At 70.2% G+C, this 45,250-nt stretch carries 44 protein-coding genes, 1 rRNA gene and 1 riboswitch; of the genes, 15 read left to right on the top strand and 30 right to left on the bottom strand.

The features are described 5' to 3' along the window. Positions 1 to 219 precede the first annotated feature (219 nt). The 7 genes from IE278_RS38645 to IE278_RS38615 form a co-directional block, all read right to left on the bottom strand. Positions 220 to 789: a hypothetical protein gene (locus tag IE278_RS38645; RefSeq protein ID WP_189779690.1), complete on the bottom strand. Its 570-nt coding sequence runs from the start codon at positions 787 to 789 to the stop codon at positions 220 to 222. Positions 790 to 1,464: 675 nt separating this feature from the next. Further along, positions 1,465 to 2,148, bottom strand: coding sequence for a uracil-DNA glycosylase (locus tag IE278_RS38640; protein WP_189779689.1), 684 nt, complete (start codon positions 2,146 to 2,148; stop codon positions 1,465 to 1,467). Positions 2,149 to 2,262: 114 nt separating this feature from the next. Further along, entirely contained in the window at positions 2,263 to 3,852 is a 1,590-nt protein-coding gene (locus IE278_RS38635) for an ABC transporter substrate-binding protein (protein WP_189779688.1), read from the bottom strand. Positions 3,853 to 4,094: 242 nt separating this feature from the next. Beyond that, positions 4,095 to 4,853: an SDR family oxidoreductase gene (locus tag IE278_RS38630; protein WP_189779687.1), complete on the bottom strand. Its 759-nt coding sequence runs from the start codon at positions 4,851 to 4,853 to the stop codon at positions 4,095 to 4,097. A gap of 16 nt (positions 4,854 to 4,869) precedes the next feature. Then, positions 4,870 to 5,631, bottom strand: a complete 762-nt coding sequence (fabG, locus tag IE278_RS38625) for a 3-oxoacyl-ACP reductase FabG (protein ID WP_189779686.1) — start codon at positions 5,629 to 5,631, stop codon at positions 4,870 to 4,872. A gap of 160 nt (positions 5,632 to 5,791) precedes the next feature. Then, positions 5,792 to 6,193: a DUF3037 domain-containing protein gene (locus IE278_RS38620; RefSeq protein ID WP_189779685.1), complete on the bottom strand. Its 402-nt coding sequence runs from the start codon at positions 6,191 to 6,193 to the stop codon at positions 5,792 to 5,794. Then, entirely contained in the window at positions 6,190 to 6,981 is a 792-nt protein-coding gene (locus tag IE278_RS38615; protein ID WP_189779684.1) for a HipA family kinase, read from the bottom strand. Before IE278_RS38615 ends, IE278_RS38620 begins: the two co-directional genes overlap by 4 nt. A 72-nt stretch (positions 6,982 to 7,053) precedes the next feature. Here IE278_RS38615 and IE278_RS38610 point away from each other — a divergent pair, with 72 nt between their 5' ends. Continuing rightward, the gene (locus IE278_RS38610; protein WP_189779683.1) at positions 7,054 to 7,539 is read left to right on the top strand and encodes an NUDIX hydrolase; all 486 of its coding nucleotides are present in this window, start codon (positions 7,054 to 7,056) and stop codon (positions 7,537 to 7,539) included. Positions 7,540 to 7,603: 64 nt separating this feature from the next. Here IE278_RS38610 and IE278_RS38605 read toward each other — a convergent pair whose 3' ends face one another. The 3 genes from IE278_RS38605 to IE278_RS38595 are packed head-to-tail and all read right to left on the bottom strand — an operon-like array spanning position 7,604 to position 10,004. Further along, a complete protein-coding gene (locus tag IE278_RS38605) occupies positions 7,604 to 8,035 on the bottom strand; it encodes an ABC transporter permease (RefSeq protein WP_189779682.1) in 432 nt (143 codons plus the stop codon). Further along, positions 7,945 to 8,370 carry an ABC transporter permease gene (locus tag IE278_RS38600; RefSeq protein WP_189779681.1) on the bottom strand — a complete coding sequence of 142 codons (426 nt, stop codon included), beginning with the start codon at positions 8,368 to 8,370 and terminating at the stop codon, positions 7,945 to 7,947. Before IE278_RS38600 ends, IE278_RS38605 begins: the two co-directional genes overlap by 91 nt. Next, on the bottom strand, positions 8,367 to 10,004 hold the full coding sequence (locus IE278_RS38595; protein WP_189779680.1) for an aminotransferase class III-fold pyridoxal phosphate-dependent enzyme: 1,638 nt from the start codon (positions 10,002 to 10,004) through the stop codon (positions 8,367 to 8,369). The genes IE278_RS38600 and IE278_RS38595 overlap by 4 nt, the downstream gene beginning before the upstream one ends. Here IE278_RS38595 and IE278_RS38590 point away from each other — a divergent pair. The 3 genes from IE278_RS38590 to IE278_RS38580 all read left to right on the top strand — a co-directional run bounded on the left by IE278_RS38590 (position 9,991) and on the right by IE278_RS38580 (position 13,306). After that, positions 9,991 to 10,425 (top strand): hypothetical protein, encoded by a 435-nt coding sequence (locus IE278_RS38590; protein ID WP_189779679.1) that lies wholly within the window; start codon positions 9,991 to 9,993, stop codon positions 10,423 to 10,425. The genes IE278_RS38595 and IE278_RS38590 overlap by 14 nt on opposite strands. A 125-nt stretch (positions 10,426 to 10,550) precedes the next feature. Next, entirely contained in the window at positions 10,551 to 12,725 is a 2,175-nt protein-coding gene (locus IE278_RS38585) for a S9 family peptidase (protein ID WP_246571453.1), read from the top strand. Positions 12,726 to 12,847: 122 nt separating this feature from the next. Continuing rightward, positions 12,848 to 13,306 carry a Rieske (2Fe-2S) protein gene (locus IE278_RS38580; RefSeq protein ID WP_189779678.1) on the top strand — a complete coding sequence of 153 codons (459 nt, stop codon included), beginning with the start codon at positions 12,848 to 12,850 and terminating at the stop codon, positions 13,304 to 13,306. On the opposite strand, the gene IE278_RS38575 is transcribed toward IE278_RS38580, so the two are convergent. Further along, positions 13,293 to 13,943 (bottom strand): cysteine hydrolase family protein, encoded by a 651-nt coding sequence (locus tag IE278_RS38575; RefSeq protein ID WP_189779677.1) that lies wholly within the window; start codon positions 13,941 to 13,943, stop codon positions 13,293 to 13,295. The genes IE278_RS38580 and IE278_RS38575 overlap by 14 nt on opposite strands. Positions 13,944 to 14,144: 201 nt before the next feature. Here IE278_RS38575 and IE278_RS38570 point away from each other — a divergent pair, with 201 nt between their 5' ends. After that, the gene (locus tag IE278_RS38570) at positions 14,145 to 14,612 is read left to right on the top strand and encodes a pyridoxamine 5'-phosphate oxidase family protein (protein WP_189779676.1); all 468 of its coding nucleotides are present in this window, start codon (positions 14,145 to 14,147) and stop codon (positions 14,610 to 14,612) included. A 68-nt stretch (positions 14,613 to 14,680) separates the two neighbouring features. Here the strand turns inward: IE278_RS38570 and IE278_RS38565 are convergent, their stop codons facing one another. After that, positions 14,681 to 15,610: a LysR family transcriptional regulator gene (locus IE278_RS38565; protein WP_189779675.1), complete on the bottom strand. Its 930-nt coding sequence runs from the start codon at positions 15,608 to 15,610 to the stop codon at positions 14,681 to 14,683. Between the two features lie 74 nt (positions 15,611 to 15,684). Between IE278_RS38565 and IE278_RS38560 the strand changes: the two genes are divergently transcribed. Further along, positions 15,685 to 16,671 (top strand): DMT family transporter, encoded by a 987-nt coding sequence (locus IE278_RS38560; RefSeq protein ID WP_373312214.1) that lies wholly within the window; start codon positions 15,685 to 15,687, stop codon positions 16,669 to 16,671. 253 nt (positions 16,672 to 16,924) lie between these two features. Here IE278_RS38560 and IE278_RS38555 read toward each other — a convergent pair whose 3' ends face one another. After that, positions 16,925 to 18,256: an aminotransferase class I/II-fold pyridoxal phosphate-dependent enzyme gene (locus IE278_RS38555; protein ID WP_189779673.1), complete on the bottom strand. Its 1,332-nt coding sequence runs from the start codon at positions 18,254 to 18,256 to the stop codon at positions 16,925 to 16,927. A gap of 176 nt (positions 18,257 to 18,432) precedes the next feature. Here IE278_RS38555 and IE278_RS38550 point away from each other — a divergent pair, with 176 nt between their 5' ends. After that, a complete protein-coding gene (locus tag IE278_RS38550; RefSeq protein WP_189779672.1) occupies positions 18,433 to 19,110 on the top strand; it encodes a pyridoxamine 5'-phosphate oxidase family protein in 678 nt (225 codons plus the stop codon). Beyond that, on the top strand, positions 19,110 to 19,742 hold the full coding sequence (locus IE278_RS38545; protein ID WP_189779671.1) for an FMN-binding negative transcriptional regulator: 633 nt from the start codon (positions 19,110 to 19,112) through the stop codon (positions 19,740 to 19,742). Before IE278_RS38550 ends, IE278_RS38545 begins: the two co-directional genes overlap by 1 nt. 111 nt (positions 19,743 to 19,853) lie before the next feature. On the opposite strand, the gene IE278_RS38540 is transcribed toward IE278_RS38545, so the two are convergent. Continuing rightward, positions 19,854 to 20,921, bottom strand: coding sequence for an EamA family transporter (locus IE278_RS38540; RefSeq protein ID WP_189779670.1), 1,068 nt, complete (start codon positions 20,919 to 20,921; stop codon positions 19,854 to 19,856). Positions 20,922 to 21,059: 138 nt separating this feature from the next. Further along, positions 21,060 to 21,620, bottom strand: a complete 561-nt coding sequence (locus IE278_RS38535) for a Clp protease N-terminal domain-containing protein (protein ID WP_373312213.1) — start codon at positions 21,618 to 21,620, stop codon at positions 21,060 to 21,062. Positions 21,621 to 21,829: 209 nt separating this feature from the next. On the opposite strand from IE278_RS38535, the gene IE278_RS38530 reads away from it, so the two are divergent. Then, positions 21,830 to 22,018, top strand: a complete 189-nt coding sequence (locus tag IE278_RS38530; RefSeq protein ID WP_189779668.1) for a hypothetical protein — start codon at positions 21,830 to 21,832, stop codon at positions 22,016 to 22,018. Positions 22,019 to 22,144: 126 nt separating this feature from the next. Next, positions 22,145 to 22,573, top strand: a complete 429-nt coding sequence (locus tag IE278_RS38525) for a type II toxin-antitoxin system Rv0910 family toxin (protein WP_189779667.1) — start codon at positions 22,145 to 22,147, stop codon at positions 22,571 to 22,573. Between the two features lie 147 nt (positions 22,574 to 22,720). Here the strand turns inward: IE278_RS38525 and IE278_RS38520 are convergent, their stop codons facing one another. Further along, positions 22,721 to 23,371, bottom strand: a complete 651-nt coding sequence (locus IE278_RS38520; protein ID WP_189779666.1) for a PadR family transcriptional regulator — start codon at positions 23,369 to 23,371, stop codon at positions 22,721 to 22,723. 197 nt (positions 23,372 to 23,568) lie between these two features. Here IE278_RS38520 and IE278_RS38515 point away from each other — a divergent pair, with 197 nt between their 5' ends. Then, positions 23,569 to 24,387 (top strand): PhzF family phenazine biosynthesis protein, encoded by an 819-nt coding sequence (locus tag IE278_RS38515; protein WP_189779665.1) that lies wholly within the window; start codon positions 23,569 to 23,571, stop codon positions 24,385 to 24,387. 189 nt (positions 24,388 to 24,576) lie between these two features. Here the strand turns inward: IE278_RS38515 and IE278_RS38510 are convergent, their stop codons facing one another. After that, a complete protein-coding gene (locus tag IE278_RS38510; protein ID WP_189779664.1) occupies positions 24,577 to 25,389 on the bottom strand; it encodes a CPBP family intramembrane glutamic endopeptidase in 813 nt (270 codons plus the stop codon). A gap of 196 nt (positions 25,390 to 25,585) precedes the next feature. Here IE278_RS38510 and IE278_RS38505 point away from each other — a divergent pair, with 196 nt between their 5' ends. Next, entirely contained in the window at positions 25,586 to 27,355 is a 1,770-nt protein-coding gene (locus IE278_RS38505; protein WP_189779663.1) for a substrate-binding and VWA domain-containing protein, read from the top strand. 81 nt (positions 27,356 to 27,436) lie between these two features. Here IE278_RS38505 and IE278_RS38500 read toward each other — a convergent pair whose 3' ends face one another. Beyond that, on the bottom strand, positions 27,437 to 28,957 hold the full coding sequence (locus IE278_RS38500) for a glutamate-cysteine ligase family protein (RefSeq protein WP_189779662.1): 1,521 nt from the start codon (positions 28,955 to 28,957) through the stop codon (positions 27,437 to 27,439). Between the two features lie 674 nt (positions 28,958 to 29,631). On the opposite strand from IE278_RS38500, the gene IE278_RS38495 reads away from it, so the two are divergent. Next, positions 29,632 to 30,222, top strand: coding sequence for a hypothetical protein (locus IE278_RS38495; protein WP_189779661.1), 591 nt, complete (start codon positions 29,632 to 29,634; stop codon positions 30,220 to 30,222). A 411-nt stretch (positions 30,223 to 30,633) separates the two neighbouring features. Beyond that, on the top strand, positions 30,634 to 30,837 hold the full coding sequence (locus IE278_RS38490) for a DUF5999 family protein (RefSeq protein ID WP_189779660.1): 204 nt from the start codon (positions 30,634 to 30,636) through the stop codon (positions 30,835 to 30,837). Positions 30,838 to 31,002: 165 nt separating this feature from the next. Here the strand turns inward: IE278_RS38490 and gcvP are convergent, their stop codons facing one another. After that, the gene (gene gcvP, locus IE278_RS38485; RefSeq protein WP_189779659.1) at positions 31,003 to 33,888 is read right to left on the bottom strand and encodes an aminomethyl-transferring glycine dehydrogenase; all 2,886 of its coding nucleotides are present in this window, start codon (positions 33,886 to 33,888) and stop codon (positions 31,003 to 31,005) included. 184 nt (positions 33,889 to 34,072) lie between these two features. After that, positions 34,073 to 34,168: riboswitch (glycine riboswitch) on the bottom strand. 104 nt (positions 34,169 to 34,272) lie between these two features. Here gcvP and IE278_RS38480 point away from each other — a divergent pair. Then, positions 34,273 to 34,647 (top strand): PRC-barrel domain-containing protein, encoded by a 375-nt coding sequence (locus IE278_RS38480; protein ID WP_189779658.1) that lies wholly within the window; start codon positions 34,273 to 34,275, stop codon positions 34,645 to 34,647. 123 nt (positions 34,648 to 34,770) lie between these two features. Here IE278_RS38480 and IE278_RS38475 read toward each other — a convergent pair whose 3' ends face one another. The 11 genes from IE278_RS38475 to rrf all read right to left on the bottom strand — a co-directional run bounded on the left by IE278_RS38475 (position 34,771) and on the right by rrf (position 45,122). Beyond that, entirely contained in the window at positions 34,771 to 36,147 is a 1,377-nt protein-coding gene (locus tag IE278_RS38475) for a DNA polymerase IV (protein WP_189779657.1), read from the bottom strand. A 56-nt stretch (positions 36,148 to 36,203) separates the two neighbouring features. Continuing rightward, entirely contained in the window at positions 36,204 to 36,836 is a 633-nt protein-coding gene (locus tag IE278_RS38470) for a MerR family transcriptional regulator (protein ID WP_189779656.1), read from the bottom strand. A gap of 214 nt (positions 36,837 to 37,050) precedes the next feature. After that, entirely contained in the window at positions 37,051 to 37,524 is a 474-nt protein-coding gene (locus IE278_RS38465) for a bifunctional nuclease family protein (RefSeq protein WP_006123076.1), read from the bottom strand. A gap of 99 nt (positions 37,525 to 37,623) precedes the next feature. After that, positions 37,624 to 38,358 carry a transcriptional regulator FtsR gene (gene ftsR, locus IE278_RS38460; RefSeq protein WP_189779655.1) on the bottom strand — a complete coding sequence of 245 codons (735 nt, stop codon included), beginning with the start codon at positions 38,356 to 38,358 and terminating at the stop codon, positions 37,624 to 37,626. Positions 38,359 to 38,401: 43 nt separating this feature from the next. Continuing rightward, positions 38,402 to 39,373, bottom strand: coding sequence for a zinc-ribbon and FHA domain-containing protein (locus tag IE278_RS38455; RefSeq protein ID WP_189779654.1), 972 nt, complete (start codon positions 39,371 to 39,373; stop codon positions 38,402 to 38,404). A 61-nt stretch (positions 39,374 to 39,434) separates the two neighbouring features. After that, on the bottom strand, positions 39,435 to 40,301 hold the full coding sequence (locus IE278_RS38450) for a DUF881 domain-containing protein (protein ID WP_189779653.1): 867 nt from the start codon (positions 40,299 to 40,301) through the stop codon (positions 39,435 to 39,437). A gap of 5 nt (positions 40,302 to 40,306) precedes the next feature. Continuing rightward, positions 40,307 to 40,639, bottom strand: a complete 333-nt coding sequence (locus tag IE278_RS38445) for a small basic family protein (RefSeq protein ID WP_046587749.1) — start codon at positions 40,637 to 40,639, stop codon at positions 40,307 to 40,309. After that, complete coding sequence (locus IE278_RS38440) at positions 40,636 to 41,538, bottom strand: DUF881 domain-containing protein (RefSeq protein ID WP_189779652.1); 903 nt, start codon at positions 41,536 to 41,538, stop codon at positions 40,636 to 40,638. The genes IE278_RS38445 and IE278_RS38440 overlap by 4 nt, the downstream gene beginning before the upstream one ends. A 93-nt stretch (positions 41,539 to 41,631) precedes the next feature. Next, a complete protein-coding gene (locus IE278_RS38435) occupies positions 41,632 to 44,127 on the bottom strand; it encodes a mannose-1-phosphate guanyltransferase (protein ID WP_189779651.1) in 2,496 nt (831 codons plus the stop codon). Positions 44,128 to 44,216: 89 nt separating this feature from the next. Continuing rightward, positions 44,217 to 44,849: a cardiolipin synthase ClsA gene (clsA, locus tag IE278_RS38430; protein WP_189779650.1), complete on the bottom strand. Its 633-nt coding sequence runs from the start codon at positions 44,847 to 44,849 to the stop codon at positions 44,217 to 44,219. 156 nt (positions 44,850 to 45,005) lie between these two features. Beyond that, positions 45,006 to 45,122, bottom strand: a 5S ribosomal RNA gene (gene rrf, locus IE278_RS38425). Positions 45,123 to 45,250: the final 128 nt, after the last annotated feature.

Here is a 45,250-nt window from a genome sequence, read left to right as displayed (position 1 = left end):
GCCCCGGCGCCCCGAACACCGGGCCGTGCCGCGACTGCCGGCGTCCGTGCCGTCGACGGGCACGGACGTGTGCGCGCTGGGCCGGACGTACGGCGGCTGGCGGGCCGACAGCCCGCAGGCGGCCATCTGCCAGGACATGTACGGCCGTTGACGCCGCCGACGGTGTCTGGGGATGTCCGGAGGGAGGTGTCCGGACAGGAGGTGTCCCGAGGGGGTGTCCTAGGGCTCGCGGCGCGGCGGTCCCAGGGTGTCCCCTCCCGGCCCTCTCCCCTGCCCCGGCCGCCCCGGTGCGGGCTCGGGCGCCTCGGCCGGGCCCTCGCGGTCCAGCCTCGACTCCAGGCGGCCGATACCGGCCCGGACCCCGTCTCCGTACGCGTCGTCGCCGAGGACGCCCACCGCGGCCCGCGCCGCCCCCAGATGGCCGCGGGCCGCCTCGGAGCGGCCGAGCTTCACATAGTCCGCGGCGAGGTTCAGATGCAGGGAGGGGTAGAAGGCCCGTACCGCGAGGGACCCGTGGTGCTCCGCGACCCGCTCGTCCGTCAGCTCGTCCGCCGCCGACAAGGCCCTCAGGTCCCAGGCGAGTTCGTCCGAGGGGTCGTCCTGCGTGTCGGCCATGTAGTGCGCGAGGGTGCAGCGGTGGAGCGCGTCGCCCTCCTCGCCGATCTCCGCCCACAGGTCCAGGAAGCGGCCCCGGGCCTCCTCACGGTCGCCGCCGTGGAGCAGCATGATGACCTGCCCGATCCTGGTCATCATCGCGTCCGCCGCCGCCTGCTCCTGCTGCTCCGCCACCGCGTCGCCCTCCGCCCGCTCGTCCGCCGGCGGACGCGCCCGCGCCTGCCACCTCCCCCGACGCTAACGGCAGGCACTGACAATCAAGCAGAGGCGGCCCCGTACGCCTGGGCCAGCCCGGTGACGAGCGGCCGGCCCGGCCAGAGCGGGGCTACCCCCCCTCGCCGGGCCTGCGCCGCTCCCCCACCCGACGCCGCTCCCCCGACCGACCCTGGCGCCGCAGCCCGGCCCGGCCCGGTCAGCCCGGTGACGGGCGGACGGACCGGACAGAGCGCGGTTGCCCCACCCTCGCCGGGTCGTCGCCCCCCGGCCGACGTCGCTCCCCCAGTCGATCGGGGCTGCGGCCCGGTCCGGCTCCCCCGCCGACCGGGGCCGCCGCGGCCCGGCCCGTCCGTCAGTCCGGTGACGGCGGCCGGACCGGACAGCGCGCCCCACCCTCGCCCGGCCTGCGCCGCTCCCCCAGCCGAGGGCCCCCCGCCGACCGGGGCTGCCCCGGTCCGGCCCGGGCCGGATCGTGCCCGGTCGCCCGGAGACCTACACGGACCACACCCGGACCCTGGGGACCGGCCCGTGCGCCCTGCTCGTGCGGGCCACCCCGTGCGGCGCCCTCGTGCCGGCCGCTCCGGGCGCACCCGGCCGTGGCCGGACGGCCCGGCCCGGCCCGGCCCCGGACCGTCAGGCGATGTTCGGGATCTGCCAGTTGATCGGCTCGTGGCCCTGCTGGGCGACCGCCTCGTTGATCTGGGTGAAGGGGCGTGAGCCGAAGAACTTCTTCGCCGACAGCGGCGAGGGATGCGCGCCCTTGACGACGATGTGCCGCTCCTCGTCGATCAGGGGGAGCTTCTTCTGCGCGTAGTTGCCCCAAAGGACGAACACCGCCGGGTCGGGCCGGTCGGCCACGGCCCGGATCACCGCGTCCGTGAACTTCTCCCAGCCCTTGCCCTTGTGCGAGTTGGCCTCTCCGGAGCGGACCGTCAGCACCGCGTTGAGCAGCAGGACACCCTGCTCGGCCCACGGCATCAGATAGCCGTTGTCCGGCACCGGGTGGCCGAGCTCCTCCTTCATCTCCTTGTAGATGTTGCGCAAGGAGGGCGGCGTCTTCACACCGGGGCGCACCGAGAAGCACAGCCCGTGGCCCTGGCCCTCGCCGTGGTACGGGTCCTGGCCGAGGACGAGCACCTTCACGCGGTCGTAAGGAGTCGCGTCGAGTGCGGCGAAGACCTCGTCGCGCGGCGGGTAGACGGGGCCCTTCTCGCGCTCCTCCTCGACGAACTCGGTGAGCTCCTTGAAGTAGGGCTTCTGCAGCTCTTCGCCCAGGACGCCGCGCCAGGACTCGGGCAGCATGGCGGTGTCGGTCACGTGAACTTCCTTACAGGTGCGGTTTTTTCCGGTCCTCAGAACCTACCGCCGCCCACTGACAATCCGCCGGGCCGTCGGCCGACTCCGCCGCCACCGGCCGGACCCCCGCATCCGCTACCAGCTGGTCTTGCGGTACAGCTCCCACACCATCATGATCGTCGACGGGTCGATGGAGCGCTCGACGCCGGAGATCTCCTCGCTGGCGGCGATGTACTGCTTGCCCTGCCACAGGGGCAGCAGCCGCGCGTCGTCCACGAGGATGTCCTGGGCCTTCTCGAACTGCTCGACGACGTCCCCGCGGTCGCTCCGGCGGCGCGACTCGGGCAGCAGCACATCCGTGATCTCGGGGGACTTGTAGGGCGTACCCAGCGCGTTCTGTTCGCCCACGAACGGGGCGATGAAGTTCTCCGCGTCCGGGAAGTCGGGGAACCAGCCACGGCCGAACACCGGGTACTCGCCCTTGCGGTAGCCGGCCTCGTACGTCTTCCAGGGGCGGCCCTTGACGGTGACGCTGAACAGGCCGGTCTCGTTGAGCTGCCGCCTCAGCTCCTCGAACTCGGGCTTGGTCGTGGAGCCGTAGCGATCCGTCGTGTACCAGAGGGTGAGCGGTACGCGTTCGGAGATGCCCGCCTCCAGGAGGATCTGCCGGGCCTTGGAGGTACTGGGGGTGCCGTAGTCGTCGAAGAAGCCGGTGGTGTGGCCGGCCAGTCCGCTCGGGACCATGGAGTACAGCGGCTCGACGGTGTCCTTGTAGATGCCGTGGGCGATGGCCGGCCGGTCGACGACCTGCGCCACGGCCTTGCGGACCGCCGACTTCCTGGCCCACGGGTCCTTCGGGTTGAACACCAGGTAGCGGATCTCCGTGCCCGCGCCCTCCACCAGCTGGATCTCGTCCTTGCCGCGCCGGTCCTCCAGGGCGACGACGTCCTTGGCGGCGAGGCCGCGGAGGGTGACGTCGATCCTGCCGCCCTTCAACGCGCCGACCATGTCGTCCGAGTCCTGGAAGTACCGGATGGTGACGGCGCCGTTCTTGCGGTCGGCGGAGCCCTTGTAGTTGTCGTTGCGATCGAGCCGGGCCTCCTGCCCCTCCTCGTACGACCGCAGGCCGTACGGTCCCGACCCGGTGACCTTGCCGTCCTCGCGCAGGGCGTCGGCCGGGTACTCCTCGGGGTCGACGATCGACATGGCCGGGGTGGCGAGTACGAACGGGAAGGTGGCGTCCGGCTTGTTGAGGCGGAAGACGACCTCGCGGTCACCCTTCGTCTCGACCCGTTCCAGGCTGCCGAGCAGGCCCGCGGGGCCGCCCTCGACGGCGATCTTCCGGATGCGGTCGATGGAGTGCTTGACCGCCTCGGCGTCGAGATCGTGTCCGTCGGAGAAGGACAGGTCCTCCCGCAGCGTGCAGCTGTACGTACGGTTCGAGTCGTCGGTGAAGCGGCAGCTCTCGGCGGCGTCCGGCTCGGGCGCGGACGCTCCGGCCGGGTAGCTGAGGAGGGTCTGGTAGATGTTGCGGAACAGCTCCCACGACCCGTCCCAGGACGCGGCGGGGTCGAGGGTGCTGGGTGCGCTGGTCGTGCCCACGATGATCGGGCCCTCGCCCTCGGAGGTGTCCGAGGAGAACACCCCGCATCCCGAGACCAGGGATATGGAGGTGATGGACGCGATCACCGACAAGTGCCGTAGGGACCGGTTCCGCTTCAACACGCGCACGCTCCTCGATGAGCCCCGCCAAAGTGGGCAGGACCATATCGCAGTGCCCCGCCCGTCAAATGGCTCTGACGGCGGGGCACCTGACGTGCACGAACATCATTTGTTCGATTTTTTTCGGCTCTGCGACTCTTGTTTGGAATCTGTGCGGAACATATCCGCTTTCCGTACGAATTTTCCGTGTGGAAAACCCGTGTACGACGCAGGGTTTAAAACACCGAATTTATTGTCGGCAATGGTCAGGACACGCCCGCGTTGAGGAAGATCCCGCCGTCGACCACGAGCGTCTGACCGGTGATCCAGTCCGACTGCTCCGAGGTGAGGAAGGCCGCGGCACCCCCGATGTCCGAGGGCACCCCGAGCCTGCCGAGCGGGTAGGCCGCGGCGGCCTCCTCCTCGCGGCCCTCGTACAGGGCCTGCGCGAACTTGGTCTTGACCACCGCGGGCGCGATCGAGTTCACCCGCACCAGCGGTGCGAACTCGTGCGCCAGCTGGAGCGACAGGTTGATCATCGCGGCCTTGCTCATGCCGTACGCCCCGATGAACGGCGAGGCCGAGACACCCGCGAGCGAGGCGATGTTGACGATCGCGCCGCCGTTCGCGCTCTGCCACGCCTTCCACGTCTGCTGGGCGAAGCCGAGCGCGGAGACGACGTTGGTCTCGAAGACCTTCCGCGCCACATTGAGGTCGAGGTCGGCGATCGGCCCGAACACCGGGTTCGTACCGGCGTTGTTGACCAGGAAGTCGACGCGGCCGAACGCCTCCATGGTGCGCTCCACGGCGACGGCCTGGTGGGCCTCGTCGTGGGCCTTGCCCGCCACGCCGATGACACGGTCGGCGCCGAGCTTCTCGACGGCCTCCTTGAGCGCGTCCTCGTTGCGGCCGGTGATGCACACCCGGTCGCCACGGGCGAGCAGCGCCTCGGCGACGCCGTAGCCGATGCCGCGGCTGGCGCCGGTGACGAGGGCGACCTTGCCCGAGAGTTCCACAGTGGTCATGTCCCTGTCCCCAGTCCTAGTTGAGCGGTCCGCCGGCCACGTACAGCACCTGGCCGGAGACGAATCCGGCGTCGTCGCCCGTGAAGAAGGCGATCGCGTTGGCGATGTCGTCCGGGTTGCCGACGCGCTGGACCGGGATCTGGGTGGCGGCGGCGGCCTGGAACTCCTCGAAGCCCATGCCGACCCGCTCGGCGGTCGCGGCGGTCATGTCCGTCACGATGAAGCCGGGCGCCACGGCGTTCGCGGTGACGCCGAACTTGCCGAGCTCGAACGCGAGGGTCTTGGTGAAGCCCTGCAGACCGGCCTTGGCGGCGGAGTAGTTGACCTGGCCGCGGTTGCCGAGCGCCGAGGACGAGGAGAGGTTCACGACCCGGCCGAACTTGGCCTCCACCATGTACTTCTGGACGGCCCGCGTCATCAGGAAGGAGCCGCGCAGGTGCACGTTCAGGACCGTGTCCCAGTCGGACACGCTCATCTTGAACAGCAGGTTGTCGCGGAGCACGCCCGCGTTGTTCACCAGGATCGTCGGCGCCCCGAGTTCCTGGGCGACCCGTGCCACGGCGGCCTCGACCTGCGCCTCGTCGGAGACGTCGGCGCCCACCGCGATCGCCTTGCCGCCGGCGGCGGTGATCTTCTCCACGGTGTCCTTGCACGCGGCCTCGTCGAGGTCGATCACCGCGACGGCACGGCCCTCGGCGGCCAGTCGTACGGCGGTCGCGGCGCCGATGCCGCGCGCGGCACCGGTGACTACGGCGACACGCTGCTCAGTGGTGGACATTGCTGGTTCTCCTCGCCCTTGGGGAAGCCCTTGAACGGTACACCCCACTGGTGAGCGACCGCTTAGTACCTTCAACGGACGAGACGCTAGAAGCCTTGGCACCCAGTGTCAACGGCACGCGGCGCCCATGTGATCCATTACCTGGCCGAGCAGTGATCCATTACCTGACCAGCAGGTCGAGCAGCCGTGCCGTCTCGGCCACGGGATCGACGGTGAGACCGGTGTGGACGGGCCCCGGCTGCACCACCGTCGAGCGCGGCGCGATCAGCCAGCGGAAGCGCCGTCCGGCGTCGTCGCCCGCGGCCTGCCCGGCCGCCGCGCCCCCGGCGCAGACCCCCTCGACGGCCCGCAGCGCGGCCCGTACGCCCGGCGCGTCCGCCGCCGGGTCGAGCGCGAGCAGCTTGGTCTCGTCGAGGTGGGTGCGGGCGGCCACGAAGGAGTGCGCGCGGCAGTAGACGAGGACGCCCGCGTTGAAGTACTCGCCTCGCTCGACGCGCGGCACGACGCGCAGTACCGCGTACTCGTAGACGAAGGGCCCGTCGCGGCCGTCGCGCTCGCTCACTTCGTGCCCTTCCGGAGGCCGGTGTCACTGGTGTCGCCCTGGAGGCGGATGCGCTCGTGGATCGTGGCGGCGCGGGCGAGCAGCGGCTCCGCGTACGCCTGGCGCAGCGCGTCGGCCGAGTCGAACCCCGGTTCGTCCTTCAGCCACTCCTCGGGGATCGCGGCGGTCACCTCGGCGAGCAGGTCCTCCGTGACGCGCGGCCCCATTTCCGCCGCGGCGGCGCGGATGTCGGGGCCGAAGGGGGCGAGGGCGTGGTCGGTCGCGTCGTACGGCTTGGCCGCCGAGGCCCGCGCGCCCGGCCAGTTGTGGTGCCAGATCATGGTGGCGCCGTGGTCGATGAGCCACAGATCGCCGTCCCGGAACAGCATGTTGGGGTTCCGCCACGACCGGTCGACGTTGTTGACCAGCGCGTCGAACCAGACGACCTTCCCGGCTTCCGCCGGGCTCACCTCGTGCGCGAGGGAGTCGAAGCCGATCGCCCGGGAGAGGAAGTCCATCCCGAGGTTCAGCCCGCCGCTCGACTTGAGCAACTCCTGCACCTGCTGGTCGGGTTCGCCGAGGCCGATGACGGGATCGAGCCCGATCGTGACCAGTCCCGGTACGCGCAGGCCCAGGCGACGGGCGAGTTCACCGCAGACGACCTCCGCGACGAGGGTCTTGCGTCCCTGTCCGGCGCCGGTGAACTTCATGACGTACGTGCCGAGGTCGTCGGCCTCGACGAGTCCCGGCAGCGAGCCGCCCTCACGCAGGGGCGTGATGTAGCGGGTCGCTGTGACTTCGGTCAGCATTTCCCCAGGTTATAGGGGCTGCGGCAGCCGTCCTCCGGAGGCTCCCCGATCGCTCCGGCCAGGGTGGACGGCATGTCCGAGGGAGACGGGACGGTCCAGGTCGACCCCGGCGTCGAGGTGCCCCGCCCGGCGGAGGGCGAGCTGTGGACCGTCGGGGCGGTGATCCTGAACGAGCGGGCCGAGGCGTTCGCGCAGAAGCGCGGGCCCGACCGGCGGCTGTTCCCCGGCACCTGGGACGTCGTGGGCGGGCATGTCGAACCCGGCGAGAGCCTGCTCGGCGCGCTGGCCCGCGAGGTCGAGGAGGAGACCGGCTGGCGTCTGCGCCGGGTGCGCCGGCTGCTGCGGGTCACCCAGTGGGTGGGGGACGACGGCGGTGCGCTGCGGCACGAGGCGGACTATCTCGTCGAGGTGGACGGCGATCTGTCCCGTCCGGCCCTGGAGTGGTCGAAGAACTCCGCCTACGCCTGGTTCGGTCCTGCCGAGATCCACCGGCTCAAGGAGAACTGCGCGCCGGGGAACCATCTCGTGCACGACCTGATCGCGCAGGTCGTGACCTGAGCTGATCTGAGCTGACCCGGTCCGGTCGGTCCAGCCGTGCGGACCATCCGCCGTCGGTGCGCTCTCAGTCCCAGTGCTGTTTGTCGGTCTCCCCGTTGAACCGCCACACCGCGAGCGCGACGAACAGCGCGGCGAAGGCGCACAGCACCCCGACGTGCGGGAGCACTCCGGCCACTCCCTCGCCGTTCAGGATGACCTCGCGGTAGCCGTGGCTCGCCCAGTACACGGGCGTGAACCCGGCGAGAGGGCCGACCCAGTCGGCCATCAGCTCCGTCGGGACGAGGGTGCCGCCGAGAATCACCCAGACCAGCGTCGTCACCCGCTCGTAGGCGAAGGCCTGCCGACGTGTCCTCGCGACGGCGCACAGCAGGAAGGAGAAGGCCACCACACAGGTGGACAGCGCCGTCATGACGGCCAGCAGGGCGAGCAGACTCCCCCGTACCCGCAGGTCCATGACCACCCGGCCGAGCAGGAACAGCACACAGGACTGCGCCATGACCAGGACCAGACAGGGCGCACCTTCCCGGTCATCAGCTCGGTGTCGCGCAGGGGTGAGACCCGCAGCCGCGCCCAGGTGTTGAGGCCGTGTTCGCGGAAGACGGACTCCGTGACGAGGCCCGCCATGAAGAAGGAGAACATGACCGTCATGCCGGGCACCGCCAGCTCGGCGCCGTTGACGCCGCTGTAGCCGAGCCGGTCCAGGGCCCCTACGTAGAGGGGCTTGATGAAGAACATGAGGAGCGCGGGCGTGAGCAGCATGGTGATGACCGGGGCCGGATCGCGGCGCAGCCAGACCAGGTCGTGCCGGGCCACCGTCAGTGCGCGGTTCACTCGTCCCTCCCCGCCCCGATGAGTCGCAGGTACGCGGCTTCGAGCCCGGCGCGGGAGAGCTCCACCGCCCGGAGGCGTTCGCGGTCCTCCCCGGTCAGTTCCACCGCCTTGACCAGGTCGACGCCGGGCCTGGCCGTGGGCAGGTACACCGTGTCACCGGCGACTCTGGCGCCGGGCCAGGGCAGCCGCGGGGCGTGGCCGGTGAACCTCAGCACCAGCTCGCTGCGGGTGTAGCGCGCGATGAGCTGGTCCACGCCGGCGTCCTCGCGCACCCGGCCGTCGCCGAGTACGACGACACGCGAGTCCAGTTCCTCCACCTCCTGCAGATAGTGCGTGGTGTACAGGACGGTGCTGCCCTCGTCGGCGAGTGAGCGGACCTGGCGCAACAGGCCGCGGCGGGTCTGCGGGTCCGCGCCCGCGGTGGGTTCGTCGAGCAGGATCAGCCGGGGCCGGTGGACCAGCGCGCAGCCCACGTGGAGCCGGCGCCGCTGGCCGCCGGAGAGTTCGCGGGCCCGGCGCTGGCGCAGCGGCGTCAGATCGAGAGTCTCGATGAGGGTGTCGACGCAGACGCGCAGTTCGGCGCGGCGCAGACCGGCCAGTGCCCCGAAGAAGCGCAGGTTCTCCTCCACGGTGTGGGTGGGGCAGACGGCCACGTCCTGGGCGGCGAGCCCGATCCGGCCGCGTACCGCGGGCGCGGTCAGACACATCGTCAGCAGGATTCGACCGCTCAGCGCGGCCCGCATCATCTCGGCCGACACGTCCGGCCGGGTCCCGTGCAGGCCGAGCATCAGCCCGCGGCCGGTGACGCCGGTGAACAGCCCCGGCCAGTCCCGCACCAGGCCGGTGAGGACGGTGTGCAGCCTCTGTCCGGCCCGCCGGGCCAGCGCGGGTACGTCGCGGGTGGTGACGACCTCCGCCGTGGCGAGCAGCGCGGCCGACGCGAGGGGATTGCCCCCGAAGGTCGAGGTGTGCAGCAGCGGGTCGTGGTCGTAGGGCCGGTAGGCGTCCTCGGTGGCGACCATCGCCGAGACGGGGATGACTCCGCCGCCCAGTGCTTTGCCGGACAGCAGGATGTCGGGGCGCACCCCCAGGGTCTCGTGGGCCCACAGGGTGCCGCAGCGGCCGAGGCCGCACTGGATCTCGTCGAGGACGAGCAGCGTGCCCGCCTCGTCGCACGCCCGGCGCAGCGCCTGGGCGTGGTCGGGGGTCAGGGGGTGGACGCCGCCCTCGCCCTGTACGGGTTCGGCGAAGACCGCGGCGGGCCGCCGCTCGCGTATCAGCCGCGCGGCCGAGGCCGCGTCGTCGCGTGGCAGCCGGAGCACGCCGGGGAGCAGCGGTCCCAGTCCGTCGCGGAAGGGCGCGGCGTCGGTGAGACTGAGCGCGCCCGTCGTCTTGCCGTGGAAGGAGTCGGCCAGGTGCGCGAGTCCGGTGCGTCCGGTGCGGGCGCGGGCCAGCTTGAGGGCCGCTTCGACGGCCTCGGCGCCCGAGTTGAGCAGCATGACCTTGGACAGCGGGTCCGGCGCGAGGCCCGCGAGTGCCGCCGCCGCGCGGGCGTTCAGCTCTCCCCTGGTGACCGGCTGGCTGGAGATGGCGGGCCACAGCCTGCTGTACCACTCCGTCGTGCAGCCGCTCATCGACGAGGGCCATGTGGTGATCCAGGACTCGCTCGGCATCAAGAACGTACTGAAGAGCCTGCTCATGGCGGAGTTCATCGCGCCCCAGCACGCGGCGGCGCTGGCCACCGTCCGCGATCACGTCAAGGACTACTTCGGCAGGGTGCTCGCGCCACGGGTGGGCATCTACCTGCGGGAGGACCCGGCACGGGTACTGGAAGTCAAGAAGACCGAACGGATCGGGGTGTTCGACAACTATCATGCCTTCGGCGGAGACCCCCGCCGGACCTTCCTGGACCTCCAGTCCGACTGCGCTCGCGAGTACGAGAACTTCGCGAGGACGCACGGCTGGCAGATCGTCGACGTGAACACCGCCGCAGAGGCGACGGGTTCGGCTTCCGAGCGGGTGACAGACACCATCCTCGCCACGGCGGCGCGATGACACGGCCGTAGGGCCTCACACGCGGACGGCCGGGACATCTTTCCCGGCGCGCCCCGAGGGACGGAACCGGCCGGGGTCGAAACGCTGCCCCGCCGCATGCACCCATCCTCCCGAAGGGAACCCCTGTGCCCGCCACCAGCGAAGACCTGCCCCTGCAGTTCGCCCGGACGAAACGCTTCTCCCTCGGTGTGCCGCGCGGTTTCGCCGTCTCGCCCGACGGTGCCCGTGTGCTCTTCCTGCGCACCGCGAGCGGCCGCTCCACGACAGGCCTGCTCTGGCTGTACGAGAACGGCGAGGAACGGCCGCTCGCGGACCCGCTCGCCCTCGGCGACGGCGGCGACGCCGGCGGCGAGGTCCCGGAGGCCGAGCGGATCCGCCGCGAACGGGCCCGCGAGACCAGCGCGGGAATCGTCTCGTACGCCACCGACGCGGCCGTCCGCCTGGCCGCGTTCGCCCTCTCGGGCGCCCTGTGGACCGTAACCACCGACGAGGGCGTCACCCGCCGGATCCCCACCGCGGGCCCGGTCGTCACCCCGCGCCCCAGCCCCGACGGCACGCACATCGCGTACGTGAGCGGGGGCACCCTGCGTGTCGTACGCGCCGACGGCACCGGCGATCACGCCCTCGCCGAGCCCGAGGGCCCGGACATCACCTACGGGCTCTCCGACCATGTGTCGGCCGAATCGCTGGAGCGTACGCGGTCCTTCTGGTGGTCGCCGGACGGGACCGCGCTGCTGGTGGTGCGGGTCGACAACGCGCCGGTCCAGCAGTGGTACATCGGCGATCCCGCGCACCCCGCGCGTCCCCCGCGCGCGATCCGGTACCCGGCCGCGGGCACCGCCAACGCGCGGCTGTCGCTGCACGTCGTGGACCTCGACGGGCATCGCGTCGACGTGGACCTTCCCCAGGAGGCCGTGTCGCATCCGGACGGGGAGTGGACCGACCCGGCCTTCGAGTACGTCGCGCAGGCGGACTGGAGCGAGGCCGGGCCCCTCGCCGTCGTACAGACCCGGGACCAGCGTTCGGCGTACGTCCTGCGCATCGATCCGGCGACCGGTGCGACCACGCCCTTGCACCACCTGACGGACACCGCCTGGCTGGAGTTCGTACCCGGAACTCCCGCTATCACCGCGGCCACCGGTCTCGTCCTCACCACCCAGGAGGGCACCCGCGGGCTGCTGATGACCGGAACCGGGGTCCGCACACCGGAGGGCATGTACGTCCACGAACTGCTCGGCACGGCGGGCGGCCGGCTCTACTTCATGGCCGCCGAGGAGCCGACCGAGGCGCACGTCTGGTCGTACGACACGGAGAACGGCTTCGTCCGGCTGACCGACGAACCAGGCGTGCACCACGCCGCCGTCGGGGGCGACACCGTCGTGCTGGACAGTTCGACGCTCGACGGGCAGACGGTGACCGTACTGCGGGACGGCACACCGGCCGGGCGGATCGAGGTGCTGGCCGAGCGGCCCGTGACCCGGCCGCACCCCCGCTTCCTGACACTCGGCGAACGCGAACTGCGCGCGGCACTGTACCTGCCGACGTCGTACGAGCCGGGGTCGTACGAGCCGGCTTCATCCGAGTCGGTGTCGTCCGCGTCGGGCCACGGCCGTCTCCCGGTGATCGTGCACTCGTACTCCGGGCCGGGCTGGCAGACGGTCGTGAAGGCGGCCAGGTGGCACCACGCCGTCAACCAGTGGTTCGCCGACCAGGGGTTCGCGGTGCTGTCGGTCGACGGGCGCGGCACTCCGGGGCGTGACCGGGCCTGGGAGACGGCCATCCACGGCGACCAGCTGATGCCGGTCGTCGAGGACCAGGCCGACGCCGTCCGCGCGGTGGCGGAGCTCTTCCCGGAACTGGACACGAGCCGGGTGGCCATCCGCGGCTGGTCCTTCGGCGGCTACCTCGCGGCGGGTGCCGTACTGCACCGGCCCGAGGTGTTCCACGCGGCCGTCGCGGGCGCGGCGCCGACCGATCTGCGGCTGTACGACACGCACTGGAAGGAGCGGTACCTGGGCCATCCGGACATCCAGCCGGACCACTACGACCGGTGCTCACTGGTGGCGCACGCCCACAAACTCACACGCCCCTTGATGCTCGTCCATGGGATGGCCGACGACAATGTGGTCCCGGCGCACATGGTGCGGTTCTCGGCGGCCCTGTTGGCCGCCGGCCGGCCGCACACCGTGCTCCCCTTGGCAGGCGCGACTCATCTGGTGGCACAGGAAGGCGTGATAGACACCCTGCTCCGAATGGATCTCGATTTCATCAAGAAGTCTCTTGATCCCCGGACCGCCTGAACCATGCGGGTGACGTGCCCGTACCCCTAGTCGGATCGACGCACATCCACGCAAACGCACAACCCCGCATTTGCACACTTGTACATCTGCACACCTGCACATCTGTGGAAGGGACCGCCACTATGTCCAGCGAATCGCTCCAGCCTGCTCCGGCACTCTGTCGTCGCACCCTCCTGGCCGCGCTAGGCGGGGCCGGACTCGCCGCCACGCTGACCGCCTGCGGGGGCTCCGACGACAAGTCGTCCGGCTCCTCCTCGAACTCCTCCTCCGACGCCTCGACCGGATCAGCCGGCGGTGCGGCACTCGCCAAGACCACCGACATCCCGGAGGGCGGCGGGAAGATCTTCGCCGACCAGTCCGTGGTCGTCACCCAGCCGACGGCCGGCGAGTTCAAGGCCTTCTCGACGGTGTGCCCGCACCAGCAGCAGCGCGTGAACAGCGTGGACAACGGCGTCATCACCTGCCCCGCCCACGGCAGTCAGTTCAGCGTCACGGACGGCTCCGTCAAGAAGGGGCCCGCGACCAGCGGCCTGACCGCCGCCGACATCAAGGTGAGCGGGGACTCGATCACGCTCGCCTGACCCGGCGGGGCCGTTCGAAGCAGGCCAGCACGTCGTCCGTGGTGGTGATCGTGGCCACCAGGGCGAGCGTGTGGCGGATCATCGCGGGGGTGTAGTCCGAGGGCACACCCGCGATGGCGTCCCCCGGGACCACGGCCGTGTAGCCGCGGTTCACGGCGTCGAACACCGTGTTGGGCACGGCCACATTGGCGGAGACGCCGGTCACGACGAGCGTGCGGCAGCCGAGATTGCGCAGCAGCGCGTCGACGTCGGTGCCCGCGAGGGGCGACAGACCGTGCAGGCGGCGTACGACGAGGTCCTCAGCGGCGACCTCCACGGGCGGCGCGACACGGACCGCCGTACTCCCCGCCAGTTGCTGCACCGGAAGACGTTCGGCCGCGCGGAACAGCCGGGCGTTGTGGTTCGCGCCGCGGCCGTCCGGGCGGCGCTCGGCGATCGCGTGCATCACCTGTACGCCGCTCTCGTGGGCCGCGGCCACAAGGCGCGCGACCCGCTCCAGCACGCCCGACGAACGGGCCTCCCGGGCGAGTTCCGGCAGCGCGCTGTCCGGGCCGACGACACCCCGCTGGCACTCGACGGTCAGCAGCACGGTGGTCGCGGGATCGAGGATCTCACTGAGCGCTTCGTACGACGGCATGGGCTTCCCCTGTCGCGAAGGTCCTCCCGGTCCGACCGGCGGTGGCGCGCGAGCGTAGCCACCATTGCGCACGGACGGAAGACGACCCATGCTTTCCTGACGCGACATCAGACACCGCACAGGGGACGTCTTCGCAGGAGATGCCTTCGCGGGAGATGTGGTCACAGGAGATGTCGTCGCAGTCGGAGAAGAGGGAGCTGTATGGCCGTCACTCAGCGCCGGGGACGAAGAATCATGATGACGCCCGAGGAGCTGGACGAGTTCCTGACCACCCAGCGCACCTGCCGCGTCGCGACCGTCTCCGCGGACGGCGCCCCGCACGTCAGCACGCTCTGGTTCGTCTGGGACGGCAAGTCGCTCTGGCTGTACTCGATCACGCGCAGCAAACGGTGGGCCGATCTGCGCCGCGATCCGCGGGTGGCCGTGGTCGTCGACACCGGCGAGGAGTACGACCAGTTGCGGGGCGTCGAGGTCTCCGGCTCGGTCGAGTTCGTCGGCGAGGTGCCGCGCACGGGCGAGCCCTGCCCCGAACTCGACACAGTGGAGCGGACGTTCGCCCGGAAGAACTTCGGCCTGGACGAGATGCCGCACGACGGCAGACATGCGTGGATGCGCCTGACGCCCGAGGCGACGGCCTCATGGGACTTCCGCAAAATCGCCGCGCTGTGACGCCGTGATGTGAGGGTGCGCCGGAGAGCGTGCCAGACCGACGGGCGGGGGTCGGGTGCCGGACCATGTCACCCGGGCGCCGACCCCGTCGCCCTCACCGACCCCGCGGACCCCGCCGTCCGCAGCGCGTCCGCCACCGCTCTGATCGACGGGCGGCGGTCGGCGTCCGCCCGCCAGACGGCGTACACATGTCTGCTGACCCGGTGCCGCACCGGAACCGTCCGCACCCCCGCCGGCACCGGACCGCGCCCGAGCCGGGGCGCGACACACACGCCTAGCCCCGCCGCGACCAGGGCGAGCTGGGTGTGGTGCTCCTCCGCGCGGTGGGCGATCACCGGCTCGATCCCCTTGCCCCGCAGGGTGAAGAGCAGCCACTCATGACAGAACTCCCCCTCCTCCCAGGCGATCCACTCGTCGTCGGCGAAGTCCTCCAGGTCCACCTCCGAGCGATCGGCGTGGCGGTGGTCCGCGGGCATCGCCACATCGGCGGGGTCGTCGAGGAGCGAGACCTTGACCAGCCCCTCGGGCATGGGCAGCGGCTTGTTGTACCAGTCGAGGACGACCGCCAGATCGATGTCGCCGCGCAGCACCCCGGCCACGCCGTCCTCCGGCTCCAGCTCGCGTGAGCGGACCCGCAGTCCGGGGTGCTCGGCCCGCAGCGCGGCCAGGGCCGCGGGGAACAGGCCGCGCGCCGCCGTGGGAAAGGCGGACATCCGCAACTCCCCCACCACCTGCCCGCGCTGTGCCTCCAGATCGGACTGGGCGAGCTCGACCTGGGACAGGATCCGGGCGGCATGGTCGGCGAGCAGCCGCCCGGCGTCGGTGAGGCGCACCCCCCGCCCGTTCTTGGCGAGCAGCTGCTGCCCCACTTCGCGCTCCAGCTTGGACATCTGCTGGGAGACCGCCGAGGTCGTCACATGCAGCCCGTCGGCCGCACCGCTGACCGAGCCGTGGCGGGCGAGGGCGTCGAGAGTGCGCAGCCGCTCCAGATTCAACATGTAAGCGATGCTACGCGATACCTTCAGAAAAGTCTCGCTTGTTCTACGAGATCGTTTCCGCCATCGTGCAACACATGAGCGCCCCGACCGACCCCCGCACACCTCTCCCCACCACACCCGACGCCTCCCCGGCCCCAGCCAAGGGCTCCACGCCCCGCCCTCGCCCCGCCCTCGACTGGCGTCTGCGCTTCGGCGCCCTCTCCCTCGTCTGGGGTTTCAGCTTTCTCCTGATCAAGGTGGGCACGGAGGGCTACGCCCCGTTCCAGGTGACGTTCGGCCGGCTGCTGTTCGGCACGCTGGTGCTCGCCGCGGCGATGGCCTGGAAGCGCGAGCGTCTGCCGCGCGGCGCCCGCACCTGGGGACATCTGGCGGTGGCGGCCCTCCTTCTCAACGCCCTCCCGTTCTCGCTGTTCGCGTACTCCGAACTGACGATCCCGTCCACCCTGGCGGGCATCTGCAACACGACCTCGCCCTTGTGGGGGATGGCGTTGTCGATGGTCGCCCTCTCCGAGGACCGGCCGACCCGCCGCCGTGTGGCGGGCCTCGGCATCGGATTCCTCGGCGTCCTGACGGTGCTGGGCGTCTGGCAGGGCTTCCACGGCCTGGACGCCGCGGGCACCACGATGGCGCTGCTCGCCTCGCTCAGCTACCCGATCGGCTGGATCTACGTCCGCCGTACGCTGGCCGGCTCCAGCCACTCCAACCTGTCGCTGACCGGTGCCCAGTTGTTCCTCGCGACGGCGCAACTGGCGGTCCTCACCCCACTGTTCACCACGACGCCGACCCGCTTCGCGCTCATACCGCTGCTCGCGGTGATCGCCCTGGGCGCCCTCGGCACGGGCTTCGCCGTCCTCGTCCAGTACGGCCTGGTGGCCGAGGTCGGCCCGACCACGGCCCAGATGGTCACGTACTTCATCCCGGTCATAGCCACCGCCGCGGGCGTAGCGATCCTCGGAGAATCACTGACCTGGTCAACCCCGGTGGGCGCAGCCGTAGTACTGGCAGGCGCGGCCCTCACCCAGTCCACCCCAAAGCCTCCACCGCCCCCCAACGCCGCCTGAGGACCGGGGCCGCCCCAGCCCGTCCGGCGTTCGAGGCCCGGGGGCTGATCCAGCCCGTCCGCCGTTTGAGGCCCGGCGGCTGATCCAGCCCGTCCGGCGTTTGAGGACCCGGAGGCCCGGGGGCGGAGCCCCCGATTCAGTGACGATGGGGGTCCCCCGGTCGAGCGAAGCCGAGACTGGGGGAGGGTAGGGGCGGCGGGGGCGAGAACTGATCCCGAACCGGCACCGCCCCCCACCCCCACCCGCACGCCGGTCAGACGTACCGCCGCCCCGGCGAAGCCCCCACCGCAGAGGCAACCGCATCCGCCACCACCCCCACCTCCCCCACACCGAGCGTCGAGACGGTGATCCGCAACCCAGGAGGCGCGTCCATACGAAACCGCGCCCCCGCCGCCACACCCCACCCAGCGTGCAGCAACCGCGCAACAGCCCCCGTCTCGTCCGGCACGGGAACCCACACGTTCATACCGCTACGCCCCTCCGCCCCGACCCCCCGCTCCGCAAGCGCACCGATCAACGCGTCACGACGACTCCGGTACGCCGACGCGACAACCGCCGTATCCACCGCCCCACTCGACCACAGCCCCACAACCGCCCGCTGCAGCAACCGGCTGACCCACCCCGGCCCCAGCCGCTGCCGCCCCCGCACCCGGTCCATGGTGACCGGGTCGCCGGTCAGCACGGCCAGCCGCAGATCGGGCCCGTAGGCCTTGGCGACCGAGCGGGTGAAGGCCCAGTGCCGGGTCACTCCGGCCAGCGGATGCAGCGGCAGGTCGACGATCCGGTGCCCGTGGTCGTCCTCGACGAGCAGGGTCTCCGGGTACTGCTCCAGCACGGCCCGCAGCGCACGCGCGCGCGTGGCGCTCACCGCCGCACCGGTCGGGTTCTGCGCGCGATCGGTGACGATCAGCGCCCGCGCGCCCCCCTCCAGCGCGGCTCGTACACCGTCGGGCAGCGGCCCCTCTGTGTCGACACGGACGGGCACGGCCCGCAGCCCGAGGGCCGGGACGAGGTCGAGCACGCTGTGCCAGCCGGGATCCTCCACGGCGACCGCGTCCCCCGGCCGCAGATGCGCGGCCAGCACCCGTTCGATGCCGTCGAGCGACCCCGAGGCGACGACGACCGGCCCGTCCGGCACTCCGTCCGCGTCCAGGTCGGCACGGGCGAGCCGTGCCAGTTCCGGATCCACGGAGGCCTCTCCGTAGAGCGTCGGCGCGCGGTCCGCGAACTCCGCGGCCGCCGTGAACGCCTCGCGGAGGGAAGGCAGCAGAGCCGGGTCAGGATTGCCGTCCGAGAGGTTCCGTACCCCGGGCGGGACGTCCAGCCGGGACAGCTCACGCGCGGTCGTCACCGGCTTGGAACGCACACGGCTGCCGCGACGGCCCGCGGTCTCGATGACCCCGCGTTCACGCAGGGTGCGGTAGGCGGCCGCGACGGTATTGGGATTCACCTCAAGCCGGGACGCCAACTCCCGCATGGGCGGCAGCAGTTGCCCGGGCTCCAGCTCCCCCGAACCCACCGCACGCTCGACACTGGCCGCAATCTCGGCTGCGCGCCTGCCCTCGATCCGATACTCTCCTAGCACAAAGCAGAGTATGCACTAGTGCAATACGCCACGCAAGGTGGACGCGGCATACAGGGGACGGTGTCCATGAACACACCGCGTCCCGACGAGCCACCCCGCACACGGAGCACACAGCCCGCACAGCGCACACCTGCAAGCACCGACGACGCCACCGACGACGCCCACCTGGAGAGACCATGACGGAGACGGCCGCCCCGCGCCCCGCCACCTACACTCCGACCGACCGCACGGTCCCCACCCGCTCCCGGGACCGTGCCGCGTACGACCACGAGATGGTCCACTCGATCCTCGACGAGGGATACGTCTGCCACCTCGGCTTCGTCCGCGACGGGGCGCCCGTCGTCCTGCCCACGCTGTACGGACGGGTCGGCGAGCGGCTCTATGTGCACGGCTCGACCGGTTCGCGCCCGCTGCGCATGGCGGGGCAGACCGACCCGGGCCTGCCGGTCTGCCTCACGGTCACCCACGTGGACGGGCTCGTGCTGGCCCGCTCGGCGTTCCACCACTCGATCAACTACCGGTCGGTGGTGGTGCACGGCGTGGCCCACCAGGTGACGGACCCGGAGGAGAAGCGGCAGGCCCTGGACGCGCTGGTCGACCACGTCGTGCCCGGCCGCTCGTACGACTCCCGGCCCGCCAACGCCAAGGAACTGGCCGCGACCTCCGTACTGCGGCTGGACCTCGACGAGGTCTCGGCCAAGCTGCGCACGGGCGGCCCGAACGACGAGCCCGAGGACCTCGGCCTGCCCCACTGGACCGGAGTCCTCCCCGTCCGCACGACCTACGGAGCCCCCCTGCCCGCCGACGACCTGGCTCCGGGCATAGAGGTCCCGGACTACCTGACCACGCTCTGATGCTCATACATCCCTGGGACGCGCCCCACGACGACTCCGAGTGGCAACAGTGGCTGGCCGTCCACGACTTCGGGCAGCTCGCGGTGAACGGCCTCCCCGGCGAGCCACCGCACGTCCAACCGCTCCACTTCACCCACGACCCCGACCACGGCGAAGTACTGGCCCATCTGGCCCGGCCGAACCCACTGTGGCCCGCCCTCCTGGCCGACCCGGTCGTGACCCTGAGCGTGGTCGACGACTACGTGTACGTCCCGGGCCCCTGGCAGGCACCGCCCGGCACCCCCGCCGAGCACGGCACCCCGACGAGTTTCTACGCGGCGGTCCAACTCCGCTGCACCGCGCGGGTGGTGGACGACCCCGCCGAGAAGGCCGAACTGCTGAACCGCCAGGTCGGCCATTTCCAGCCGGAGGGCGGCTCAGCCGAAGCGGCCGTCGGGCAGGACCCGTACGGCCGCCTGCTGCCGGGGATCCGCGGCCTCCGACTCGAAGTGACCGGTGTACGGGCGAAATTCAAGTACGCGAATCACCGTACGGAGGAAGTCCAGAACCGTGTCGCCGCCGAACTGTCCGCGAGGGGAGGCCCCCGGGACGCGGCGGCGCGAGCGCAGCTGATGAGGCGCCGCCGGGCCTGACACCGGCTCCGGCACCGGCTCGGCTCCGGCTCCGGGTCCCCCTCGCGTCCGACCGTGCCGCTGCCGTGCGGGCCCTACAGGGGTGGGCCCACACGGCCGGCACGGCCGCTTCTAGCCGGCGGCGCCCCGCTCGGGAAGCCGCTCCCTCTCGACACCGTCCGCACCGTCCGCGCCGTCCACACTGGCCGAGGCGTCCGCGCCGGCCGCTCCACCCGATCCCTGCGCCACCGGAGCCGGCGACCCCTTGGCGGGCGCGGACGTCTGCGCGATGAAGGCACCGCACAGCACCACCGCCCCGCCGATGATCTGGGGCGCCGAGAGATGCTCCCCGAGCAGGACCCAGGCGAGCACGGTCGCGATGACCGCCTCCAGACACGCCACGACTCCGGCCACCTGGGGCGAGAGCCTGCGCACCGCGAGGACGCCGGTCACGTAGGCGACGACCGTCGCGATCAACACGATCCAGCCGAGCAGCAGCGAGGCGGCCACGGTCGTCCCGTCCAGGTCCGCGCCGCCCCCGAGGACCGACCAGTCCATGCCCCACGGCCGCGCCACGAGCGTCAGGACGAGCGCGCCGACGAGCAGCCCGTACGCGATGACGCCGAGCGGGGCCGGCGCCTCCTCCCCCGCGTCGCCGCCCTGGTCGGACAGGACGAAGTAACCGACCTGGCAGCACGCGGCGCCGAGCGCCAGCAGCAGTCCGAGGACGTCGAAGCTCAGGCCTGCCCACACCTCGACGACACAGGCGAGACCGCCGACGGCCAGGACGACTCCGAGGGCCGCGGCACGGGTGACGGGCCGGCGCTGCACGAACCGCACCCAGCCGAGGACCAGCGCGGGCGCGAGGTACTCGACGAGCAGCGCGACACCGACGGGTATCCGGGAGATGGAGGCGAAGTAGCAGGCCTGGACACCGGCGACGGCCAGCAGTCCGAAGCCGGCGAGCAGCGCGGGGCGTTCACGCACCAGGTTCCGGTGGCGTACGGCCAGGGGCAGCATGACCAGCGCGGCGCCCGCGACACGCAGCCACACCACGTGCAGGGGGTCCAGGCCGGCCTCGATCAACGGTTTGGCGGCGACACCGGAGCCCCCGAAGGCGACCGCCGATCCGAGCGCGAGCCCCAGCCCGACGCCTCTGCCACGGTTGCCCCGACTGATCTCTGACGTATGCACCGGCACATGATGACAGGCGACGACATGAGCGTCACCCCCGTTGACACCTGTCTCAACGACTGGACGCGCACACATCCGCACCCACCGGGCCCGCGAACGGCTCGGACTCGGGCCAGGGCTCAGGCGTCGAGCCCCCGCCCCGGCTCAGGCGTCGAGCCCCCGCCCTCGCTCCCGCTCCCGCTCCGCCAAGCCGTCGAGGCGCACCAGCAGCTCCCCCACATCGACCCCCGCGCGTCCCAGCACTTCCACGGCCCGTGACGCGGGTTCGGCGACGAGCGCGGCCAGCAGGTCGACTCCGCCCGCGAAGGGGTCGCCCCGCCGCACGGCACGTTCGTACGCGGCCTCCATGACACCGGCCGCCACCGGCGACCACCCGTCCCCGGTCACCGTCGGCACGGCACCGGACTCCTCGCCGGAACTCTGCCACCGGAGCCCGTAGCCGATGCTGCGCTGGACGAGGTAGCCGAGCAGCCGGGCGACCTGCGGGCCGCTCTCGAAGGCCTCGCGCACCTCGGGGTCCGACTCCAGGAGCGTGTGCAGCAGATGAGCCGTGTCGATCTGCCGGTCGCCGTCCCGCAACGCCCTTCTGCGCGCACTCGCGACCATCGCCGCCAGCTCGGCACTGAGGTGGGCCTCGACGTCGGGGCCCACCGGGCCGCGCTCGGCGGCCTGCTGGTGGGGACTGTGGGGAATACGGTGTTGCACGTCTCCCACCTCATCAGCCGGCCGCCGTCCGGTCATCCGCGCGGGGAAGCATTCCCGCGTCCGACACAGGGTGGGCACCGGTGTCCGGCTCCTCCTCCTTACGGATGACATCACGCTGTATTCGCCTCAGCATTCGCCTACGTAGCGCGCGCCGCTTTGCCTCGCGCCCCTGGCGCAACCGCGTCGCTCCGGCGCTCGTCCACACGGGCATGGAGAGCAGGTGCTGGCTGGTGGCCCTGCCGTCGGTGGACGGCAGACAGTACGTGTACCGGGTCTACGCACCCGAGGACGCACTGCTCGCCGACCTGTTCTGGGAGGCGTGGCACTGCCACGACGAAGGGCCCTTCCCGCGCGCGTGGGACCTGTTCGACGCGGCGCTGATATGGCGGATGGGCTGACCCCGCTACCGCACCCCAACCCCCTGACGGTTCATCAGTATTGAATGTTCACGGCTCTACGGCTACGTTCCGCGACACCGTAGCCAGCTGCGCCCGGCGCAGCGCCCGAGACAAAGGGGTGGCCGCATGGCCGAAGTCAGCGCGGAAGCACGGATCGAGGCGCCCGCCGAGAAGGTCTGGGCGCAGCTCACGGACTTCTCCTCGTACGGCGAGTGGAACTCCACCCACACCAGCTTCCCCAAGGGCGGCCCCGAGACCCTGGAAGTCGGCGGCACCTTCGAGGAGAACATGAAGCTCATGGGCTTCCCCGCCGAGGTGAACTGGACCATCGAGGAACTGCAGACGGCCCGCACGCTCGCGATTCGCGGCAAGGGGCCGATGTCCGTGACGGTCGCCACGCGCTACACCTTGATCCCGGACGGGGAAGCGACCACGGTCCGTATCGACGGCGAGTTCACGGGCGCCGCCGTCTCACTGATGGCGGGCAAGCTCAAGGACTCGGCGACCGCGGCCCTCAACGAGTCCCTTCGCAAACTGAGCGGCCTGGTGTCCTGAAGGACTCCCCGCCACCCCCACACACACTTCCACACGCACGCAGCCCCCACTCCGTCCCCAGCCACATACTCAGCCCGTCAGCCGCATGGGGGGTACCTCGCAGTCGAGGTACCCCCGTCGCCACGGCCGTCTCGGCCGGGTGCGCCATCAGTCCTCGTCGGCGAGGATCAGATACAGCTTCTTGCGTGACTCGTTGATGACGGCCAGCGCCTTCTCGCGCTGCTCCTTGCTGCCGGTCTTCCAGACCTGCCCGAACGCCTCCATCAGACCGAAGCCGGCCTGCCGGATGTCGCTCAGCGCCTCCCAGTCGACCCCGCGCCCCGCGTCCTCCCAGGGCGCTTCCGGCCCCTCCTCGGCCGCGGCGCGACCCTCCTCGGTCAGCGAGAACAGCTTCTTGCCGCCCTCGGTCGCACTGCTGATCAGACCTTCGTCCTCCAGCAGCTGAAGGGTGGGGTACACCGAGCCGGGGCTGGGCTTCCACGCCCCACCGCTGCGCTCGGCGATCTCCTGGATCATCTCGTAGCCGTGCATGGGCCGGTCCTTGAGCAGGGCCAGGATCGAGGCGCGCACATCGCCGCGCCGCGCCCTGCCCCGCGGTCCGCCCCGGCCGCCGCGGCCGCCCCAGGGGCCCGGGCCGAAGCCGGGACCACCGAAGCCGGGACCGAAGGGGCCGAAAGCCCCACGTCGGCCTTCGAAGCCGCCCTCGCCGGGACCGCCGGGGCCACCCCGGCCGCGTCCACGGCCATGCCCGTGACCGGGGCCGAAGCCCGGTCCGTATTCCTCTCCATGGGAACGCATCGCAATCACTCCATTCCATCGTTGATCGGTCGCGATGCGTCAACGATATATCGGAATAGCTCGCCCGACAAGGCCCTGCTGACAAGACCCCGCCAACAGAGGACTGCCGCAGGACCGGCAGAGGCCCCGCAGAAGCAGGCCGCCGGCCCCGAATTGGCCTTGGCCCGCGCCCGTGACCAGCGCCTACCGTCGGGCGCATGCGGATTCGTATCGTCGACGCCTTCACCGACCGCCCCTTCGCCGGCAACCCGGCCGGGGTCCTCCTCCTAGACGCCTCGGCGTCCTTCCCGGACGACGCCTGGCTGCAGAACGTGGCCCTGGAGGTCAACCACGCCGAGACGGCGTTCGCCCACCCCCTCCCCGAGGGAGGCGAGGCCGACTGGGCGCTTCGCTGGTTCACCCCGGCCGCCGAGGTCGCGATGTGCGGCCACGCGACACTCGCCACCGCCCATGTGCTGACCACCACGGGAGCCGTACAGGGGCCCGTACGGTTCGCGACGAGGAGCGGCGTGTTCATCGCGACCCCGAGGGACGACGGCTCCCTCACGCTGGACTTCCCGACCGCCCCGCTCACCGCGGTCGAGGTCCCGGCGGGCGTGGCCGAGGCCTTGGGCGCCGAGCCCCTCACCGCCCATGACACCGGCCCGAACGTCGGCGACCTGCTCGTCGAACTCGCCGACGAGAAGACGGTCCTGGGCCTGACCCCGGACACCGCGTCCCTGGGCCGCTACTCCGAGCGCGGCATCATCGCCACGGCCCGTGCCGAGGACCCCTCCCGGGGCTACGACTTCGTGTCCCGCTGCTTCTTCCCGAACATCGGCATCGCCGAGGACCCGGTCACCGGCAGCGCCCACACGGCCCTCGCCCCGTTCTGGTCCGAGCGCCTGGGCCGGACCGAACTCACCGGCCTCCAGGCCTCGGCCCGCTCCGGGCGCGTCCGTACGGAGCTCCGGGGAGACCGCACCCTGCTCTCGGGCCGCGCGGTCACCGTGATCGAGGGCGACCTGCTCGTGTGAACAGACCGAATCGCCCGCGGAACGGACGAAGGGGCGTACGGATCCCCCGTACGCCCCTCTGCGTGCGCCCCACTTGAGCCGCGCACCCCACTTGACCCGCGTGCCCGCTCGGGCCCGCGTCCCCCGCACGGACCCACTCGCCACTCAGGCGGTGGGCAGCCGCCACTCACGCGGAGGGCCGCCCGCCGTTCACGCGGTGGGCAGCCACCCCACCTTCCCCGCCAGCAGCGCGTATCCCACGAACGCCCCGATGTCGAGGAGCGAGTGGGCGACCACCAGCGGTCCGATCCGGCCCCACCGGCGGTAGAGGTAGACGAAGACCACGCCCATCACCATGTTGCCGATGAACCCGCCGATGCCCTGGTAGAGGTGGTACGAGCCGCGCAGCACCGAGCTGGCCACCAGCGAGGTGGCCGGCGTCCAGCCCAACTGGTCCAGGCGCCGCAGCAGATACCCGACGACGATCACCTCCTCCAGGATCGAGTTCTGGAGCGCGGAGAGGATCAGCACCGGGTACTTCCACCACACCTCGGGCAGCGCCTCCGGCACCACGGTGAGGTTGAAGCCGAGGCCGCGCGCCGCCAGATAGAAGGCGATGCCCGTGCTGCCGATGACGGCGGCGACCCCGGCGCCACGGGCGAGGTCGAACCAGGGCCGCGTACGGTCGCATCCGAGTGTGCGCAGCCCCTTGCCCTCACGGATCAGGAAGTGCGCGACGAGGGCGACCGGCACCAGCGCGGACGCGATCCCGAACAGCTGCCAGGCCAGATCGAGCCAGGGCCGGCCCGGGGCGGCCGAGGCGTTGAGCGTGGCCGCCTGGTCCTTCAGGCCTCCCGGTCTGGTGACCGAACCGACAAAGCTGATCAGCGCCGAAACCCCGCTGGCTCCGAGTGAGACACCCAGTACGAGGAGCGTCTCGTCGCGGAGGATCCGCCGCCGGTCGAACCGTCCCTCGGGATCCCCGGGAAAAGAATCAGCCACCGGCCCCTGCCCCACCTGCACTCATGCCTCCAGTTGCGTAATCCCGTCTCATCCCCATCTTCGCCCCGCTAGGGTCTCGAAAGAAGTTGCGAAGATCGTGCGTGACAGGCCGTCAAGGGACGGACGCCATGAGGGGTGCACTTCCCTTGTGCCATACCATTCGGCCATTTCACCGTTTCAACGGCTCCGGGCTCGATCAGGGAGGGGCACCACCGCCATGGGACGTCACAGCTTGCCCGACGGGTTGCGCAGGGGCGGCACCGGCCCCCGGTCACACACGCGGCACCGCAACGTGGCGCTCGCGACCGCCCTGGTGACGATCCTCGCCGGCGGTACCGTCGCCGCCGTCGACGGCGGCCTGCTCTCCTTCGGCTCGTCCTGCTGGGACGACACCGTACGGCTGAGGATCGCCGCGGCTCCCGGTATCGCGCCCGCCCTCAAGGACGCGGCGGCATACGTACGGGACAACGACGTGACGTCCGACGGCAGCTGCCTCGATGTCCGGGTGACCGCCCAGGACACGTACAAGGTCGCCGACGCCCTCCGGTCCAAGCGGAAAAGCGCGACCGACTTCGAGGCGTGGGTGCCGGACTCGGGCGTGTGGGTGGACCGGGTCATGGCGGACGACCAGTCGATCTCGGTGACTCCGGCGGGCAATGTCGCCTCCTCACCCATCGGTGTGGCCATGGTCCCGGCGGCCGCCAAGTCCCTCGGCTGGCCCAAGAAGACGTACTCCTGGACCGAGCTGGCCGGGGTCACGATGACGAGCGACCGTCTGAAGCTAGGCGCGGGCGACCCCTCGCGCAGCGCCACGGGACTGCTCGCGCTGACGCAACTGGCCCAGACCGCGGGAAAGTCCAAGGACGGCGACACCCTGGCGGCGGCCACCGCCAAGGCCCTCTCGCAGCGCACCTCGGACAGCGACGGCCAGGTCCTGGACACCCTGCCGCGCGACCTGTCCGGCACCGAGCAGGGCAATCCGAAGCGCAACCAGGCGCTGATCCTCTCCGAGCAGGCGGCGTTCGCGTACAACGAGTCGGCGGACAGCGGCGACGACCTCGACCTCTTCTATCCGAAGGACGGCGCGCCCCGGCTGGACCATCCGTTCGCCCTGGTCGACGAGCCCAACCTGACCACGGACGAGAGCCGGGCCGCGCTGCGGTTCATGACGCTTCTCGGTGAGCCCGACGGGCGCAGGATCCTGGAGAAGCACGGCTTCCGTACGGACGAGGACGAGACCCCGGCCGCGCTGGTGACCGAAGCCGGCGGCCGTGCCCCGCAGCCGTACCGCTTGGTGCCCGAGAGGCCGGCCACGGACAAGGAGATCGAGGAAGCCCTCGGCATGTGGACCATCACGGTGCAGAGCGCCCGCCTCACCACGGTCGTCGACGCCTCCTCGTCGATGTCGGACCCGGTGCCTGGCACCAGCGAGTCCCGGATGGACGTGACCAAGGCGGCGCTGCTCCAGGCCCTGGCCACGTTCACCCCGGAGGACGAGATCGGGCTGTGGAAGTTCTCCAGGAGGATCGACGGCAAGCGCGACTACCGCGTCCTCGTACCGACCGACCGGCTCGGCGACCAGGTGGGCGGCAGCACGCAGCGGGACCGCCTGTCGGCGGCCTTCAGCGACCTCAAGCCGGTCAAGGACGGCTCGACCGGCCTGTACGACACCACCCTGGCCGCGTACAAGGCCGCCGCGGAGTCCTACACGAAGGGCAAGTTCAACGCGTTGGTGCTGCTGACCGACGGGGTGAACCAGGACCCCGGGAGCATCTCGCGCACCCGGCTGGTCTCCGAGCTGCGCAAGCTCGCCGACCCGGAGCGTCCGGTGCCCGTCATCGCGATCGCCGTGGGCCCGGAGGCCGACAAGAAGGAGCTGAACGAGATCGCGGAGGCGACCGGCGGCTCGGGACACCTGGTCACCGACCCGTCCCAGATCCACTCGGTGATCCTGAAGGCCGTGGTGAAGGCGGGCAACACGCGCTGACCCGCCCTCACCGCAAGGGAACGCACCGCAAGGGAACGCACCCCGAGGGAACTCACGCCGGGGGAACTCCCCCGACGGACCTCAGCCCAGCGGAACCGCCGGCTCCCGCAGCCCGACCGGCCACGTGTGCACCGGCTCACCGAGGTGCATCAGCTCGCTGTACCGCTTCGTCGTGGCGGCCAGCGCGGCATCCCGCTCCATACCGCTCTCCAGAGCCTTGTGGAACGTACGGGACTGCCAGGAAGCGCCGTTGACCCCCCGTTTGCACCGCTCCTCGATCACCCCGAGGTACAGGTCACGGTCGGCCGGCTCGATGCCCCACGCGTCCAGCCCCGCCGCCGCGAGCGGCAGCAGTTCGTCGCGCACCAGCTGCACCCCCGGCACGCGCGTGACCCCGCCGTACCTGCCGCGCCGCGGCCACTCCAGCTGCGCGTCGATGCCGTACCGGCAGGCCTGGTCGAAGTTGGCGGCGGCGGCCTCGAAGGGCAGCCGGGTCCAGACCGGCCGCGGCTCGGCGGCGAGGGCGCGTACGAGGCCGTAGTAGAAGACCGTGTTGGCGACGACGTCGATCACCGTGGGGCCGGCGGGCAGCACACGGTTCTCGACCCGCAGGTGCGGGACGCCGTCGGCGACGTCGTACACCGGGCGGTTCCAGCGGTAGACGGTGCCGTTGTGGAGCACGAGTTCGGCGAGGCTCGGGATGCCGCCCTCGTCGAGGACGCGCATCGGATCCTCCTCGTCCCGCAGCGGCAGCAGGGGCGGGAAGAAGCGCAGGTTCTCCTCGAAGAGGTCGTACGCCGAGGAGATCCACCGCTCGCCGAACCAGGTGCGCGGCCGTACCCCCTGCGCCTGGAGCTCGGGTGGGCGGGTGTCGGTGGACTGCTGGAACAGCGGGGGCCTGGACTCGCGCCACAGCTCACGGCCGAAGAGAAACGGGGAGTTGGCGCCCACGACGATCTGCGCCGCGGCCGCGAGCTGCGCGGCGTTCCACACGTCGGCGAACCGGTCGGGGGTGACCTGAAGATGCAACTGCACAGACGTACAGGCCGCTTCGGGCGCGATGGACGCCGAGGTGCACTTGAGCCGTTCCACGCCCTCGATGTCCAGCGTGAAGTCCTCACCGCGGGCCGCGACGATCTGGTCGTTGAGCAGTGTGTAGCGGTCCACGTCCGAAAGGTTCGCGGAGACCAGGTCGTCACGGGCGAGGGTCGGCAGAATGCCGATCATCACGATTCCGGCATCGACCTCGTTCGCCTTGCGATGGGCGTACGCGAGAGAGGTACGCAGTTCCTCGGCCAGCCGGTCGAATACGCGTCCTTCCAGCCGGTGCGGGGCAATGTTGACTTCCAGATTGAACATGGCGAGTTCTGTTTGGAAATCGCGGCTCGCGATACGTTCGAGTACTTGCGCATTCATCATGCGCGGCATGCCGTCGGGGCCTGCCAGATTCAGCTCGACCTCCAGCCCCATGAGGTTCTTGGGACGGTCGAACCGCTCCTCGGCCAGCAGCCGCGCCAGCCCCTCCAGGCACTGCTGCAGCTTTTCTCGGTACCGCCGGCGGTCGGACAGACCGATCGTCCCCGCCACGACCTTCTCCCCCATCGAAGCTTCCCTCCTCGACTGGGCCGCCCGAAGAACCGGCCGCTGGTGTTCCGGGTCACGGGGGATGATGCCCAGGCAATGTGATCGATAACGCCCCGGACCTGCCCCCCGGGCACTACTCTGAACTCAGCTTTCGTCAGGCACATTCACTAGGCATGAGGCGCCACATTTCTCTGGACGGTCGACTCCGTCGTGAAAAACGCCGACGAGAACCGGCCGTCCACTTCGGAAGAGTATTCCGAGGTCATCGACGGGTACCCGCCGAGAACCGGGACCAAACACACGTATCGGCGACCTAATTGCCTCTTGCACTTAATGCGCGGAACAGCTAGCGGAAACACGGCCTGAACACGTGTCGTATAAACTCCGCGAACGAGGCAGAGAGTTGGCGCTCGCGGTCGCAGGGCCTGTCGTCGAGGTGACGGCGTTAACCCGAAGGGCGGCCCGTGCGGCGTCCTGTGCGTGCGATCGCAAAGTCGCCGGAAGGATCTTGTAGCCGGGCGAGGCTACCGGAGCCTTCCGGCTTCTCGGCGAGCATGCGTGCCGGACACCGCGCGGCAGGCATCACTTCGGCGACAGGCCCTATGCCCCCGCCCCTTTGACCCCGAGAGCTGACAGCGCCGTCCGCCCCCGCCCCCGCGCCACCATGCCTGTCGAATGAGAGGCGACCCACCATGCCGCTGCACGTCCCTCCGGCTCCCGCGCCGGCATTGCGCACCGTCCTCACCGCCCTCGGTTCCCCGACCGCGGTCCGTGAAGCCCGTACCTCGTCCCTCCGCGACACCCAGGGACCCCTCACTCCCGAACTCCCACTGCCTGTCCACGTGCTCGACCGGATCGCCCCGGCGGCAGCCCCCGCCACCAGGCTCGCCGGCTGGCGCTTCCTCATCCGCTGCCACGAACGCGCGGTGGCGGCCGCGGAAACCAGGCTGACCCCGGACGGCTGGGCCTTCTCCCACTTCTTCGAAGGCCCGTACGTCACCGCCACCGAACGTGCCCTGCGCCAGGCGGAGACGATGCCGGGGTCGTACCAACCACGTCTGCTCTCGGTACCCGAGCTCTACATGCTCACACTCTGGCTGCACGGCGACTTCACCGCCGACGGTACGAAGGGTCTCCTCGCCGCCACCGATCTGTTGGTGCCCCTGGCACCCGCCCCGCCCGGTATCGCCGCCCACCGCCCGCACCGCGTGGCCGAACTGCTGCCCGTACTGACCCATCGGCTGACACCGGCGGCCACTCCCCTGCTCGGCTCACCCGCCTGAGCGCACCTCGATTCCTCTGCCCCGCGGCCACCGTCCCGGCCGCGGGGCACATCACTGTGCGAGGAAGGCGAGGAAGGCGTGGAAGGCGAGGAGAGGATGGAGTTGGGGAGGACGTCGCTCCGAGTGACACGTGCAAGACACAGTGCACTCCCGGCCCGTCCGGACTAGCCCCATCCGACCATTGCGAACCACCCGAAGGGACACCCCAGTTGGGATGAACCGTCCGCACGGGTGATGCGTCATCAACCTGTGAGGAGTGCTGGCGTCAAATCCCTGCGGATTGACGCCCATAGGGCAACACTGGGTTCCGGACCATCTGACAAACGGGGGGCGGCCATGGACACCAGTTCGAGCCGCGGAACAGACAACACATCGAACACCGACCTCACACCGAAGCGAAAGATCCCATCAATGTGCCAGCACCAGCGACCGTGCCCGTCAGCCGAATCCGCCGACCGGGAGGCAGCGCTCCTCGTGGCGCACCACCCGGAGCAGGGATGGAGCCTGCTGTGCAACGGCGTCCTGCTCTTCGAGGACACCGGTGAGCTTCTGCCGGACGGCCGGATCATCGCGCCGCACCGGCCTCTGGCCCTTGATGTGATGACCGCTGCCTGAGACGCACGGCGCAACACGGGCGACGGGAACGGGCGGCGGGGCAGGCCGTCCCGAACCACACCCACAACAGAACAAGGCCAGAAAAGACCAGAACAAGATCAGAAAAAGAGGGGCCGGCCCCGGGAAGCACTCCCGGAACCGGCCCCGACGCATGTCCGGGCGCGACTACTCCTCGTAGGCGTCCAGCGGCGGGCAGGAACAGACCAGGTTCCGGTCCCCGTACGCCTGGTCGATCCGCCGCACCGGCGGCCAGTACTTGTCGGCGGCCGAGACCCCGGCCGGGAACACGGCCTCCTCGCGGCTGTACCCGTGCTCCCAGGCGCCGCCGAGCGCGCCCGCCGTGTGCGGGGCGTTGCGCAGCGGGTTGTCGTCCGCCGCCCACTCGCCCGAGCCGACCTTCTCGATCTCCGCGCGCACGGCGATCATCGCGTCGCAGAACCGGTCGAGTTCGGCCAGGTCCTCGCTCTCGGTGGGCTCGATCATCAGCGTGCCGGCCACCGGGAACGACATCGTCGGCGCGTGGAACCCGTAGTCGATGAGCCGCTTGGCGACGTCGTCGACGCTCACGCCGGTGGCCTTGGTGAGGGGCCGCAGGTCGATGATGCACTCGTGCGCCACGAGCCCGCCGGGACCGGTGTAGAGGACCGGGAAGTGCGGCTCCAGGCGCTTGGCCACGTAGTTGGCGCTGAGCACGGCGACCTGCGTGGCCCGCTTGAGCCCTTCCCCGCCCATGAGCCTGACGTACGCCCACGAGATGGGCAGGATGCCCGCGGAGCCCCAGGGAGCCGCGGAGACCGGGCCCACGCCCGTCTCCGGCCCCGCGGCGGGCTGCAGCGGGTGGTTCGGCAGGTACGGCGCCAGGTGCGCGCGCACGCCGACCGGGCCGACGCCCGGACCGCCGCCGCCGTGCGGGATGCAGAAGGTCTTGTGCAGGTTGAGATGCGAGACGTCGCCGCCGAAGTGCCCAGGCTTGGCGAGCCCGACCAACGCGTTGAGGTTGGCCCCGTCGACATACACCTGCCCACCGGCCTCGTGCACCTGAGCGCAGATGTCGGCGACATGCTCCTCGAACACACCGTGCGTCGAGGGGTACGTGATCATCAGCACGGACAGTTCGTCACGGTGCTGCTCGATCTTGGCCCGCAGGTCCTCGACGTCGATCTCGCCGTCCTCGGCGGTCTTCACGACGACGACCTTCATCCCGGCCATCACCGCGCTCGCGGCGTTCGTGCCGTGCGCGGACGACGGGATCAGGCAGACCGTGCGCTGCTCGTCGCCGTTGGCCCGGTGGTACCCGCGGACGGCCAGCAGACCGGCCAGCTCGCCCTGCGAACCGGCGTTGGGCTGGAGCGACACCTTGTCGTAGCCCGTCACCTCGGCGAGCCGCTCCTCCAGCTCACGGATGAGCGTGAGGTAGCCCTGCGCCTGCTCGGCGGGCGCGAAGGGGTGCAGCTGCCCGAACTCGGGCCAGGTGACCGGCTCCATCTCGGTGGTCGCGTTGAGCTTCATGGTGCACGAGCCGAGCGGGATCATGCCCCGGTCGAGCGCGTAGTCGCGGTCGGCGAGACGGCGCAGGTAGCGCAGCATCGCGGTCTCCGAGCGGTACTGGTGGAAGACCGGGTGCGCCAGGTACTCGTCGGTGCGCAGCAGCGGGTCCGGCAGCGTGTCGTCGGCGGTTTCGTCCAGCGCGGTCACATCGGCGTCGACGCCGAACGCCGACCAGACGACGCCCAGTTGGGCCCGCGTGGTCGTCTCGTCGCAGGACAGGGACAGGTGGTCCGCGTCCACGAGGTGGAGGTTGACCCCGCCCTGGCGGGCGGCGGCGAGCACCTGGGCGGCCCGGCCCGGCACCCGCACGGTGAGGGTGTCGAAGTACGCCTCGTGCACGACCTCGACTCCGCCGGCGCGCAGTCCCGCGGCGAGGATGGTGGCGTACCGGTGGGTGCGTCGCGCGATGCCCCGCAGTCCCTCGGGACCGTGGTAGACGGCGTACATCCCGGCCATCACGGCGAGCAGCACCTGAGCCGTACAGATGTTGCTGGTCGCCTTCTCACGGCGGATGTGCTGCTCACGCGTCTGCAGGGCGAGGCGGTACGCCTTGTTGCCGTCCGCGTCGACCGAGACACCGACGAGCCGTCCGGGCAGGCTGCGCGCGAACTTCTCACGTACGGCCATGTATCCGGCGTGCGGCCCGCCGAAGGCCATCGGCACACCGAAGCGCTGTGTCGTACCGACGGCGATGTCGGCGCCCAGCTCACCGGGCGAGGTGAGCAGCGTCAGGGCGAGCAGGTCGGCGGCGACGGTGACGACCGCGCCCAGTTCGTGCGCCTGCTCGATGACGGGCTTGAGATCCCGTACGGCACCGGAGGCGCCGGGGTACTGGAGGAGTACGCCGTTGATCTCACGCTCCGTGAGCCCCGCCGGGATGCCGTCGCTGAGGTCGGCGACGACGACCTCGACGCCGGTGGGCTCGGCGCGGGTCTGGATCACGGCGATGGTCTGCGGCATGGTGTCCGCGTCGATGAGGAAGAGGCCCTTCTTGTTCTTCCCCATGCGCCGCGACAACGCCATGGCCTCGGCCGCGGCCGTGCCCTCGTCGAGCAGCGAGGCCCCGGAGGTCGGCAGTCCGGTCAGATCGGCGACCACGGTCTGGAAGTTGAGCAGAGCTTCCAGCCGCCCCTGCGAGATCTCGGGCTGGTAGGGCGTGTACGCCGTGTACCAGGCCGGGCTCTCCATGACATTGCGCAGGATGACGGGGGGCGTGAACGTGCCGTAGTAACCGAGCCCGATCATGGAGTCCAGCACCTGATTGCGATCCGCCAGGGAACGCAGCTCGGCCTGGACCTCGGCCTCGGTGCGCGCGCCCGGCAGGTCGAGCGCGTCGGCGTTCTTGATCACATCCGGCACCGCGGCGGCCGTCAGCTCGTCGAGCGAGCCGTACCCCACCTGCGCGAGCATCTTGGCGCGGGCCCCGGAGTCGGGGCCGATGTGACGCTGCTCGAAGGGGATTCCCTGTTCGAGCTCGGAGAGCGGAATACGTTGGGCGGTCATTGCGGAGGCCTCCTGGTCTGACGACCTTCGAGGGGCACCACTGTGTGGGTGCCCGAACGGCCTCCCCCTCTGTCATCTCAACCTGAGAGCTTCACCGGCCCGCCGTGAAGGCGCACCGGCTTTCACCGTCGGTGAGAGCGGAGCCCGTCGAATACTCGAACACCCCTCTGCTTTCCAGAGTGACCTCGTCCATGCGGTACGTGTGCCTGAGAGATTCCGGGGAGGATTTGCTCCTTCGGCGCCTCCGGTGAAGCCTGGAGGACTCTCCCGCACGGGGTCAGCAGCCGTCGCCCAGCCTACCAGCGGGGTTCCCTCAAGTGGCCGCCCACCTCAAAGTGCTCTTTCGTAGTGCTTACGGATGAGTGGCGAGCAGCTGGAGGGACCGTGCAGACCGACATCGATCCGCGCAACCTGATAGGCCGCAAGGCGTTCGACCGCAACGGCACGAGGATCGGCACCGTCGACGAGGTCTACCTCGACGACGCGACCGGCGCACCGGAGTGGGCGGCCATACGCACCGGCCTGTTCAGCCGGGACGCCTTCGTCCCCCTGGAGCCCAGCGAAGTGATCGACGAATCCCTGCACGTCCCCTTCGAACGCGCCCTGATCAAGGACGCCCCCGACTTCGGCGTGGGCCGCCACCTCTCCCCCGAACAAGAACTACAGCTCTACCACCACTACGGCCTGGACATAGCCCCTCCGCCCCCTTTCCCGGACAGAGACTTCGGCCACCTGGCCAACAGCGAGGACACAGCCTGACGACTGACGCCCCCAAGAGGGGCGCGGGGAACGGCGCAATCCTGTCGCCTTCCAGGGGCGCGGGGAACGGCGCAACCACCCACAACGCACCCGCACCCGCACCCGCCCCCACAAACGCGCCCCTCATCCCTCACCAACCGCCGGAGGCACCCGCGCGACCAAGGGCAACGGCTCAGCCCTCTCCAACCCGGGATCATCGACCCGAAACGTCTTCACCCGCCCCGGCAGGGAATCCGGCGTCTCGAACCGCACAGTCACCCTCCCCAGCCCACTCCCCTGCACCCACCCGTGCCCGAACTCCACATGCCGCACATCGTGCCCCGCCCGCCACTGCCGCTCAGCCGCCGGCTCCGGCTCCTCGACCACCTCCTCCACCGGCTCAGGCCCCACCGCCTCCGCCCCCTCGGCGACAGCGGCCTGCGCCTGCGCCTGGGCCTGCGCGAAGAGATCCTCCTGCGTGTAGTCGGCGAGCCCGGTCACCCCGACCCCCAGCAACCGCACACCCCCCGTGGTGTCCACCGCCTCCAGCAGCCGCGCCGCGGCCTCCCGCACCACCCCGGGGTCGTCCGTGGGCCCCCGCAACGTCTCGGACCGCGTCAGCGTGGAGAAGTCGTACCGCCGCACCTTCAGCACGATGGTCCGCCCGGAAAGATGCGCACCCCGCAACCGCTGGACGCACCGGTCCGCCAGCCGCTGCACCTCCATGCGCACGCGCACGCGGTCATGGATGTCCACGTCGTACGTGTCCTCGACCGACACCGACTTGGTGTCCCGCTCGGCCACCACGGGCCGTTCGTCGCGGGCCAGCGCCATGGCGTACAGCGCGAGGCCGTGGGCCTTCCCCAGCAGCCGTACGAGCTCGTCCTCACCCGCCTCCGCGATCTCACCGACCGTGGTGATCCCGCCCCGCCGCAGATGGTCGCCCGTGGCGGGCCCCACGCCCGGCAGGGTACGTACCGACATCGGCGCGAGCAGTGCCCGCTCGGTGCCCGGCTCTATGAGCACGAGTCCGTCCGGCTTGGCCTGCTCGGAGGCGATCTTCGCGAGCATCTTGCAGGCCGCGAGCCCCACGGAACCCGTCAGCCCCGTGACGGCCCGGATGTCGTCGCGCAGCTTCCTCCCGGCGAGCAGTGCCGACCGCTCGTCCCAGGCCGTCTCACCGGCCTCCAGATCCACGAACGCCTCGTCCAGGCTCAGCGGCTCCACCAGCGGCGACAGCTCCCGCAGCAGCCCCATCACCTGCTCGCTGATCTGCCGGTAGAGACCGAAGCGCGGTACGAGATACGCGGCGTTCGGCGCCAGCCGGCGGGCCTGCGCCATGGGCATCGCCGAATGCACCCCGAAGACCCGCGCCTCGTACGAGCAGGTGGAGACCACGCCACGCGGTCCGAGGCCGCCCACGACGACCGCTTTCCCGCGCAGGCTCGGCTTGGACGCCTGCTCGGCCGAGGCGAAGAAGGCGTCCATGTCGAGATGCAGGATCGTGGGCGTGGTTCTCACATGTCCGATGCTGCCCTACGCCACTGACAATGCCCCGGCACCCGCTCTGCCACCGGTCAGACCGCCCGGTTGCGCCGCCGAGCCAGCTCGTCCGCGGGATTGGGTCCTACAAGCGTCTCGCCCGTGTCCACACGCTCCCCGTGCAGCTGCGAGAGCGCGCTCTCCACGTCCCGCCACACCACGCCCACAGCGATGCCGAAGATGCCCTGGCCGCCCTGGAGCAGGGCGTGGACCTCGTCCGGCGAGGAACACTCGTAGACCGTCGCGCCGTCGCTCATCAGCGTCATCCGCTCCAGGTCGCAGGAGCCCCGCTCCTTGAGGTGCTGGACCGTGCTGCGGATGTTCTGCAGCGAGACCCCCGTGTCGAGGAACCGCTTGACGATCTTCAGGACGACCACGTCCCGGAAGCTGTAGAGCCGCTGCGTCCCCGACCCGTAGGCGGGCCGCACGCTCGGCTCGACGAGCCCGGTCCTGGCCCAGTAGTCCAACTGCCGATAGGTGATTCCCGCGGCCGCACAGGCCGTGGGCCCGCGATAACCGATCTCCTCCGGCGCCACCTCGCCGTCCCCCGGCACTGCCTTCGGCCGCTGTACGTGATCGGCCGCGCTGCTGTGAAGCGGGTACGGGCCACTGTCTCCCAGACCGCGTCCGGGAGCACCCCCAGCCGTACCGTCGCCGCTGCTTCTCACGCCGACCTCCGTCCTTGACCTGCCTTCTCGACGGTAGGCAGTCACCAGGGGCTCGTCAACGATCGCCACACTCGGCACGCCGGGTGATAATCACCCTAAGAGTGGTTTCTCGTGCCCCACCGCGGGGAAAGGCTAGCCGAATGCTCTCGGGACGGCCGCCGCACGGCCCGTCGTCCGACGGTCCCGGAGGGTCACCGACCGGCGTCCCGCGCCGTCACTGGCTGTTGGTCCCGAAGTCCTCGGGCGAGATCTGGTCGAGGAACTCGCGGAACTTCTCCACCTCGTCCTCCTGCTCGTCCGGGATCGCGATACCGGCGTCGTCCAGGACACCGTCGCTGCCGTAGATGGGCGTACCGGTGCGCAGGGCCAGCGCTATGGCGTCGGACGGCCGCGCGCTGACCTCGACCCCACTGGCGAACACCAGCTCCGCGTAGAAGACACCCTCCCGCAGGTCTGTGATGCGCACTTCGGTCAGCTCCTGGCCGACGGCCTCCAGCACGTCCTTGAACAGGTCGTGGGTCAGCGGTCGCGCGGGGGCCATGCCCTGCTGAGCGAAGGCGATCGCCGTCGCCTCCCCCGGCCCGATCCAGATGGGGAGGTAACGGTCGCCTCCCACTTCACGCAGGAGCACGATCGGTTGGTTGGAGGGCATTTCGACCCGGACACCTACGACGTCGAGCTCGTTCACACAGCAACCCTAGGCCGTGCCCGGCACCTTTGGGTAGTCGAGCACGGAATGGGTGCCCTATCCCACGTTCCGCGGCCCGCGTCCGCACGGGTCGCCGGGTCAGGGAAGCCGCACCCCGAGGGCCGACTGCACCAGTGCGGCGTGCAGCTTCACCGCGAGTCCCGCCAGCTCCTTGGTGCGCGCCTGGGCGTGCGCCCTGGTCTGCGGGTTGCGGTGGAGCCGCAGGGGTGCCACGACCTGGTCCACCAGACCGGCCTCGCGGTCGGCGGCGGCCTTCACGGCGCGCAGGTGCCGCGGCTCGATCCCGAACCGCCCGAGTTCCAGGACCAGTCCGGCGACGGTCACCGCCTCGGCGTCGTACACCCCGTCCAGCAGCGGCGTGATGAGCCCGTACGACTCCCACTCGTCGAGCTCCTGCTCACCGATCTCGGCGGCGGCCAGCAGTTCGGCCCGCCCGATGCGGGCGGCGACGGGCCCCTCCGGCTCGCTGAGCGCCTCCCCGTCGCGCTGACGGCCCACGGAGGGCAGCGGGGCCGCCTCGCCGCGCCCCATGGCGTCCAGGTGCTCACGGATGACCTTCAGGGGCAGATAGTGGTCCCGCTGCATCCTCAGGACGTGTCCGAGGCGCTCGACGTCGTCCTCGCTGAACTTGCGGTATCCCGACGGCGTGCGCTGCGGCTCGATGAGGCCCTCGGACTCCAGGAAGCGAATCTTGGAGACGGTGACCTCGGGAAATTCGTCACGCAGCACGTTCAGCACCGTGCCGATGCTCATCAGCCCGTGGTCCGTGGCGGCGGCGCCGTGTCCGGCACCGCCGCTCGGTGTTCGAAGCATGGACCTTCCCTGGGGGTCTCCCCGGACAAAGTCTGGGGGAGGTTCAGATGCCCCGCTGGCTCGCGTAGAAGACCAGCCGGTACTTGCCGATCTGCACCTCGTCACCGTTCGACAGGGGGACCCGGTCGATGCGCTCCCGGTTGACGTACGTGCCGTTGAGGCTGCCGACGTCCGCCACCGTGAACGAACCGTCGGGCTCACGGCGGAACTCCACATGGCGGCGCGACACGGTCACGTCGTCCAGGAAGATGTCGCTCTGCGGATGGCGGCCGGCGGTCGTCAGATCGCCGTCCAGCAGGAAGCGGCTGCCCGAGTTGGGTCCCCGCCGCACCACCAGGAGCGCCGAGCCGAGCGGCAGGGCGTCCACGGCGGCCTGCGCCTCGGGAGACAGCATCGGCATCTGCGTCTGGCCGGTGGCCTCGGCGTCGTAGGCCTCAAGACCGGAGATGGAGATCGTCGAGGTGGTCTCCGACGGACGCTCCGGGGTGGCCCCGGCCCGCAACGGCGCACCACAGTTGGAGCAGAAGCGGCTCGCCTCCGCGTTGCGGTTACCGCACCTCGTACACACCAGGGCCGACATGGACGGATCCTCCTGCCGCGGCTGCCCCGCCGGGGTATTGGACGCGTACGGGTCGGAGCCGAAACCTCCACCCGCACCTGAGGTTGACGGATCCCCGAAACCTATGCGCCCCGACTGGGCAGGGTCAACAGACGGCGCGCCCTGACCACCGGAAATGTCACCGGGCGGCCCACCGACCTCGTCCCGGAACAGCGGGCGGTCTCCCTGCTCCTCGGCTTCCGAGGGGCGCGGTGCGCGATGCCGGGCAGTGGCGTTGTCGCTGCCCTCTCGTGCGCTCTTGCCGAACAACTTCGCAAACAACTTCACGGGCGATTCCCCTTGACCGAAACAGACCCGCCCGTGGGGCAGGACGAACCCTGATTGCACACACCGGTCGAGCCGGACACCCTCACAACGTCCGTATCCACCAGACAGTTTCCACCACGCACCACCCATTCGGTGCGCCGACCCCCCGCAAGCTCATGCCCTCGGAGAGCCACCTCCAAGCGCCCCCGGTTCACTGGGAGGACGACCGAGCGTAGTCAGGCTGCTCGGCGGGTCGCAAGGCATCCACGATGATCTTGTCCGAGCGCTCCACCGTGACAGTGGCCTGCTCCTTCTCCAAAGTCTGCACCACTCCGCCAGGGATGTTGAGCGCCGGTTCGAGGTCCTGAGGTTTCCCGATGACCTTGAAACGATACGGGGAGCTGATCTTGTTCCCGTCCACGGCCACTCCCCCGCTCACATCCGTCAGATAGGTGCCCGCGACGATCCGTACGCCATTGACCTGGATCGCCTCCGCGCCCGCCGCACGGAGCTCCTGGACAGCGTCGAGCAGCATGTCGGCCTCGACCGTCCCCTTCCCGTCGGCGATCGCCAGGGTGATGCCGGGGCCCTGCGCCGCCACGGTGCCCGCCAGAATGCCGAGTTGCTTCTCCTTCTCGACCGTCTGCTTGCGGGCCTCCTCGGCCTGGTCCGAGCTGTTCTCCAGCTCGGTGCGCTGATCCTCCAGCCCCTGCTTCTCCTCTTCCAGACGCTGTGTACGGTCATCGAGTTCATCCAGGATGCGTACGAGGTCCTCCTGGCGTGCGCCGCGCAGGGCGCCGTCGCTGTCGCTGTTGGACGCGACCTGGACGGCGAGGCCGAATCCGAGGCCGAACAGCAGCAGCGCGACGATGAGTTGCGCACGGGACACCCGCGGCGGCCACAGCCCCATCACCAGCCGCTGCCGGCCGGTGGGACCGGCCGGCGTGCTCCGCTCCTGCTCCGCCCGCTCGGCCCCGGGCTCCGACGCCTTCTGCGGAGCCGTCGCCCGCACCTCTTCGGGCAGTTCCTCGCGCAGCGGATGCTCCGGGGTTCCCCGTGTCTCGTCGTTGCCGCTCATCGGCCTCACGCCCGGAAGACGTGCCGACGGATCGCCGCGGCGTTGGAGAAGATGCGGATCCCCAGGACGACCACGACACCCGTGGACAACTGGGCGCCCACGCCCAACTTGTCACCCAGGAAGACGATCAGGGCGGCCACCACGACGTTCGACAGGAACGACACCACGAAGACCTTGTCGTCGAAGATGCCGTCGAGCATCGCCCGCAGACCTCCGAACACGGCGTCGAGCGCCGCGACCACGGCGATCGGAAGATAGGGCTCGACCATCGCCGGAACCTCGGGCCGCACCAACAAGCCGGCCACGACTCCCACGACGAGGCCCAGTACCGCGATCACGATGTACCTTTCTCTGTGCTCGGTTGCGCTGTTCGTACAATCACACTCGGTGCTGCGGGCAGCCGGACCTCGTCCTCGGCGGAGATACTGGTCCTGATCCCGAAGTTCTCGTGCAGAGCCTGCAGATACTGCCCGTCACCGCTGTTCTGGAACCTGGTGCGCAGCCGGTCCCCGTCCCCGACGGCCAACACCGTGTACGGCGGCACCAGCGGCTTGTTGTCGACCAGTATCGCGTCACCCGCGGCCCTGATCGCGGACAGGGCCGTCAGCCGCTGTCCGTTGATGGTGACGGCCTCGGCGCCGGACTCCCACAGCCCGTTGACGACACGCTGCATATCGCGGTCGCGTACGCGTCCGGTGTCGGAGAAGCCCGAGGTCTCACGCGCGTCCCCGTCACCGGCGTGGTCGGCTTCCTTCGCGTCGTCCACGACGAGTTTCACACCGGGACCGTGCACTTCGAGGGCTCCGGACAGGATCCCCACGAGCTCGCCCTGGTCACCGCCGTGTTTTTTCAACGCCTCACGCTGCCGGGCCCCGACATCGTCGCGGAGCTCGTCGATGGCGTCCTCGAGGTCTTCGGCCGACGACGTCTCGCTGTCGATGCGGTCGATGAGCTCCTCGCGCTCCTTGGCGACGACCGGAGCCGCTATCCGCGCCTGCGCCGCGCCCACGGTCACCAGCAGCGCCGCGAGCACCAGGCCGGCCGCGAGACCGAGCTTCGCCGACAGCTTCTTGGGCATCCCGCCCGTACCTTCGGCCTTGCGCCGGGCAGCGGCCTCGGCGTACCCCTCGTCAAGACTGTGGTCCATGACGTTGGTGAGCAGCGACATGGACGCGTCCGGGCGCGAGGGGCGCGTGGGGGTGCTCCGAACGGGGGGCTGCTGCGGCATGCCGCACATCGTCGCACGTCGCGACCTGTAGCTCCGAACGGCCCCACCGACGTGCCGGACAGGCCCCTTTCGGGGCACTGTCCGGCACGCGGGGTGTGCTGCTCAGCGACCGGCGCTGTCCACCACCGACGACCACTCGTCGAGCAGTGCCTGCGCCGAGGCGTCATCGGGCCCTTCGGCCCACAGGTGGGTGACCGCCTCCGCCGGATCGGGCAGGACCATCACCCAACGACCGTCGGTCTCCACGACACGAACACCGTCGGTCGTGTCGACGAACCGGTCACCGGCCGCTTCGACCACGCGCCGCATCACAAGGCCCTTGACCGCCCAGGGAGTCGCGAGATCGCGCTTGAGGACGTGCGCCCGCGGAATCCGCGCGTCGATCTGACTGAGCGTGAGCTGCGTCCGCGACACCAGACCGATGAGCCGTACGAAGGCAGCCGTGCCGTCGAACACACTGCTGAACTCAGGCACGATGAACCCACCGCGCCCGTCGCCTCCGAAGATCGTCGACTCCTCGCGCCCGACGCGCGTCAGATCGTCCGGAGACGTCGTCGTCCAGTCGACCTGCGTCCCGTGGTACGCCGCCACCTGCTCGGCGATCCTCGTGGTGGTCACCGGCAACGCCACACGCCCGCTGCGCCGTTCGGCAGCCACCAGGTCGAGCATGACGAGCAGCGCCCGGTCGTCCTCGATGATCCGGCCCTTCTCGTCGACGAGCGACAGCCGCTCGCCCACCGGGTCGAACCGCACGCCGAACGCGGCGCGTGCCGAAGCCACGATCTCGCCGAGCCGGACCATCCCGGACCGGCGGGTGTCCGCCGTCTCCGTGGGGCGCGACTCGTCGAGCCCCGGGTTGATGGTCAGCGCGTCGACCCCGAGCTTGCCCAGCAGGCTCGGCAGCACCAGTCCGGCACTGCCGTTGGACGCGTCCACGACGACCTTGAGCCCGGCGTCGGCGATCCCGGTCGTATCGACATTCCTGAGCAGGGAGCCGGTGTACGAGTCGAAGACGCTCGCCGGGAAGTGCAGGTCTCCGATCTCACCGGGGAACGCACGCCGGTACTCCTGCCGGGCGAACACCCGGTCGAGCTTGCGCTGACTCCCCTGGGACAGGTCCGCCCCGTTCCCGTCGAAGAACATGATGTCGACGGAGTCGGGAACGCCGGGCGTCGTACGGATCATGATGCCGCCGGCACTGCCCCGCGCGGTCTGCTGCCGCGCCACCGGCAGCGGTACGTTCTCCAGGTCCCGTACGTCCATGGCGCTGGCCTGCAGGGCGGAGATGACCGCCCTCTTGAGCGCGCGGGCACCTCGGGAGTGGTCACGGGCCGTCGTGACGGTGGACCCCTTCTTGAGGGTCGTCGCGTACGCTCCCGCCAGCCGCACGGCCAGCTCGGGCGTGATCTCGACGTTGAGGATCCCGGTCACGCCACGCGCACCGAAGAGATGGGCCTGGCCGCGGGACTCCCAGATGACCGACGTATTGACGAAGGCGCCGGCCTCGACGGTCTTGAACGGGTACACCCGTACGTTGCCCTGGACGATCGATTCCTCGCCGACGAGGCACTCGTCCCCGATGACGGCGCCGTCCTCGATACGCGCGGCCCGCATGATGTCGGTGTTCTTGCCGATGACACAGCCACGCAGATTGCTGTGCTGACCGATGTACACGTTGTCGTGCAGCACGGCCTTGTGCAGGAACGCGCCGGTCTTCACGACGACGTTGGAGCCCACCACGGTGTGCTCGCGGATCTCGACGTCGGCCTCGACCTTGGCGTAGTCCCCGATGTAGAGCGGCCCTCGCAGCACCGCGTCGGGGTGGACCTCGGCGCCCTCGGCGACCCAGACTCCGGGAGATATCTCGAAGCCGTCCAGCTCGACGTCGACCTTGCCTTCCAGGACGTCGGCCTGCGCCTTCACATAGCTCTCGTGTGTGCCGACGTCTTCCCAGTAGCCCTCGGCGACATAGCCGTAGATCGGCTTGCCCTCCTTCATCAGCTGAGGGAAGACATCGCCGGACCAGTCGACGGAGACATCGGCCTCGACGTAGTCGAAGACTTCGGGCTCCATGACATAGATGCCGGTGTTCACCGTGTCCGAGAAGACCTGACCCCAGGTCGGCTTCTCGAGAAAGCGCTCGACCTTACCCTCGTCGTCGACAATGGTGATGCCGAATTCAAGAGGGTTGGGAACGCGGGTCAAACAGACCGTTACCAGCCCACCCTTTTCCTTGTGGAAGTTGATGAGGTCGGTGAGGTCGAAGTCGGTCAGAGCATCGCCGGAGATCACGAGGAACGTATCGTCCTTGAGTGCCTCTTCGGCGTTCTTGACACTGCCGGCAGTACCGAGTGGCTTCTCCTCGTTGGCATAGGTGAGCTCCATACCGAGCTCTTCACCGTCACCGAAGTAGTTCTTGACCAGCGAGGCCAGGAACTGGACGGTGACGACGGTTTCGTTGAGCCCATGCCGCTTGAGCAGCCGTAGCACGTGCTCCATGATCGGGCGATTGGCCACAGGCAGGAGCGGCTTGGGCATGCTTGAGGTCATGGGGCGAAGGCGTGTGCCTTCGCCGCCGGCCATCACGACGGCCTTCATGTCGGAAGCGTCCTCCTTGAAGAGACGGTCAAGCCGACTTCACCCGTCAGATTGTCCCGCACATTCTCGTTGCGGGCCATCGGAGACCTCTACGGCCGCCCATTGGGCGAGCTCAGTCGGCCATGGTTGTCCGCACGAACAAGGCGGCGGACCTGAACCACATAGAGGATCCCTGCCCACCAATACAGAGTTGTACCCCATCCGGCGAACGCCCATCCGAAAATCGCAGCGAGTGACGCAAGCCATCCACTTCCGTCACTGAGCAGCAACAACGGGAAGGCGTACATCAAGTTGAACGTTGCGGCCTTCCCGAGGAAGTTCACCTGCGGCGGCGGATAGCCGTGCCGCCTGAGGATGCCCACCATCACGAGCAGGACGAGCTCCCGCGCCAGCAGCACACTGGTCAGCCACAGCGGCAGGATCTCGCGCCAGGTGAGCCCCAGCAGGGTCGAGAGGATGTACAGGCGGTCGGCCGCGGGGTCCAGCAGCCGGCCGAGGCCGCTGATCTGGTTCCAGCGCCGGGCGAGCTTGCCGTCCAGATAGTCGCTGATACCGCTCAGCATGAGCACCAGAAGCGCCCAGCCGTCGCTGTTGGGCCCACCGAACTCCGGCCTGAGGATCAGCCACAGAAAGAGCGGTACGCCCGCGAGGCGCGCCATGCTGAGGATGTTCGGGATGGTGAGGACCCGGTCTGTCTGGACGCGGGTCTCTTGGACCTCCACCCGGGGGCCTCCTGTGGGAACGAGCCAACGTTGCCCCCTGACCTTACCCTCAGGCATCCGCCCGCAGCGCGGAGGGGTTCCGGGCAGCCCTGTTCCGGAAAATAAAAAAGCTCCGGTTCCTGGACTATTAGTCCAGGAACCGGAGCTGTAAAAGAAGTTCGGCGGCGTCCTACTCTCCCACAGGGTCCCCCCTGCAGTACCATCGGCGCTGTAAGGCTTAGCTTCCGGGTTCGGAATGTAACCGGGCGTTTCCCTCACGCTATGACCACCGAAACACGATGAAACTCTGATTCAAACAGCCGCACCACACCCCCCTGTGGCCAGACAAAAAGGGGTGCGGGGTTGTTCGTGGTTTCAGAACCAACACAGTGGACGCGAGCAACTGAGGACAAGCCCTCGGC

The organism is Streptomyces tauricus (genome assembly GCF_014650955.1).
GTDB classification, from domain to species: Bacteria; Actinomycetota; Actinomycetes; order Streptomycetales; family Streptomycetaceae; genus Streptomyces; species Streptomyces tauricus.
This window is presented reverse-complemented; position numbering and strand designations above follow the sequence as displayed.

Coding starts and splice junctions, on each gene's coding strand:
- IE278_RS38630 (WP_189779687.1), bottom strand. CDS start 4,853: ATGACCACTGTGGAACTCTCGGGCAAGGTCGCCCTCGTCACCGGCGCC.
- fabG (WP_189779686.1), bottom strand. CDS start 5,631: ATGTCCACCACTGAGCAGCGTGTCGCCGTAGTCACCGGTGCCGCGCGC.
- IE278_RS38615 (WP_189779684.1), bottom strand. CDS start 6,981: ATGCTGACCGAAGTCACAGCGACCCGCTACATCACGCCCCTGCGTGAG.
- IE278_RS38610 (WP_189779683.1), top strand. CDS start 7,054: ATGTCCGAGGGAGACGGGACGGTCCAGGTCGACCCCGGCGTCGAGGTG.
- IE278_RS38605 (WP_189779682.1), bottom strand. CDS start 8,035: ATGGCGCAGTCCTGTGTGCTGTTCCTGCTCGGCCGGGTGGTCATGGAC.
- IE278_RS38595 (WP_189779680.1), bottom strand. CDS start 10,004: ATGAGCGGCTGCACGACGGAGTGGTACAGCAGGCTGTGGCCCGCCATC.
- IE278_RS38580 (WP_189779678.1), top strand. CDS start 12,848: ATGTCCAGCGAATCGCTCCAGCCTGCTCCGGCACTCTGTCGTCGCACC.
- IE278_RS38575 (WP_189779677.1), bottom strand. CDS start 13,943: ATGCCGTCGTACGAAGCGCTCAGTGAGATCCTCGATCCCGCGACCACC.
- IE278_RS38570 (WP_189779676.1), top strand. CDS start 14,145: ATGGCCGTCACTCAGCGCCGGGGACGAAGAATCATGATGACGCCCGAG.
- IE278_RS38565 (WP_189779675.1), bottom strand. CDS start 15,610: ATGTTGAATCTGGAGCGGCTGCGCACTCTCGACGCCCTCGCCCGCCAC.
- IE278_RS38560 (WP_373312214.1), top strand. CDS start 15,685: ATGAGCGCCCCGACCGACCCCCGCACACCTCTCCCCACCACACCCGAC.
- IE278_RS38550 (WP_189779672.1), top strand. CDS start 18,433: ATGACGGAGACGGCCGCCCCGCGCCCCGCCACCTACACTCCGACCGAC.
- IE278_RS38545 (WP_189779671.1), top strand. CDS start 19,110: ATGCTCATACATCCCTGGGACGCGCCCCACGACGACTCCGAGTGGCAA.
- IE278_RS38530 (WP_189779668.1), top strand. CDS start 21,830: ATGGAGAGCAGGTGCTGGCTGGTGGCCCTGCCGTCGGTGGACGGCAGA.
- IE278_RS38525 (WP_189779667.1), top strand. CDS start 22,145: ATGGCCGAAGTCAGCGCGGAAGCACGGATCGAGGCGCCCGCCGAGAAG.
- IE278_RS38520 (WP_189779666.1), bottom strand. CDS start 23,371: ATGCGTTCCCATGGAGAGGAATACGGACCGGGCTTCGGCCCCGGTCAC.
- IE278_RS38515 (WP_189779665.1), top strand. CDS start 23,569: ATGCGGATTCGTATCGTCGACGCCTTCACCGACCGCCCCTTCGCCGGC.
- IE278_RS38505 (WP_189779663.1), top strand. CDS start 25,586: ATGGGACGTCACAGCTTGCCCGACGGGTTGCGCAGGGGCGGCACCGGC.
- IE278_RS38500 (WP_189779662.1), bottom strand. CDS start 28,957: ATGGGGGAGAAGGTCGTGGCGGGGACGATCGGTCTGTCCGACCGCCGG.
- IE278_RS38495 (WP_189779661.1), top strand. CDS start 29,632: ATGCCGCTGCACGTCCCTCCGGCTCCCGCGCCGGCATTGCGCACCGTC.
- IE278_RS38490 (WP_189779660.1), top strand. CDS start 30,634: ATGTGCCAGCACCAGCGACCGTGCCCGTCAGCCGAATCCGCCGACCGG.
- gcvP (WP_189779659.1), bottom strand. CDS start 33,888: ATGACCGCCCAACGTATTCCGCTCTCCGAGCTCGAACAGGGAATCCCC.
- ftsR (WP_189779655.1), bottom strand. CDS start 38,358: ATGCTTCGAACACCGAGCGGCGGTGCCGGACACGGCGCCGCCGCCACG.
- IE278_RS38455 (WP_189779654.1), bottom strand. CDS start 39,373: ATGGGTGGTGCGTGGTGGAAACTGTCTGGTGGATACGGACGTTGTGAG.
- IE278_RS38450 (WP_189779653.1), bottom strand. CDS start 40,301: ATGAGCGGCAACGACGAGACACGGGGAACCCCGGAGCATCCGCTGCGC.
- IE278_RS38440 (WP_189779652.1), bottom strand. CDS start 41,538: ATGTGCGGCATGCCGCAGCAGCCCCCCGTTCGGAGCACCCCCACGCGC.
- IE278_RS38435 (WP_189779651.1), bottom strand. CDS start 44,127: ATGAAGGCCGTCGTGATGGCCGGCGGCGAAGGCACACGCCTTCGCCCC.